The sequence below is a fragment of the Streptomyces sp. NPDC088810 genome (genome assembly GCF_044750305.1).
GTDB lineage: Bacteria > Actinomycetota > Actinomycetes > Streptomycetales > Streptomycetaceae > Streptomyces.
The window spans coordinates 1-57671 of the sequence record NZ_JBIVJQ010000002.1 but is presented as its reverse complement, the minus strand read 5'-3'; the positions used below and the strand labels follow the sequence as shown (position 1 = coordinate 57671).

Annotated in this window: 20 protein-coding genes and 1 pseudogene (1 of these 21 running past the window's edge); 15 read left to right on the top strand and 6 right to left on the bottom strand. The window is 75.2% G+C overall.

Annotated elements, in window-relative coordinates:
* Positions 1-568: the 5' end (the start) of an amino acid permease gene (locus ACIP4Y_RS06890; RefSeq protein ID WP_401388783.1), read on the bottom strand. 977 nt of this gene lie to the left of the window's left edge; 568 of the gene's 1545 nt are visible here — the first part of the coding sequence; its start codon is at positions 566-568; the stop codon falls past the left edge of the window.
* Between the two features lie 109 nt (positions 569-677).
* Positions 678-1664, bottom strand: coding sequence for a hypothetical protein (locus ACIP4Y_RS06885; RefSeq protein ID WP_401388780.1), 987 nt, complete (start codon positions 1662-1664; stop codon positions 678-680).
* A gap of 249 nt (positions 1665-1913) precedes the next feature.
* On the opposite strand from ACIP4Y_RS06885, the gene ACIP4Y_RS06880 reads away from it, so the two are divergent.
* Genes ACIP4Y_RS06880 through ACIP4Y_RS06870 form a run of 3 tightly spaced genes read left to right on the top strand, consistent with a single transcriptional unit; the run spans position 1914 to position 5973 of the window.
* A complete protein-coding gene (locus ACIP4Y_RS06880) occupies positions 1914-3344 on the top strand; it encodes an FGGY family carbohydrate kinase (RefSeq protein ID WP_401388777.1) in 1431 nt (476 codons plus the stop codon).
* The gene (locus ACIP4Y_RS06875; protein ID WP_401388774.1) at positions 3341-4744 is read left to right on the top strand and encodes an FAD-dependent oxidoreductase; all 1404 of its coding nucleotides are present in this window, start codon (positions 3341-3343) and stop codon (positions 4742-4744) included. The genes ACIP4Y_RS06880 and ACIP4Y_RS06875 overlap by 4 nt, the downstream gene beginning before the upstream one ends.
* Entirely contained in the window at positions 4741-5973 is a 1233-nt protein-coding gene (locus ACIP4Y_RS06870) for an NAD(P)/FAD-dependent oxidoreductase (RefSeq protein ID WP_401388771.1), read from the top strand. Before ACIP4Y_RS06875 ends, ACIP4Y_RS06870 begins: the two co-directional genes overlap by 4 nt.
* A 19-nt stretch (positions 5974-5992) precedes the next feature.
* Here the strand turns inward: ACIP4Y_RS06870 and ACIP4Y_RS06865 are convergent, their stop codons facing one another.
* The 3 genes and pseudogenes from ACIP4Y_RS06865 to ACIP4Y_RS06855 form a co-directional block, all read right to left on the bottom strand.
* Positions 5993-6757, bottom strand: coding sequence for a crotonase/enoyl-CoA hydratase family protein (locus tag ACIP4Y_RS06865; protein WP_401388768.1), 765 nt, complete (start codon positions 6755-6757; stop codon positions 5993-5995).
* A gap of 132 nt (positions 6758-6889) precedes the next feature.
* Entirely contained in the window at positions 6890-7168 is a 279-nt protein-coding gene (locus ACIP4Y_RS06860; protein ID WP_401388765.1) for a hypothetical protein, read from the bottom strand.
* 126 nt (positions 7169-7294) lie between these two features.
* Positions 7295-7519 (bottom strand): annotated as a pseudogene (locus tag ACIP4Y_RS06855) (lysylphosphatidylglycerol synthase domain-containing protein); the annotation flags it as partial.
* 138 nt (positions 7520-7657) lie between these two features.
* Here ACIP4Y_RS06855 and ACIP4Y_RS06850 point away from each other — a divergent pair.
* The 5 genes from ACIP4Y_RS06850 to ACIP4Y_RS06830 all read left to right on the top strand — a co-directional run bounded on the left by ACIP4Y_RS06850 (position 7658) and on the right by ACIP4Y_RS06830 (position 15907).
* Positions 7658-9553, top strand: coding sequence for an ABC transporter ATP-binding protein (locus tag ACIP4Y_RS06850; RefSeq protein ID WP_401388762.1), 1896 nt, complete (start codon positions 7658-7660; stop codon positions 9551-9553).
* A 314-nt stretch (positions 9554-9867) separates the two neighbouring features.
* Positions 9868-10404 (top strand): 2Fe-2S iron-sulfur cluster-binding protein, encoded by a 537-nt coding sequence (locus ACIP4Y_RS06845; RefSeq protein WP_401388759.1) that lies wholly within the window; start codon positions 9868-9870, stop codon positions 10402-10404.
* Positions 10405-11400, top strand: a complete 996-nt coding sequence (locus ACIP4Y_RS06840) for an FAD binding domain-containing protein (RefSeq protein ID WP_401388756.1) — start codon at positions 10405-10407, stop codon at positions 11398-11400. It begins immediately after the preceding gene.
* A 29-nt stretch (positions 11401-11429) separates the two neighbouring features.
* Positions 11430-13535, top strand: a complete 2106-nt coding sequence (locus tag ACIP4Y_RS06835) for a xanthine dehydrogenase family protein molybdopterin-binding subunit (RefSeq protein ID WP_401388753.1) — start codon at positions 11430-11432, stop codon at positions 13533-13535.
* Between the two features lie 2 nt (positions 13536-13537).
* Entirely contained in the window at positions 13538-15907 is a 2370-nt protein-coding gene (locus ACIP4Y_RS06830) for a glycoside hydrolase family 65 protein (RefSeq protein ID WP_401388750.1), read from the top strand.
* A gap of 5 nt (positions 15908-15912) precedes the next feature.
* Here ACIP4Y_RS06830 and ACIP4Y_RS06825 read toward each other — a convergent pair whose 3' ends face one another.
* Positions 15913-16956 (bottom strand): bifunctional class I SAM-dependent methyltransferase/NUDIX hydrolase, encoded by a 1044-nt coding sequence (locus ACIP4Y_RS06825; protein ID WP_401388747.1) that lies wholly within the window; start codon positions 16954-16956, stop codon positions 15913-15915.
* A gap of 145 nt (positions 16957-17101) precedes the next feature.
* Between ACIP4Y_RS06825 and ACIP4Y_RS06820 the strand changes: the two genes are divergently transcribed.
* The 7 genes from ACIP4Y_RS06820 to ACIP4Y_RS06790 all read left to right on the top strand — a co-directional run.
* A complete protein-coding gene (locus tag ACIP4Y_RS06820; RefSeq protein ID WP_401388744.1) occupies positions 17102-17938 on the top strand; it encodes a LytR/AlgR family response regulator transcription factor in 837 nt (278 codons plus the stop codon).
* A gap of 785 nt (positions 17939-18723) precedes the next feature.
* Positions 18724-19992, top strand: coding sequence for a LuxR C-terminal-related transcriptional regulator (locus ACIP4Y_RS06815; protein ID WP_401388741.1), 1269 nt, complete (start codon positions 18724-18726; stop codon positions 19990-19992).
* Between the two features lie 225 nt (positions 19993-20217).
* Positions 20218-20853: an NAD(P)H-dependent oxidoreductase gene (locus tag ACIP4Y_RS06810; protein WP_358646572.1), complete on the top strand. Its 636-nt coding sequence runs from the start codon at positions 20218-20220 to the stop codon at positions 20851-20853.
* Positions 20854-20914: 61 nt separating this feature from the next.
* Positions 20915-22108 carry a cytochrome P450 gene (locus ACIP4Y_RS06805; protein WP_401388737.1) on the top strand — a complete coding sequence of 398 codons (1194 nt, stop codon included), beginning with the start codon at positions 20915-20917 and terminating at the stop codon, positions 22106-22108.
* 384 nt (positions 22109-22492) lie between these two features.
* Complete coding sequence (locus ACIP4Y_RS06800; protein ID WP_401388734.1) at positions 22493-39292, top strand: type I polyketide synthase; 16800 nt, start codon at positions 22493-22495, stop codon at positions 39290-39292.
* 34 nt (positions 39293-39326) lie between these two features.
* Entirely contained in the window at positions 39327-55340 is a 16014-nt protein-coding gene (locus ACIP4Y_RS06795) for an SDR family NAD(P)-dependent oxidoreductase (protein ID WP_401388731.1), read from the top strand.
* 46 nt (positions 55341-55386) lie between these two features.
* The coding region (locus ACIP4Y_RS06790; RefSeq protein ID WP_401388728.1) for a type I polyketide synthase at positions 55387-57671 on the top strand (2285 nt) is incomplete at its 3' end.

The following is a 57671-nucleotide window of genomic DNA, read 5'->3' as shown; positions in this document are numbered from 1 at the left end:
TGATCGAGTTGAGCACGCTGACCAGGCGGACGCCGAACAGGTTCAGCACCGCGTGCAGCAGCAGGATGGCGCAGAAGATCAGCATGGTCTTGCCGGGTGTCGGCTCGAAGCCCCACTGGAGGTTGGCGAACGCGCCGGTGAACAGGGCGGCGCCGTAGTCGATGCCGGCGATCGCGCCGAGCAGGCCGAGCAGGTTCAGCCAGCCGGTGTACCAGCCCCAGCGTCTGCCGCCGAGCCGGTCGGCCATGTAGTACAGGGCACCGGAGGTCGGGTAGGCGCTGGTGACCTCGGCGAGCGCGAGGCCGACACAGAGCACGAACAGGCCGACGCCGGCCCAGCCCCACAGCATCACGGCGGGGCCGCCGGTGTTCAGGCCGAAGCCGTACAGGGTCATGCAGCCGGACAGGATCGAGATCACCGAGAAGCTGATCGCGAAGTTGCCGAAGCCGCCCATGCGGCGGGCCAGCACCGGCCGGTAGCCGAGTTCGCGCAGCCGCTGCTCCTCGTCCTGCTGCGGCAGACCCGGGGAGGGGACGGGGGCGGGCGAGGGATCGGGGGTGGGGGACACGCGGGGGACCTCCGGGTTCGACGGTTTCCAACGGGCACGTGCGACGGAACTTCGGGGTGGAGCGGAGGGCTGTGCGTTCAGGGGCGGAGCACGGTCAGGCGCGGGCGGTTCAGGGGCGGGAGCCGTCCGCGGCGGCCCGGCAGCGGTCCCGGGCCTGTACGAAGATCTCCACGGCCCGGTCCCGGTCCGGGGTGCGGTACATCCAGGGCGGGGGCGTGAAGTAGGGGCCGATCGCCTCGAACACCCGGGCCGCGGCCGGGAACTGGAGCGAGCCCCACAGGGCGTGCGCCAGGTGGTTGAGGTCCGGCAGCGCGCGCTCGGCGGGCCGCGTCCGCTCGAACCAGGAGTCCAGCGCGCGCCGCGCCTCACGGGCCGCCTCCTCCACCACCCAGTGCAGGTCCAGCGCCGCGTCGTGCCCGCTGTCCCGGCGGTAGCGCTCGACCCGGACGTACAGCGGCAGCAGGTGCAGGGCGGAACCGGGCGGCGCCTGGCCGGCGGCCCACTGCGCGTACCCGGAGGCCTCCGCGAGCCGGCCGGAACCGCCGCGCACGTACAGGAACTGCAGCATCCGGTGGTGGGCCTCGCGGTTGAAGGGGTCGCGACTGCCGGCCTCGGCCAGCAGCCCCCAGGGTCCGGGCGGCAGCATCGGCTCCGGCGCGGCGGTCCGGTGCTCCTCCCAGCGCTGCTCCGGATCGAGCTGGGCCAGCGCCAGCAGGCACACCCAGGGCACCGGGTCCTGCGGGGCGGCCTGGGTGGCCGACTGGGCCGCGTCCCACGCCTCGATCCACAACTCGTGGGTACGGCGGTGCCGTTCGCGCCGGGCCCGCAGGGCGCGCTCCACGCCGACCCGGGCGTGCATCACCACCGCGTGCGCGCTGTCCGGCTCCTCGGCGAGCCAGGCCCGCACCACGTCGGTGCCCGCCGCGGCCGCCGCCAGGACCTGGGTGCGCTGGGTCCACTGCCACCACTGGGTGGTCTCCGCGAGCAGGGTGCGCATGGCCATCCAGCGGCCGGTGCGCAGGTCCTGCAGGGCGGCGCGCAGCGCGTGATCGGGGCCGGCGGGGTCGTAGGAGGGGCGGGCTCCGTCTCTGGCCATCAGCGGGCCCCCGGCCACTGGCGCACGGGCGAGGTGGCGGGGTGACGTTGCAACAGCCCTCCCCTGGGCGGTGAATGAGATGCCTCGTGTGGTCGGCGGTCACTATAGAGGCGCACGTTCCGCCGTACCATTGTTACCAAGTCAACTATCCGGTAAGGCAAGTTGACCTGGAGGGGAGGCCTTGACGCCGGGCCCGGGGCGACGGCAGGCTGGCGCGGTGATCTTCACGGCTGGAGCGGAGGACGCGCGATGACCGGGCCGGTGCTCGCCGTCGACCAGGGCACGTCCGGCACCAAGGCGCTCGTGGTCTGCCCGGAACGCGGGGTCCTCGGCTCCGCCTTCGCCGAGGTCCGCCCCCGGCATCTGCCCGGCGGCCTGGTCGAGGTGGACCCGGCCCAGCTGTACGACTCGGTGGTGGACGCCGGCCGGCGCGCGCTCGCCGAGGCCGGCGAGGGCGTCGTCGCGTTCGGACTCGCCAACCAGGGCGAGACCGTCCTCGCCTGGGACCCGGGCACCGGCCGCCCGCTGACCGACGCCCTGGTCTGGCAGGACCGGCGCGCCGAGACCGTCTGCGCCGGACTCGCCGAACACGCCGAGGAGCTGCGGCAGCTGACCGGCCTGCCCCTCGACCCGTACTTCGCCGCGCCGAAGATGGCCTGGATCCGCCGCCACCTCACCCGCGAGGGCGTCGTCACCACCTCCGACGCCTGGCTGGTCCACCGCCTCACCGGCGCCTTCGCCACCGACGCCGCCACCGCCGGCCGCACCCAGCTGCTCGACCTGGACCGCGCCGAGTGGTCCCCGCGCGCCCTCGACCTGTACGGCCTGGCCGGCGAACGCCTGCCCGAGGTGACCGACGCCGCCCGACCGGTCGGCACCACCCGGGCGTTCGGCCCCGAGATCCCGCTCACCGGACTGATCGTCGACCAGCAGGCCGCGCTGCTCGCCCAGCGTGTCACCGGCCCCGGCGCCGCCAAGTGCACCTACGGCACCGGCGCGTTCCTGCTCGCGCACACCGGCGACCGCCCCCGGCGCGGCGACTCGGGCCTGGTCAGCTGCGTGGCCTGGCGGCTCGACGGACACACCGCCTACTGCCTGGACGGCCAGGTCTACACGGCCGCCTCCGCCGTCCGCTGGCTCACCGGCCTCGGCGTCATCTCCTCGGCCGCCGACCTCGACCCGGTCGGCGGCACCGTCCCCGACAGCGGCGGGGTCACCTTCGTCCCGGCCCTCGCCGGACTCGCCGCCCCCTGGTGGCGCGGCGACGTACGCGGCTCCCTCACCGGCCTCGGCCTCGACACCACACCCGGGCACCTGGTGCGCGCCCTGTGCGAGGGCATCGCCGCCCAGGTCGCCGAACTCGCCGACGCCGCCGCCGGCGACCTGGACGCGCCGCTGCACACGCTCCGCGTCGACGGCGGCCTCACCCGCTCCGCTCTCCTCATGCAGACCCAGGCCGACCTGCTGCAACGTCCCGTGGAGGTGTCCGCGCTGCCCGACGCCACCGCGCTCGGCGCCGCCACCCTCGCCCGGCTCGGCGCGCACCCCGGCTCGAGCGTCGAGGACGCCCTGCCCGACTGGAAACCCGCCGCCGTGTACGAGCCCCGCATCACCGCCGACCAGGCCGCCGAACGCCGCGCCGGGTTCCGCGGCGCCGTCGCCGCCCTCCTCGGCTCGTGACGGTCACCGCGGACGGTCCGCTGCCCTCGACGCCGTACGACGTGGCGATCGTCGGCGCCGGCGTCGTCGGCTGCGCGATCGCCCGCGAGCTGGCCCGCCACCCCCGGCTGCGCATCGCCCTGCTCGAAGCCCAGGACGACGTCGGGCAGGGCACCTCCAAGGCCAACACCGCGATCCTGCACACCGGTTTCGACGCCACCCCCGGCACCCTGGAGGCCCGGCTGGTCCGCGAGGGCTACGCGCGGCTCGGCGCCTACGCGGCCGAGACCGGCATCCCCGTCGAACGGGTCGGCGCGCTGCTGGTCGCCTGGGACGAGGAGCAGCTCGCCGCGCTGCCCCGGCTCGCCGAGAAGGCCGGGCGCAACGCGTACCCCCACACCGTCCTGCTCGGTCCCGAGGAGCTGTACGCCCGTGAGCCGCACCTCGGCCCGGGCGCGCTCGGCGCCCTGCACGTCCCCGGCGAGAGCATCATCTGCCCCTGGACGACGACCCTCGCCTACGCCACCCAGGCCGTGGGCGCCGGAGTGGACCTGCACCTGAACACGAGGGTGCACGAAGCGAGTCGCACAGACACGCACCGGCTCACCACCGCCCGGGGCACCCTGCACGCCCGCCACCTGGTCAACGCGGCCGGGCTGCACGCCGACACCCTGGACCGCGCCCTCGGCCACGAGGACTTCACCGTCACCCCGCGCCGCGGCCAGCTCCTCGTCTACGACAAGCTCGCCCGCCCCCTCGTCCGGCACATCCTCCTCCCGGTGCCGACCGCCCTCGGCAAGGGCGTCCTGGTCGCCCCCACCGTCCACGGCAACGTCCTGCTCGGCCCCACCGCCGAGGACCTGCACGACAAGCGGGCCACCGGCTCCACCGCCGACGGGACGGCCGCGCTGCGCGAGCAGGGCCGGCGCATCCTGCCCGCCCTGCTGGAGGAGGAGGTCACCGCCGTCTACGCCGGGCTGCGCGCGGCCACCGGGCACGAGGACTACCGGATCACCGCGCACCCCGAGCAGGCGTACGTCACCGTCGGCGGCATCCGCTCCACCGGCCTGACCGCGTCCCTGGCCATCGCCGCCCACGTCACCCGGCTGCTGGCCGGGACCGGCCTAGACCTCGGCCCGGTCCGGGAACCGGAGCCGCCGGCCATGCCCAACCTCGGCGAGGCCTTCCAGCGCCCCTACCAGCGGCCCGAGCTCATCGCCGCCGACCCCGAGTACGGCACCCTCGTCTGCCACTGCGAGCGGGTCTCCCGCGGGGAGATCCGCGACGCCCTCGCCGGCCCGGTCCCGCCCCGCAGCCTGGAAGGCCTGCGCCGCCGCACCCGCGCGCGGGCCGGCCGCTGCCAGGGGTTCTACTGCGGGGCCGCGGTCCGGGACCTGTTCGAGCAGGGTTCGAGGCCATGACGCCCCCGCGCCACGTGGACGTCCTCGTCGTCGGGGCCGGTCCCGCCGGGCTCGCCGCCGCCGCGCGGCTGGCCGCCGCCGGTGCCGGACGCGTGGAGGTGCTGGAGCGGGAGGCGCAGCCCGGCGGGGTGCCCCGGCACTGCGCGCACGGCGGCTTCGGCACCTGGACCCGCCCGCTCACCGGCCCCCGCTACGCCCGCCTGCTCACGGAGGCCGCCGAGCGGGCCGGCGCCACGCTCCGCACCGGAGTGACGGCGCTGGACTGGGCGCCGGCGGGCCCGGTGCTCACCACCGTCGGGCCCGGCGGCCCGGAGACCGTCGAGGCACGGGCCGTCGTCCTCGCCACCGGCGCCCGCGAACGACCGCGCGCCGCCCGCCTGGTACCCGGCACCCGCCCCGCCGGCGTCTTGACCACCGGCGAACTCCAGCAGGCTGTCCACCTGTTCGGGCAGCACATCGGCACCCGCGCGGTCATCGCCGGCGCGGCCGACGTCTCCTACGCGGCGGCAGCCACCGTCCGCGCGGCCGGCGCCGAGGTCGTCGCCCTGGTCACGGAACACCCGCGGGCCCAGACCGGCAGGGCCCGCGCCCGGGCGGCCCGGCTGGGCCACCGCGTCCCGCTGCTGACCGGCACCACGGTCACCGAACTCCTCGGCCACGGACGGCTGTCCGGTGTCCGCGTCCGCCACCGGGACGGCCGTACGGCCGTACTGCCCTGTGACACCGTGGTGTTCACCGGCGACTTCGTCCCCGAGCACGAACTGGCCCGGCGCGGCGGCCTCACCCTGGACCCGGGCACCCGCGGCCCCGCCGTCGGCGCCACCCTGCACACCTCGCGCCCCGGCGTCTTCGCCGCCGGCAACCTGCTGCACGCCGTGGAGCCCGCCGGCACCGCGGCCCGCGAGGGCGCCGGCGCGGCCGGCGCGGTCCTGGACTTCCTGGCGGGCGCGCCCTGGCCGGGCCCGGGCGTCCCCGTGACCGTCGAGGCGCCACTGCGCTGGATCGCCCCGAACCGCGTCACCCCGGGCGCCGTACCCGCCCGCCACGTCCTGCGCACCGGCGTCCCGCTGCCCCGCCCGGTCCTGTACGTCCACCAGGACGGCCGCCTCCTCCACCGCCAACGGCTCACCGTCGGCACCGCGTTGCCCGACAGCACCCTGACCTGCACCGCCCGCTGGCACGACCGCGTCGACCCCGCCGGCGGGCCGGTACGGGTGAGCACCGGCTGAGCGGGCGTTCTCGGTGCGCTCAGGGCGCGTCGAACGACCCGTGCCGCCCAGCACCCGAGGCGAACCGGGCGGCCCCCTCCGCGCTCTGCGCCAGCACGCCCATCCCGTGGCGGAGTTCGCCGAGCATCGCCGTCGGCTCGGCCAGGCCCTCCTGGTCCAGGACCGAGGCGCGGTCGCTGCGCAGGCAGGCCTGCGGGAAGCGGGCGATGGCCGCCGCGAGGGCCTCGGCCTCGGCGCGGGCGCGTCCGGCCGGGACCAGGCGGGTCACGAGCCCCATCTCCCGGGCCTCGCGGGCCGGGACCGGGCGGCCGGTGAGGATCAGGTCCAGGGCGCGGCCGGTGCCGATCAGCCGGGGCAGCCGTACCGTGCCGCCGTCGATCAGGGGCACGCCCCAGCGGCGGCAGAACACCCCGAACACCGCGTCCTCCTCCGCGACCCTGAGGTCGCACCACAGGGCGAGTTCGAGGCCGCCGGCGACCGCGTGCCCGGACACCGCCGCGATCACCGGCTTGGACAGCCGCATCCGCGTCGGCCCCATCGGCCCGTCACCGTCCTCCGCCACCCGGTTGCCGCGCTCGGTGCCGATCGCCTTCAGGTCCGCGCCCGCGCAGAAGGTGCCGCCCTCGCCCCACAGCACCGCCACCCGGGCCGTGTCGTCCGCCTCGAACGCCCGGAACGCGGCGGCGAGTTCGGCGGCCGTGGGGCCGTCCACCGCGTTGCGGGCCTCCGGCCGGGAGAGGACGACCGTGGTGACGTGCTCCTGCCGTTCGATCCGCACCGGCATGCGGCAACCTCCTTCATCGGCCCCGGTGCCCGGGGCGGGACGGTGATCCGTCCGCAGCCTGTCAGGCGCTCAGGTGGGTCGCCACCGAGCGCATGGCGCGGCGCAGCGCGGGGCGGGTCTCCTCGGGTGCGGTCACGGACGCCTCCTCGGTGGCGGTGATCCCGGGTGTCTCCCGTCCCGCACGGAGGCGGACGGCGGGCAGGGTGCCCGCCTGTGTGACCGCCCGGACGGGGTGGACCGCTCGCCGGTCGGCCCCCGGTCGGGCAGCGGCGCCAGGACCGGGCAGGAGGCGGCCAGGCAGCGCAGCCGGGCCGGGGGCTTCGTCAGCCAGTCCGCGGCGAGCGGGCCGCCACCGGAGAAGACCCACGGGGCGATCCGGTCGGCGTCCAGGCTGACGGCCGTGGTGCTCACGCCGGCTGCGCGCGGCGCTGGACCGGGACAACGCGGGATCGGCGTAGCGGTACGGCAGGACGGCCTCCGGGACCCGGCGGGCCGACCGCACTCGTTCCGCTTCCGCCCGCCCCCGGGTCACGCCTGTCAGATGACCTTCAGCCGCACCAGCGCGCCGAGCGTCAGCGCGCCCGGCAGGAGCGGCAGCCACACGGTGATGATCCGGTAGGCCGGCACGACCGCCGCGGCCACCGCCACCGGGCCGCCCACCGCGACCGCCGCCACCATCAGCGCCGCCTCCACCGAGCCCAGCCCGCCGGGCGTGGGCACCAGGGCCACCGCGACCGTCGCGGCCAGGCAGGCCAGCACCAGCGGGACGCGCCGGGGGAGTCGCCCCCGGGGGTGCGGGACGGCAGTCACATCCGCACAGGTTGTCCGGGCCGCCCCGACGGCGGGTGAAGAGCCCGGGACCTTGACCTCGACGAAGCTTGAGGTTCTAGGTTCTTTCCCATGAGCATGGAGACCACCGCCTGGACGCAACTGCACAGCGTGATGAACGCGCAGTCCGAGCGTCGCCCGTTCGCCCGCGCCACGCTGCGCCGCATCGCCGCCTTCGCCCGCCCGCACCGCGCCGGCATCGTCCGGTTCGTGCTGCTCGGGGTGGTGACGGCCCTGCTCGCCGTGGCGACGCCCGTGCTCGCCGGCCGCGTCGTGGACGCGATCGTGGCGGGGCACGACCCCGGCACGGTCGTCCGGCTCGCCCTGCTCATCGCGCTCGTGGCGCTCGTGGAGGCGGGGCTCGGCATCCTCGGCCGCAGGCTGTCGGCGACGCTCGGGGAGGGACTCATCCTCGACCTCCGGACGGCTGTGTTCGATCATGTGCAGCGCATGCCTGTCGCGTTCTTCACACGTACGCGTACGGGCGCGCTGGTCAGCCGTCTCAACAACGACGTGATCGGCGCTCAGCGGGCCTTCGCCAACACCCTCTCGGGCGTCGTCAGCAACCTGGTCACCCTGCTGCTCACGCTCGCGGTCATGCTCACCCTGTCCTGGCAGATCACCCTGCTCGCGCTGGTGCTGCTGCCGGTGTTCGTACTCCCCGCCCGCCGCATGGGCCGCCGGATGGCCCGTATGCAGCGGGAGGCGGCCGCGCTGAACGCGGCCATGGGCACCCGGATGACCGAACGGTTCTCCGCGCCCGGCGCCACCCTGGTCAAGCTGTTCGGGCGTCCGGAGGAGGAGTCGGCGGAGTTCGCGGCGCGGGCCGCTCAGGTCCGGGACATCGGCGTGCGCACGGCCACGGCCCAGTCGGTGTTCATCACCTCCCTCACCCTGGTCTCCGCCCTCGCCCTGGCCCTCGTCTACGGCCTCGGCGGCTGGTTCGCGCTGCGCGGCACCCTGGAGCCCGGCGCGGTGGTCTCCCTCGCCCTGCTGCTGACCCGGCTGTACGCCCCGCTGACCGCGCTCGCCGGGGCCCGGGTCGAGGTGATGAGCGCGCTCGTCAGCTTCGAGCGGGTCTTCGAGGTGCTCGACCTCAAGCCGCTCATCGCCGAGAAGCCGGACGCCCGTGAGGTCCCCGAGGGGCCGGTCGCCGTCGAGTTCGAGGACGTCCGCTTCTCCTACCCGTCCGCCGACCAGGTCTCCCTGGCCTCCCTGGAGGAGGTCGCCGCGCTCGACACCCGCGGCGGCTCCGAGGTGCTGCACGGCATCTCCTTCCGCGCCGAACCCGGCCGGACGGTCGCCCTCGTCGGCTCCTCCGGCGCCGGCAAGTCGACCATCGCCCAGCTCCTGCCGCGCCTGTACGACGTCGACGCGGGCGCGGTCCGCATCGGCGGGGTCGATGTCCGGGACCTGACCGCCGCGTCCCTGCGGGCCACGCTCGGCATGGTCACCCAGGACGGCCACCTCTTCCACGACACCGTCCGCGCCAACCTGCTGCTGGCCCGCCCGGACGCGGGGGACGACGAGCTGTGGGACGCCCTCGGCCGCGCCCGCCTCGCCGAGGTCGTACGGTCCCTGCCCGACGGTCTGGACACGGTCGTCGGCGAGCGCGGCTACCGGCTCTCCGGCGGCGAGCGGCAGCGCATGACCATCGCCCGGCTGCTGCTGGCCCGCCAGCGCGTGGTCATCCTGGACGAGGCCACCGCCCACTTGGACAACACCTCCGAGGCGGCCGTCCAGGAGGCGCTCACCGAGGCCCTGGAGGGCCGCACCGCCGTGGTCATCGCCCACCGCCTGTCCACGGTCCGGGCCGCCGACCAGATCCTGGTCGTGGAGTCCGGCCGCATCGTGGAGCGCGGCACGCACGAGGAACTCCTGGCGGCGGACGGGCGCTACGCCGAACTGCACCGCACCGGGTTCGCCCGGCGGGACGGGGTGACGGACGCGGTGGCGCCGACGGTCTGACCGCCGGGGCGGCCGGCGCCGGGCTCCGCTCTCCGCCACTGCTCGACCGGATTCCAGAAGTACCAGACCGTCTGGAACGGCAACGGCGGCCGGACCTGCTTCTTCCAGAACGAGATGCCGTACGACCCGCCGAACCAGGCCGCCTGGATGAACGGCTCCACACCACCGGAGGACCCTCGAACGCGACGACCAACGTCGCGGACCTCGTCCGCTACCCGTGATCGAAAAGGTGGCCTTCCGGACGTGTGAGCCCGGCCCGACCTGGATACGCGGTCTGCACGGCTGCACCGTCCGTCCGGAAGGTCACCCCTGCCATGACCAGCTCACCCCGGCCCGGCCACCACTCCGAGGTCACCCTCCGGGTCAACGGCAAACCGCACACCCTGCGCGTCGACCACCGGCGCGTCCTGCTCGACCTGCTGCGCGAGGACCTCGACCTCACCGGGTCCAAGAAGGGCTGCGACCACGGCCAGTGCGGTGCCTGCACCGTGCTGGTCGACGGCCGCCGCCTCAACAGCTGCCTGCTGCTCGCCGTGACCCTCGACGGCAGCGAGATCACCACCGTCGAGGGCCTGGGCGGTGACGGCGAGGAGCCGCACCCGCTGCAGCGGGCCTTCCTGGACCGCGACGCCTTCCAGTGCGGCTACTGCACCCCCGGCCAGCTCTGCTCCGCCGTGGGCATGCTCGCCGAGGCCGCGGCCGGCCACCCCTCCCACGTCACCGGCCCCGAGACCCCCGCCGGCCCGCCCGTACCGCTGGACCGGACCGAGATCCGCGAGCGGATGAGCGGCAACCTGTGCCGTTGCGGCGCCTACCCGCGCATCGTCGAGGCGATCGAGGACGTGATCTGAGTGAACGGCTTCGGATACGTCAGGCCCGACAGCGTGCAGGAGGCCGTCGAGGCGTACGCCGCCCACCCCGGCGCCCGCTACCTGGCCGGCGGCACCAACCTGGTCGACCTGCTGAAACTCGGCGTGGAACGGCCCACCGCCCTCATCGACATCAACCGGCTGCCGCTGGACGGCATCGAGGAGCTGCCCGACGGCTCCCTCCGGGTGGGCGCCACCGTCCGCAACAGCGACCTGGCCGCCGACCCGCGGGTCCGCGAACGCTGGCCGGCCCTGTCCCAGGCGCTCCTCGCGGGGGCCTCCGCACAGCTGCGCAACGCCGCCACCACCGGCGGAAACCTGCTCCAGCGCACCCGCTGCCCCTACTTCCAGGACCTGGACAAACCCTGCAACAAACGGGAGCCGGGCAGCGGCTGCGGCGCCCGGGACGGCGTCCACCGCGACCACGCCGTCCTCGGCCACTCCGCGCAGTGCATCGCCACGAACCCGTCCGACATGGCCGTCGCCCTCGCCGCCCTGGACGCCCAGGTCGAGCTGTACGGCACCGAGGGCCCCCGGCGCCTGCCGGCGGCCGACTTCCACCGGCTGCCCGGCGAGCATCCCGAGCGGGACACCTGGATCCGCCCCGGCGAACTGATCACCGGAATCGTGCTCCCGGCCGCCACCGCCGGCGTCCCGTCCGCCTACCGCAAGGCCCGGGACCGGGCGTCGTACGCCTTCGCCCTCGCCTCCGTGGCCGTGCTGCTGCGGGTCACGGACGGTGTCGTCGACCAGGCGGGCGTCGCCTTCGGCGGGCTCGCCCACCGGCCCTGGCGGGCCCGGCACACCGAGCTGGCCCTGCTGGGCGCCCCCGCCACCCCCGCCGCCTTCGAAGGCGCCGTAGCTCTCGAACTCGCGCACGCCGAGCCCCTGCGGGACAACGCCTACAAGGTGTTCCTCGCCCGCAACCTCGCCCTGGACGTCCTGAACCGTCTCGCCCCGGCCCCCGCCCCGGCCTGAGCCGTCCCCGCAGGAGCAGGAGGATCCCCATGACCGGCACGACCGGCACCGCGCTGGGCGCCCCCGCCGAGCGCCGCGAGGGGCGCCAGAAGGTCACCGGCGCCGCCCGCTACGCCGCCGAGTACACCCTGCCCGGCCGCGCCCACGCCTGGCCCGTGCCCGCCGCGGTCGCCCGCGGCCGGGTCCGCGCCGTCGACACCGCCGCCGCCCTCGCCCTGCCCGGCGTCCTCGCCGTCCTCACCCCCGGCGACGCACCCCGGCTCGCCGAGCCCGAGGACCGCACCCTCGCCGTGCTGCAGGGCCCGGACGTGCCGCACCGCGGCTGGTGCGTGGCCCTGGCCGTCGCCGAGACCCCGGAGGCCGCCCGCGCCGCGGCCCGGGCCGTCCGGATCACCTACGCCACCGCACCCCACGACAGCGACCTCACCGAGGACCACCCGGACGCCTACGAGCCCGAGGACGTCAACGGCCAGCCCGGCCGGCTCGAACACGGCGACCCCGAGGCCGCCTACGCCGCCTCCGAGATCCGCGTCGACGTCACCTACCGGGTGCCGCCCCTGCACAACCACCCCATGGAGCCGCACGCCAGCACCGCCCACTGGGACGGGGACCGGCTCACCGTGTACACCTCCAGCCAGGGCGGTACGACCGTGCGGTCCGTGCTCGCCCAGCTGTTCCGGCTGCCCGAGGAGCGGATCACCGTCGTCGCCGAGCACGTCGGCGGCGGCTTCGGCTCCAAGGGCACCCCGCGGCCCGACCTCGTCCTCGCCGCGCTGGCCGCCCGGCACACCGGCCGGCCCGTCACCGTGGCCTGCCCCCGCCGCCACCTGCCCACCACCGTCGGCCACCGCGCCCCCACGCTGCAGCGGCTGCGGCTCGGCGCGCGCCCCGACGGCCGGCTCACCGCCCTGCTGCACGAGGTCACCACCCAGACCTCGCGGGTACGCGAGTTCGTGGAGCAGGCCGCGGTGGTCTCCCGCGTCATGTACGCCACCCCTGCCCTGCTCAGCACGCACCGGGTGGTCCCGCTGGACGTACCGAGCCCGTCCTGGATGCGCGCACCCGGCGAGGCACCCGGCATGTACGCCCTGGAGTCCGCCGTGGACGAACTCGCCGACCTGCTCGGCATGGACCCGGTGGAGCTGCGCGCCCGCAACGAACCGGACCGCGAGCCCGGCAGCGGCGACCCGTTCAGCAGCCGCCACCTCGTCGAGTGCCTGCGCGAGGGCGCCCGCCGCTTCGGCTGGGCCGGCCGCGACCCGCGCCCCGGCATCCGCCGCGAGGGCCCCTTCCTGCTCGGCACCGGCGTGGCCGCCGCGACCTACCCCGTCCAGGTCTCCCCGTCCACGGCCGCCGCCCGCGCCCTGCCCGACGGCACCTTCCTCGTCCGCACCAACGCCACCGACATCGGCACCGGGGCCCGTACCGTCCTCGCCCAGGTGGCCGCCGACGCCCTCGGGGTGCCCCTGGACCGGGTGCGCACCGAGGTCGGCCACAGCGACCTGCCCCCGGCCCCGCTGGCCGGCGGCTCCATGGGCACCGCCTCCTGGGGCTGGGCCGTCCACGAGGCCTGCGCCGAACTCGCCTCCCGGCTGGCCGCGCACACCGGACCGCTGCCCGCCGAGGGCATCGAGACCCGCGCGGACACCACCGGGAAGGCCGACGCCGACAGCCCCTGGGCGCGGCACGCGTTCGGCGCGCACTTCGCCGAGGTCGCCGTCGACACCGTCACCGGCGAGACCCGGGTGCGCCGGCTGCTCGGGGTCTTCGCCGCCGGACGGATCCTCAACGCCCGCACCGCGCGCTCCCAGTTCACCGGCGCCATGATCATGGGCCTCGGCATGGCCCTCACCGAGGGCAGCACCCTGGACCCGGCGTTCGGCGACTTCCCCGAGTCCGACCTCGCCTCCTACCACGTGCCCGTGCACGCCGACATCGCCGACGTCGAGGCCGACTGGATCGACGAGGAGGACCCCCACCTCAACCCCATGGGCAGCAAGGGCATCGGCGAGATCGGCATCGTCGGCACCGCGGCCGCCGTCGGCAACGCCGTCCACCACGCCACCGGCATCCGCTTCCGCGAACTCCCCCTCACCCCCGACCGGATCCTCGCCGGCCTGCTGTCCGAGGGCTGACGGTGGACGGGCCCACCTGGGAGTACGAGGGCTACCGGCCCGCGGAGGAACGCCTGCGGGAGTCGTTGTGCACCCTGGGGAACGGCTACTTCGCCACGCGTGGGGCCCTGCCCGAGTGCACCGCGGACGACGTCCACTACCCCGGCACCTACGCGGCCGGCTGCTACAACCGGCTCACCTCAGAGATCGCCGGGCGCCGGGTCGAGAACGAGGACATGGTCAACCTGCCCAACTGGCTGCCGCTGCGGTTCCGGCCGGCCGGCGGGGACTGGCTCACCCCGGACACCACCCCCGTCGCCGAGCACCACCAGATGCTCGTCCTCGACCCCGGCCTGCTGGAACGCCGTACCCGCTACCCGCTCGGCGCCGACGCCAGCCTCCTGGTCCGGCAGGAGCGCCTCGTCCACCTGGCCGATCCTCATCTCGCCGCGCTGCGCACCGAGTTCACCGCCGAGGGCCGTACCGTCGAACTGGACGTCGAGGCCGCGCTGGACGGAGGCGTCACCAACTCCGGGGTCGCCCGCTACCGGGAGCTGGACGGCCGGCACCTCAGCCATGTCACCGTCGGCACCGCCGCACCCGGCACGGTCTGGCTGCGCTGCCGTACCCGCACCTCCGAGATCGGTTTCGGACTGGCCGCCCGGCTGACCGCCCGGGCGCCGGTCACCCACGCCAACGAGGCCCACCGCGCGGTACAGCGGCTGCTGCTGCGGCTGCCGCCCGGCCGGACCGCCACCGTCGACAAGACCGTCGCCCTGCACACCTCCCACGACCCGGCGATCAGCGACCCGCTGCGCGCGGCCGTGGACCGGGTCGGCGCCGCGCCCGGCTTCGACGAGCTGCGCGAGACGCACCGCTCGGCCTGGGAGCAGCTGTGGCGGCGCACCGCGCTCGACGTGCCCGGTGAGGCGGGCAGCATCCTGCGCCTGCACCTGTTCCACGTGCTGCAGACCCTCTCCCCGCACACCGCGGACCTGGACGTCGGCGTGCCCGCCCGCGGACTGCACGGCGAGGCCTACCGCGGTCACGTCTTCTGGGACGAACTCTTCGTCCTGCCCTACCTCGACCTCCACCTCCCCGAGGTCTCCCGCGCCCTGCTCCGCTACCGTCACCGCCGTCTGGACGCGGCCTGCCGCGCGGCCCGCGACCTCGGCCGGTGCGGCGCCCTGTACCCGTGGCAGAGCGGCAGCGACGGCCGCGAGGAGACCCAGCAGGTGCACCTCAACCCGCGCTCGGGCCGCTGGCTGCCGGACCACTCCCGGCTCCAGCACCACGTCGGCTCGGCGGTGGCCTACAACGTCTGGCAGTACTGCGAGGCCACCGGCGACACCGAGTTCCGGCACGGCGAGGGCGCCGAGATGTTCCTCCAGATCGCCCGCTTCTGGGGGCGGTCGGCGAGCTGGGACGACCACCTCGGCCGGTACCGCATCCGGGGCGTGGTCGGCCCCGACGAGTACCACGACGCCTACCCCGGAGCGGACCGGCCCGGCCTGGACGACAACGCGTACACCAACGTCACCGCCGCCTGGGTGCTCACCCGCGCCCTGGAACTGCTGGACGGCCTGCCCGAGCCGCGCCGGCGTGAACTCACCGAGCACATCGGGCTCGCCGCCGACGAGCCCGCCCGCTGGACCGAGGTCTCCCGCGGGCTGCACATCCCCTTCCACGACGGGGTGATCAGCCAGTTCGACGGCTACGGCGACCTCGCCGAGCTGGACTGGGAAGGCTACCGCAGGCGGTACCACGACATCCGGCGCCTGGACCGGATCCTGGAGGCGGAGGGCGACACCGTCAACCGCTACAAGGCGTCCAAGCAGGCCGACGTGCTGATGCTCGGCTACCTCTTCGCACCGCCCGAACTCCGCTTCCTGTTCCAGCAGTTGGGTCACCACCTCGACGAGCACGGCTGGCTCGCCACCGTGGACCACTATCTGCACCGCACCAGCCACGGCTCGACCCTGAGCGGCCTGGTCCACGGCTGGATCCTGGCCCGCGCCCGCCGCGCCGACGCCTGGAGCTTCGTCCAGGAGGCGCTGCGCGGTGACATCGCCGACCTGCAGGGCGGCACCACCGGCGAGGGCATCCACCTCGGTGCGATGGCCGGCACCCTCGACCTCGTGCAGCGCGGGCTGACCGGCCTGGAGACCCGCGGCGGCGGCCTGTGCCTCGATCCCGTCCCGCTGCCCGAACTGTCCTCCTACGGCTTCGCCATCCGCTACCACGGCCACTGGGGCGTGCGGCTGCGGCTGCGCAGCGGCCTGCTGGAGATCGCCGTACCGGAGTCCGACCAGTCGCCCATCGACATCCGCCTGCACGACCGGGTGATCCCGGTCGGGCCCGGCGAGACGGCCCGGCTGGTGCTGCCCGACTGAGGTCCTCAGCCCTCGGCGACCGGGTACCGGTGCACCGGCGGCAGGTCCGGCAGCAGTCCCGGCCAGACCGTGTCCAGGACATGGGCGCTCGGCGTGAACAGCGGCCGGGCCAGGACGGGCAGGTCGGTGACCTCGTGCCACTCCCAGCGGCGGATCAACTGCGGCTCGGTGACGGCCGGTTCACCCGTGTACCGGGTCACCTGCACGGCGGCCGTCACCCGGGGGATGCCGTGCACCGAGTCCATCAGGACGGCCCGCACCCGCGCTGCGCCGGGGTCGGCCTTCAGGGACGTCTCCTCCTCCAGCTCCCGCACGGCCGCGGCGGCGAAGTCCTCGCCCGGGTCGTTCTTGCCGCCGGGCAGCTCCCACACCCCCCGCACCGACCAGCCCAGCAGCACCCGCCCCGCCGGATCCGTGACGACGACACCGGCACCGGTCAGGGCGTGCGGGGTGGGCCGGCCCTTGCCGGCGCAGACCGGCGGGGCGGGGGCGGGGCCGCGCAGGACGAGCAGGGCCAGGCCGTCGGCGTCGTACCGCCGCGCGGACTCCCAGCCCGCGCTCAGCAGCCCGATCTCCTCCTCGTCCAGGGCCACGCCCCGCTCGTGCTCCGGCACGGCGTCCGCGACCGGAGTGATCACGCAGAGGGCGCCGCCGGGGCGCAGCCGCTCCCGCAGCCGGTTCAGCACCCGGGTCCGGTCGCGGACGACCGCCCGGCCCGGCCGGACTGTGATCAAGTCGTAGGAGGCGGGCGGGAGCCGGTCGAGGCTGTCGTGCTCGATGTCCAGCCGCCGGTACGTCACCCGGGCCCCGGCGGCGCGCCGGGCCTCGGTGAGCGCTGCGGCGGACCGGTCGACGGCGTCCACGAGGTACCCGGACGCGGCCAGGTGGCGGGCGAGTTCACCGGTCCCGCAGCCGACGTCCAGGCAGCGCCCGCCCGCCGGCACCGGGACGTGCGCGGCGAGCAGCCGGCCCACGGCGGGGCCCGGTGATCGCGAACGTCCCCCGCCCCCGTGGTGCGCGTCCCACTCCTCGGGATGCTGCTGGGCCACCGTGCCTCCTCGTGCCGGTCGATGCGCGGACAAGGGGATCATGACCGGGTCACGGCACGGACACACCGCCGTCCGTGATCTCGACGCCGCCCGGCGGGCTGGACCACCATGAAGGAGCGGCCGAGGACGGAAGGAGCTGCCGGACATGAGGGTGACCGACGTGCCCTTGCGCGTCCTGGCCGTGGACGACGAGGAACCCGCGCTCGCGGAGCTGCTGTACCTGCTGGGGGAGGACCCGCGGGTCGGCACCGTCGTCCCCGCCCTCGCGGCCGGCGAGGCACTGCGCCGGCTGAGCGGGGCCGGAGCGGACGCCTCGGGCGGCTCGGACGGCTCGGGCGGCGAGCACGGTGGGGAGGGCTTCGACGTCGTCTTCCTCGACATCGACATGCCCGGCCTGAGCGGTCTCGAACTGGCCCGGCTGCTCGGCGCGTTCCCCGCGCCGCCGCTGATCGTCTTCGTCACCGCGTACGAGGACTTCGCCGTGCGCGCCTTCGACCTCAAGGCCGCGGACTACCTGCTCAAGCCGCTCCGCAAGGAGCGCTTCGCCGAGGCGGTACGGCGGGTCGCCGAGCTGGTCCGGGCCGGGCAGGGCCCCCGCCCGGCGGCCCCCGCGGCGCCCGGGCCCGCGGTGCCCGCCCTCGACGACCAGGTGCCCGTGGAGCTGGGCGGGGTGACCCGGTTCGTGCCCCTCGCCGACATCACCTACGTCGAGGCGCAGGGCGACTACGCGCGGCTGCACACCGGGCGGGGCAGTCATCTGGTGCGGATACCGCTGTCCACCCTGGAGGAGCAGTGGCGCTCGCGCGGCTTCGTGCGGATCCACCGCAGCCGGCTCGTCGCCCTCGGCCGGATCGAGGAACTGCGGGTGGACGGCGGCAACCTGACCGTCCGGATCGGCGACCGGGTGCTCGCCGTGAGCCGGCGCAACGCCCGGGAACTGCGGGACCTGCTGGCCGGCCGCGCGGCGGGCCGGGTGCGCTGAGCCGGCCCGGGGCCCGGGACGGGGTACGACCACCGAACCGGCGTCGCCCCCCGGCCATGGTGGCCGAACTCCGACCTGCCGTCACCGGGTGAACGGCGCCTGTTCTCCGTGGCATTGGTCACGTTCACCGGGGCGCCGGAAGGGGCAGGGCTAGTCCCCGGGACGCGCGGGGCGGCGAGCCGCCTTGCCGCGCGGGCAGGGCGGGACTTGTGTGGGGGAATGGTGAACGCGGGCTGTGGCCGGGCGTGCCCGGGGTCAGTCGTCGAGGAGCGTTAACGGCAGCGTCACAGCGATTCGTGGTGCTTCACCGAATGAATACGTATCGTTGTGCGAAGGGATCGACGAGTAGGTGGCGAGAGCGCAATTTCTCGCCAGCCTTGTGACGTTCGTGCGCGACTGCGTTTCACCACACGTGTAGGCAACACGGACAACTGGGTCACAGGCCAGGGGGTTAGTTGATGTCCTTCAGTGCATCGGGCTGTGCCAGGTGAGGCGCGCGATCGTGCCAGGGGGCAGATCACCACCGGCGGCCGGCAGCGGCCGGACCACATGCGCGACGGGGGGATGACGGGAGCAGCGTATGCGCGATTCCGGAAGAAACGATCGACGGGTCAGAGCGACACCCCACGAGTTCAGAACGCCACCCGATTACACGTCAGAGGTTTGTAGTGCCCCCGCGATATTCAGTCATCACCGAGCAAACTCTTCTGGAATCGTCTTCCGAGCCAGGCCGTTCTGTCGCACAATCAGCACTCTTCTGGCTCGACGGACGGCTCGGCAAAAGCATGGAGTTAGCCGCCGCCGCGTCGGAACCGGCCGGGGGAGACCGCCCCGTCCGCGAGGCGCCGCTGGAGGCGCGCATCTGGTACGCCACGCTGCTGACGCGTGTCCGCGGCCTCCGGCCGGCCGAACGCCTCCTCGCCGGCAAGGATCCCTGCGAGCAGTCCGGCGAGCAGTCCGCCGGGGATCCCGGCGCGGAGTCCGCCGACCGTGGACCGCTCCGTCCCGAGGCGCAGGCCGCGCTGCGGCTGTGCGAGGCGGAGATCCACCTCGCCGGGGGCAGACTGACCGAGGCGACGACAGCGGCCGAAACCGGTCTCCGGCTGGCCGCCCAGGCCGGGAACCGCGGACTCCCCCCACGGGGGCACGTGGTCATGGCCGTGTGCTCGGTGCGCGCCCTGGACCTGACGACCGGGCTGCTCTACGCCAACCGGCTGCGGGATGCGGCGCTGCTCGGGCAGGAGAACCTCATGCCGGGACAGTGCGTCTGGGCCGCCGCCCAGGCCCTGGAGGCGCGCGACGGCATGGAGAGCGTGGCGCACCTGCTGAAGGGCATAGCCCACGACGAGGTGCTCACCCGCGACCTGCTGCTCTCCCAGCCGGCGGCGGCTCCCTGGCTGGTCCGGGCCGGCCAGCGCCTCGGCGACGCCGACCTCGCCGAGCGCACCGTCCGCACGATGGGCCGGCTCGCCCTGATGAACCGCAGTTTCCGCAGTGTGCAGGCGGCCGCCGAGCACGCCACGGGGCTGTTCGCCCGCGACGCGGACGCCCTGGAGGCGGCGTCGGAGCGGCACCTGGACCCCTGGGCCCGCGCGTCGGCGCTGGAGGACGCGAGCCGGGTCCGTTCCGCGCGCGTCGTGGAACGCGACCGGGCGGTCGACCTGCTGCGCCGTGCGGCCGACGCCTACCTGAACGCCGGGGCGTCCCGGGACCTCGCGCGGGTGCAGAGCCGGCTGCGGGAACTCGACGACCACGGCGGCCGGCCGACCCGCAGCCGGACGAGGGTCAGCCGGCTCACCGACACCGAGTTCGCGGTGGCCGAACTGGTCAGCCAGGGGCTCACCAACGGCAGGGTGGGCAGCCAGCTCTACATCTCCCCGCACACGGTGGCGTTCCACCTGAAGAAGATATTCCGCAAGCTCGACGTGACCTCCCGGGTGGAACTGGCCCGCTCCTGGAACCGGATCCTGGTCGAGGAACGCGGCGACCATCCGCGCGAGTCCGGGCCCGACTTCCTGGTCCGCCCCGCCGTGGCCGCCCGGCAGGCCGGGTAGCCACCGTCCGGCGCGGGACCGTCAGCGCAGGTGACGGCTCCGCGCCACCCCCACCACCTCCGCCCTACCAACCTGAGGGATGCCGCCGCGGCGGTCCCCCCACGTAGCCTCCAGCGAGGGAAGCACCGTTCCTCACCGTGTCGTGCCGTCCCGCCGGCGAGCGCCGGCCGGGTGGGACCGGGCGGGTTGCCGAAACAGCCGTACCGACTGGCCAGGAGTCATGCCATGACCCATCTTCTGCACATCGACGCGAGCATCCGCTCCGGCGAGTCCGTGACGCGGCAGCTCACCGCCGAGTTCGTCACCCAGTGGCGGCAGAACCACCCCGACGCCGGTTACACCTACCGCGACCTCGGTGCCGAACCGATTCCGCACATCACGCACGAGGTCCGGGAGTGGCTCTTCGACCCGACCGGCGACCTGCACGGCGTCACCCCGGAGGAGCAGGCGCTCACCGAGGCGCTGCACGCCGAGGTCCGCGAGGCGACCACGATCGTCTTCGGCATCCCGATGTACAACTACACGATCCCGTCGTCCATCAAGTCCTGGATCGACCGTCTGGTCACCCCGGCGCACATGCTGCCCCCGGGGGCCGAGTCCGGCGCGCTGAGCGGCAAGAACGTCATCGTCGTCACCGCCCGCGGCGGCTCCTACGCCCCCGGCACCCCGCGTGAGGGCTGGGACTACCAGGAGCCCTACCTGCGGGCCGTGCTGAGCGCCATCGGCCTCGCCGACAACCTGAAGTTCGTGCACGCCGAGCTGACCTTCGCGGCGATCGTGCCCGCCATGGCGCAGCTGAAGCCGCTGGGCGAGAAGTCCCTCGCCGACGCCCGGGAGACCCTGCGCAAGCTGGCCGTCTGACCTACGGCACCACCATTTTCGCGGGCGGGTACGTTCGCACACACTGTGGGGAAGGTGCTTCATGAGCGAGATGCTCTCTTTTGAAGATGTCTGGTCACGCACCCATCACTTCGACCCTCCCGCGATCTTCGACAAGCTGCGGGAGGAACGCCCGCTCGCGAGGATGGCCTACCCGGACGGCCACATCGGCTGGTTCGCCACCAGCCACCGGATCGTCCGGGAGGTCCTGAGCGACCCCCGTTTCAGCCACAGCCTGGAGATCGGGCACTTCCCCGTCACCAAGTACGGTGCCCCCGTGCCGCAGTTCCCGGCGATGCCCGGCATGTTCATCCACATGGACCCGCCGGACCACACCCGGTTCCGCCGGATGCTGGCGCGGGAGTTCACCGTGCGGCGGATCGCCGAACTCGCCCCGTACGTCGAGTCGGTGGCCGCCGAGCAGATCGAGGCGATGCGCGAGCAGGGCGCGCCGGCCGACCTGATCACCACTTTCGCCAAGCCGCTCGTGCTGCGGGTCCTGTCCGACCTGGTCGGCCTGCCGTACGAAGAGCGCGAGCGGTACGCCGACGCGCCCGCCATCACCCACGACCCGGACGGCGACGCCGAGGAGTCGATGGCGGTCTTCCAGCAGGTCGGCGCGCTCATCGGGGAGACCATCGCGCGCAAGCGCAAGGAGCCCGGCGACGACATCATCAGCCGGCTGCTGGCCGCCGGCGAGCTGACCGACGAGGAACTCGGCAACATCGTGGCCCTGTTGCTGTTCGCGGGCTACGAGACCACCGAGAGCGCTCTCAGCGTCGGCGTCATGGCGCTGCTGCACCACCCCGAGCAACTCGCCGCCCTGCGCGCCGACCTGTCCCGCGTCGACGCGGCGGTGGAGGAGATCCTCCGCTACGTCACCGTCAACCAGTACGAGATCTTCCGCACCGCGCTGGAGGACGTCGAGCTGGACGGCCGGCTGGTGAAGAAGGGGGAGACCGTCACGGTGTCCCTGCCGGCCGCCAACCGCGACCCGGCCAAGTACGGCTGCCCCGCCCACCTGGACCTCGACCGGGACACCGCCGGGCACCTGGCGTTCGGCCACGGCATCCACCAGTGCGTCGGCCAGAACCTGGCCCGCCTCGAACTCCGCACCGGCCTGCGCGCGTTGCTGCAGGCTTTCCCCGACCTGCGGGCGGCCACGCCGGCCGAAGAAGTCCCGCTGCGCACCCGCGGGTCCGTCTTCGGCCTGAAGAGCCTCCCGGTCTCCTGGTGAGTCCCCGGCTCCCCTGGTGAGCCTCCGGGCACCCTGACCGTACGTCCGCCCTTCCGACCACGTCCGGCGGTACGGCGGCCCTCCGTGCGAGCCTGCACGGGCCCGGCCGCCACCGCCTGCTCCGGCCGCCCCGGACCGGCCTCCCGGCCGTCCGTGGCGGTGGGAACGGCTCCCCGCCCGCCCCGGCGGCGGGACCGGCCGCTCCCGCCCTTTCCGGGCGCCTGACCGCCGCGCGCACCGCCGCGGCGGAGGGATGTCTGCTTCCGTCGTTCCGGACGACGGCCGGCTGTCCAACGCCGTACAGCCGTCTGCGCCGCGCCCGGAGACCACCCCCGACCTGCTGCTCCCGGTACCCGCTGCCGCCCTGTGGAAGGAGTCCGAGGCGTGCGTTCCGACCTGGTCACACCGCTTGCGGTCACGCTGCACGAGCACGCTCTCCGCATCCCGGAGAAGGTCGCCTTCGCCGACGGCCGGCGCGCGGTCACCTACGGCGGGCTGGAGGCGCGGACACGGCGGCTCGCCGGACACCTCGTCCGCCTCGGGCTGCGCCGCGGTGACCGGGTGGCGCTCTGCCTCGGCAACTCCGTCGCGATGGTGGAGGGGTATCTGGCGGTCGTGCGGGCCGGTGGCGTCGGCGTGCCGGTGAACCCGCGCTCCGCGCCCGCCGAGCTGGAGTATCTCCTCGCCGACAGCGGGGCGCGCTTCGTGCTCGCCGGGGCAAGCGATGCAGTGACGTTTCTGCAGGTGGTGTCGAACACCGCCCCGGACACCACCGTCCTGGTCGCCGGCACCACCGAGGTGCCGCCGGGCGCCCACGCCTACGACGACCTCGCGGCCACCGACCCCGGTACGCCCGCCCCCGACGACCTGGGCCTGGACGAGGTGGCCTGGATGTTCTACACATCCGGCACCACCGGCCGCCCCAAGGGCGTGCTGTCCACCCAGCGCAACTGCCTCTGGTCGGTCGCCGCCAGCTACGTCCCCATCCCGGACCTGCGCCCGGACGACCGGGTGCTGTGGCCGCTGCCGCTCTTCCACAGCCTGTCCCACATCGCCTGCGTGCTGTCCGTGACCTCCGTCGGCGCCACCGCCCGCCTCACGGACGGCACTTCCGCCGACGACGTCCTCGACCTGCTGCGCACCGAGCGGGCCACCTTCCTCGCCGGCGTCCCCACCACCTACCACCACCTCGTCGCCACCGCCCGCCGCACCGGCCTGTCCCTGCCCGACCTGCGCATCGGACTGGTCGGCGGCGCCGTCACCGGCTCCGAGCTGCGCCGCTCCTTCGAGGAGACCTTCGGCGTCCCGCTGGTCGACGCCTACGGCTCCACCGAGACCTGCGGCGCGATCACCATGAACCCGCCGGACGGCGCCCGCGTCGAGGGTTCCTGCGGGCTGCCCGTACCGGGCGTCGACGTCCGCATCGTCGACCCCGAGACCGGACGCGACGTGCCCGCCGGGCAGGAGGGCGAGGTCTGGGTCAGCGGCCCCAACGTCATGGTCGGTTACCACAACAGCCCCGAGGCGACCCGGGCCGCGCTGCGCGACGGCTGGTTCCGCACCGGCGACCTGGCCCGCCGGGACGAGGCCGGCTACTTCACCGTCTGCGGCCGGCTCAAGGACCTGATCATCCGCGGCGGCGAGAACATCCACCCCGACGAGGTCGAGGCGGTCCTGCGCACCGCGCCCGGGGTCGCCGACGCCGGCGTGGCCGGGGCCGCCCACGACACCCTCGGCGAGGTACCGGTCGCCTGGCTGGTCCCCGGACCGGACGGCCTCGACCTCGCCGCCGTCCTCGCCCACTGCCGCGCCCGGCTCTCCGCCTACAAGATCCCCGAACGGATCCACGAGGTCGCCGCCGTCCCGCGCACCGCCTCCGGGAAGATCGTCCGCCGGCTGCTCGCCGCCCAGCCGTACTGGCCGCGCCACACGGCCGACGGACACCACGACGCCCTGCTGACCCCCGCATGGCTCCCCGCACCGGCCGGCCCCGGCGCCGGCACCCGCCCCGCCGCGTGCGCCCTGGCCGGCGAGGACGCCACCGGACTCGCCGCCGCCCTGCGCGCCGCCGGGATCCCCGCCGCACTCCACCCCGACCTGGCGTCCGCGGCCGGTACGGCCCCCCGCCTCACCGTCCTGCTGCCGCCGCCCGCCTCCGCCGACCCCCTCACCTGCGCCCGCCTCCTCACCGAGCACGTGACCGGCGGGGACACCCCCGGACCGCTGGTCGTCCTCACCCGGCACGCCACACCCGCCGGCGACACCGCGCCCGACCCCGTCGGCGCCGCTCTGTGGGCCGCCGTACGGTCGCTCCAGGCGGACGGACACCGGGAAGTGACCGTCGTCGACCTCGACACGGACGGCCCGGACCCGCAGACCCTGCTCGCCGCCATCGCCTCCGGCGAACCGCAACTCGCCGTCCGAGCAGGTCGGTTGCTGGTTCCCCGGCTGCTGCGCACCCCCATGGACGGCCGGCCCCGCCCCGCCGCCGCACTCACCGGAACCGTCGTCGTCACCGGCACCGACACGCCCGTCGGCGCCGCGCTCGCCCACCACCTTGCCGGCGTCCACGGGGCCGCCCGCCTGATCCTCGTCCATGCGCCCGGCACGACCGACCGCACCGACCCGGACGCCTGGCCCGCCGGCACCGAGATCCGCAGCGTCGCCGCCGACGCGTCCGGCCTGCCCGCCGCCCTGGCCGACGCCCGCCCGGTCGGCGCCGTGGTGCACACCGCGGACGACCCGGCACTGGGCCGCGCCCTGGACGAACTCCTCGGGGACACCGGCGAGTTCATCACCGTCATCGACGGCTCCGCGATCCTGGGCGCCCCCGGCGACCCGGGCCGGTCGGTGCGCGGCGCCCTCACCGATGCGGCCACGCACGCCCGCCGGCTGCGGGGCCCGGCCGCCGCCACCCTGGCCTGGGCGCCCCAAGGGGACGCGGGCCAACTCGCCGACCTGCTCGCCGCGTTCGACGTGCTCCTCGCCGGCCGGGCCCCGGCCCTCTTCGCCCCGCGCCCGGCCCTGCCCGACCCGTCCCGGCCGGTCCCCGCGCTCCTGCGCGCCCTGACCGAACCGCCGGCCCCGCAGGCCCGCCCCGACGCCACCGTCACCGCCGCCCTGCGCGCACGCCTCGCCGACCTGGACGAGCGAGCCCAACGGGCCCTCCTGGAAGGGCTGGTCGGCGAACAGGCCGCCACCGTCCTGCACGGCCCCGACGCGGCCCCCCTCCCGGCCGACCGTGCCTTCCGCGACCTGGGCCTGACCTCCGTCGCCGTCGTCGCCCTGCGCGACCGGCTGACCGAGCACACCGGGCTGCGCCTGCCCACCACCGTGACCTTCGACCACCCGACCCCGCGGGAACTGGCCGCCCACCTGCGCACCGCCGTCCTCGGCCCGGCCGACACCGCGGCCGGCCCCGAACGGCCGGCCGCGGACACGGACCCGCAGGAGCCCATCGCCATCGTCGGCATGGCCTGCCGACTCCCCGGCGGCGTCGACACCCCGGACCAGCTCTGGCAGTTGCTGGCCACGGGCCGGGACGCCGTCTCGGACTTCCCGACCGACCGGGGCTGGGACCTCGACGGCCTGTTCGACCCCGACCCGGAGAAGCCCGGCACCTCCTACGTCGACCAGGGCGGATTCCTGCCGGACGCCGGCCGGTTCGACGCCGGCTTCTTCGGCATCGCGCCCCGCGAGGCCCTGGCCATGGACCCGCAGCAGCGACTGCTCCTCGAGACCTCCTGGGAGGCCCTGGAACGCGCGGGCATCGACCCGCACGCCCTGAAGGGCACGGACGTCGGCGTGTTCGCCGGAGTCATGGGCCAGGGCTATGGCTCCGGGGGCCGGCTCCCCGCGGAACTCGAAGGATTCGTCACCACCGGCACCGCCTCCAGCGTGGCCTCCGGCCGTATCTCCTACGTCTTCGGCCTCGAAGGCCCCGCCGTGACCGTGGACACGGCCTGCTCCTCCTCCCTGGTCGCGCTCCACCTGGCCGCGCAGGCCCTGCGGCGCGGGGAGTGCTCGATGGCCCTGGCCGGGGGTGCCACCGTCATGGCCACCCCGGGCACCTTCGTGGAGTTCTCCCGGCAGCGGGCGCTGGCCGCCGACGGCCGCTGCAAGTCGTACGCCGACGCCGCCGACGGCACCGGCTGGGCCGAGGGCGCGGGCGTGCTCGTCCTGGAGCGGCTCTCGGAGGCACGGCGCCACGGGCACCGCGTGCTCGCCGTGGTCCGGGGCAGCGCGGTCAACCAGGACGGCGCCTCCAACGGCCTCACCGCCCCGAGCGGCCCCTCCCAGCAGCGCGTCATCCGCAAGGCGCTGGCCGACGCCGGGCTGACCCCGGCCGACGTCGACGCCGTGGAGGGCCACGGCACCGGAACCACCCTCGGCGACCCCATCGAGGCGCAGGCCCTCCTCGCCACCTACGGCCAGGACCGCCGACAGCCCCTGTGGCTCGGCTCGTTGAAGTCCAACATCGGGCACACCCAGGCCGCCGCGGGCGTCGCCGGTGTCATCAAGATGGTTCAGGCGCTGCGGCACGGCGTCCTGCCCGCCACCCTGCACGTCGACACCCCGTCCACCCAGGTCGACTGGTCCCTGGGCGCCGTCGAACTGCTCACGGAGTCCCGGCCGTGGCCGGAGACCGGGCGACCGCGCCGGGCCGGCGTGTCCTCGTTCGGCGTGAGCGGCACCAACGCGCACGTGATCCTGGAACAGGTGCCGGAGGAGCCGGTCGCCGCCCCGGAGGCGTACGACGGTGTGGTGCCGCTGGTGGTGTCGGCGGCGTCGCAGGGCTCGCTGTCCGCGCAGGCGGAGCGACTGGCGGCGTTCGCCGGGGAAACGGAGGCGTTGCCGACTCAGGTCGCGGGCGCGCTGGCCCGGCGCGCGGTGCTGCCGGAGCGGGCCGTCGTCGTCGCCGGTTCCCGCGAGGAGACCGTGGCGGGGCTCGGGGCGCTGGCCCGGGGTGAGTCGGCCGCCGGACTGGTGACCGGGTCGGCGGGGGCGCCTGGGCGGACGGTGTTGGTGTTCCCTGGGCAGGGTTCGCAGTGGCTGGGGATGGGGCGGGAGCTGCTGGAGACCCCGGTGTTCGCGGAGCGGATCGCGGAGTGCGCCCGGGCTCTGGAGCCTTGGGTGGACTGGGACTTGGCGGCTGTCCTTCGGGGCGATGTCGATCTGCTGGCGCGGGTCGACGTGGTGCAGCCGGCGAGCTTCGCCGTGATGGTCGGTCTGGCCGCGGTGTGGGCTTCTGTTGGGGTTGTGCCGGATGCGGTGGTCGGGCATTCGCAGGGTGAGATCGCCGCCGCGTGCGTGGCCGGTGCGTTGTCGCTGGAGGATGCGGCGCGGATCGTGGCCGTGCGGAGCCAGGTGATCGCGGGTGGGTTGGCTGGCCGGGGCGGCATGGCGTCGGTCGCCATGTCCGAAGCCGAGGCTGTCGAACGAATCGCGCAGTGGACTGGGCGAGTTGAGGTGGCCGCCGTCAACGGGCCGTCGTCCGTCGTGATCGCCGGTGACGCCGAGGCGCTGGACGAGGCGCTCGCCGCGCTGGAGGCCGACGGGGTGCGGGTGCGCCGGGTCGCGGTGGACTACGCCTCCCACACCCGCCATGTCGAGGCGATCGAGGACGCGCTGGCCGAGGCGTTCGCCGGCATCCGCAGCCAGGCACCCGTGGTGCCGTTCTTCTCGACGGTGACCGGTGAGTGGGTGCGCGAGGCCGGTGTCCTGGACGGCGGTTACTGGTATCGCAACCTGCGCAGCCGGGTCCGTTTCGGCCCTGCGATCTCCGCGCTCCTCGCCGAGGGCCACTCGGTGTTCGTCGAGTCCAGTGCCCACCCGGTCCTCGTCCAGCCCGTGAACGAGATCGTGGACGAGACGGGGACGGAGGCCGTCGTCACCGGTTCCCTGCGCCGCGACGAGGGCGGTCTGCAGCGGCTGTTGACGTCGATGGCCGAGGTCTTCGTCAAGGGCGTCCCCGTCGACTGGTCCGGTGTGCTGTCCGAGGGCGCCGGTGATGCGCACGTGGACCTGCCGACGTACGCCTTCGACCACCGCCACTACTGGCTCAAGCCCGCCCCCGCGGCGGACGCCGTCGCCCTCGGGCAGGCCGGCGCCGATCACCCCCTGCTCGGTGCGGTGGTGGGGCGGCCGGACTCCGGTGGGTTCATGACGACCTCGCGGTGGTCCCTGCGGTCGCAGCCGTGGCTGGCCGAGCATCTCGTCGCGGAGGACGCGGTGCTGGTGCCGAACGCGGCCCTGGTGGAGCTGGCGGTCCGGCTCGGTGACGAGGCCGGCGTGCCGGTCGTGGAGGAGCTGACCGTCGACCGGCCGGTGGTGCTGCCGGTGCGCGGCGGCCGGGTGCAGACCGTGGTCGGTGAGGCCGACGGCACCGGGCGGCGTACCGTCGAGGTGTACTCGCGGGCGGACGACTCCGCGCTGGACGCCGCCTGGACGCGCCACGCGCACGGCACGCTCGCGCCCTCCCCGGCGGCCGACGGCGACCGGCCGGCCGACGGGCCCGGCGTCGAGGTGGCCCTCGGCGAGGCCGCCGGGGACGCCGACCGGTACGGCGTACACCCCACCCTGCTCGACGCCGCCGTGCGGACCGCGCTGCCCGCCGGGACCCTCGCGGTCACCTGGCGGGGGATCAGCCTGTTCGCGTCCGGCGCGAGTGCCGTCACCGTGCGGTCGGCGGCAGCGGAGGGAGAGGGCACCCGGCTCGATCTGACCGATCCGGCAGGGCGGCCCGTGCTCGCCGTCGACGCGGTGCTGTCCGCACCGTTCGACCCGGTGCGCGCCGGACTCGCCGAGGCGCTCACCCACGACGCGCTGTTCCAGGTCGACTGGACGGAGCTGCCGCTGCCCGCGGGTGACGGTACGCCGTCCGTCGTCACCGTGCGGACCGCGCAGGACGTCACCGCCGGTGCGGCGGACGCGGACGCGCTGCTGTACGTCCTCGACCCCGCGATGACCGAGCCGCGTACCGCGCTCGCCGCCGCGCTCGCCGTCCTCCAGGCGTGGCTGGCCGAACCCGCCCTGGAACGGACCCGGCTGGTCGTGGCGGCAGGCGCGGACGGCACCAACCTCGCCACGGCCGCCGTACGGGGGCTGCTGCGGTCCGCGCAGTCCGAGCATCCGGGCCGGATCGTGCTGGTCGAGTACGCGGAACCGGACGAGGGGCAGGACGCCGGCGCGGCGGTCCGTGCCGCACTGCCCGGCCTGCTCGCCTGCGGTGAACCGGTGGTGCGCATCGGGGCCGCGGGCGCCGAGGTGCCGCGGCTGGCGCGGGCCGGGGTGCCGGCGGGGGAGAGCGGTGGCGCACGGCCGGGCCGGGCGCTCGATCCGGACGGGACCGTGCTGATCACCGGCGGCACCGGCACGCTCGGCGCGCTGACCGCCCGGCACCTGGTCACCGGGCACGGTGTCCGCCGGCTGCTCCTGGTCAGCCGGCAGGGCCCCGCGGCGGACGGCGCGGCCCCGCTGGCCGAGGAACTGACCGCGCTGGGCGCCACCGTCACGGTCGTCGCCTGCGACACCGCCGACCGGGACCAGCTGACGGCCGCCCTGGACGCCGTACCCGACGCGCATCCGCTGACCGCCGTCCTGCACACCGCCGGTGTCCTGGACGACGGCGTGGTCACCGCGCTCACCCCGGACCGGGTCGACGCCGTCCTGCGGCCCAAGCTGGACGCGGCTCTGCTGCTGGACGAGCTGACCCGGGACCGCGACCTCGCCGCGTTCGTCCTGTTCTCCTCGGCCGCGAACGTCTTCGGCAACCCGGGCCAGGCCAACTACGCCGCCGCCAACGCCGCCCTGGACGCGCTCGCCCGGCAGCGCCGCGCCCAGGGGCTGCCAGGGACCTCGCTGGCCTGGGGCTACTGGGAGCGGGCCAGCGGGATGACCCGGCACCTGGGCGCCGCCGACCTGCACCGCAACCGGCGGCTCGGCATGGCCGCGCTGTCGGAGGCCGAGGGCATGGCGCTGCTGGACCTCGCCCTGCGTCCCGGCACCGGACTGCCCGCCGCCCTGGTGGCCGCCAAGCTGGACCTGCCGGCGCTGCGCGCGGCGGCCCGCACCGCGCCCGTGGCACCGCTGCTGCGGGGCCTGGCGCCCGCGCCGCGCTCGCTGGCCCGCGCCGCCGGCACCGCCGACCAGGGCAGCCTGCGCGACCGCGTGACCGCGCTGGACCCGGCGGCCCAGCTGGCGCTGCTGCTGGACCTGGTCCGGCGCAACGCCGCCGATGTGCTCGGCCACGGCACCGCCGACGCGGTCCGTGCCGACCGGGCCTTCAAGGACGCCGGGTTCGACTCGCTGACCGCGGTGGAGCTGCGCAACCGGCTGGCGACCGCCACCGGTCTCACGCTGCCCTCGGCCGTCGTCTTCGACTACCCGAAGCCGACCGCGCTCGCCGGGCACCTGCGGGCCCGGCTCGTCCGCGACACCGTCCCCGCATCCGCCGCGCTCGCGCCCGCCTCGGGTCCCGCCGCGGCCGACGAGCCGATCGCGATCGTCGCGATGGCCTGCCGCTTCCCCGCCGGGGTGCACAGCCCCGAGGACCTGTGGCGGGTCGTGGCCGACGGGGTCGACGCCGTCACGGAGTTCCCCGACGACCGCGGCTGGGACATCGACCGGCTCTACGACGCCGATCCCGACAAGGCCGGCACGACGTACGTGCGGCACGGCGCGTTCCTCGACGACGCGCCCGGCTTCGACGCCGCCTTCTTCGGCATCTCCCCGAACGAGGCGCTCGCCATGGACCCGCAGCAGCGGCTGCTGCTGGAGACGTCCTGGGAGGCGTTCGAACGCGCCGCGATCGATCCCACCGGTCTGGGCGGCCGGGACATCGGCGTCTTCGTCGGCGTCAACAGCCACGACTACACCGTACGGATGCACCACGCGACCGACGCCGAGGGCTTCCGCCTCACCGGCGGCTCCGGCAGCGTCGTCTCGGGCCGCGTCGCCTACCACTTCGGCTTCGAGGGCCCGGCCGTCACCATCGACACCGCCTGCTCCTCCTCCCTGGTCGCCCTGCACCTGGCCGCGCAGGCGCTGCGCAACGGGGAGTGCTCCATGGCGCTCGCCGGCGGTGTGATGGTGATGGGCAACGTGGAGACCTTCGTCGAGTTCTCCCGGCAGCGCGGACTGGCCCCCGACGGCCGGTGCAAGGCGTTCGCGGACGGCGCGGACGGCACCGGCTGGTCCGAGGGCGTGGGCGTGCTGCTGGTCGAGCGGCTCTCGGAGGCCGAGCGGCAGGGGCACCAGGTGCTCGCCGTGATCCGGGGCAGCGCGGTCAACCAGGACGGCGCCTCCAACGGCCTGACCGCCCCGAACGGGCCCTCGCAGCAGCGGGTCATCCGCAAGGCCCTCGCCAACGCCGGACTGGCACCGGCGGACGTCGACGCGGTCGAGGCGCACGGCACGGGCACCGTCCTCGGCGACCCGATCGAGGCCCAGGCCCTGCTCGCCACCTACGGCCAGGACCGCGAAGAGCCGCTGTGGATCGGCTCGGTGAAGTCCAACCTCGGGCACACCCAGGCCGCGGCCGGCGTCGCCGGCGTCATCAAGATGGTCATGGCGATGCGGCACGGCCTGCTGCCCCGCACCCTGCACGTCGACCGGCCCTCCACCCACGTCGACTGGTCGGCGGGCGCCGTCGAGGTGCTCACCGCAGCACGCGACTGGCCCGGGTCCGGCCGCCCGCGCCGGGCCGGCGTCTCCGCCTTCGGCATCGGCGGCACCAACGCCCACCTGGTCCTGGAACAGGCCCCCGAGACCGTGCGGACGGACAGCGCCGGGCCCGCCGACGACGACGGCACCTCCCTCCTCTTCCCCCTCTCCGCCCGCACCGCCGCCGGTCTGCGCGGACAGGCCGCCCGGCTCGCCGACTGGGTGACGGACCGCACCGACACCCCGCTCGGCGCCACGGCGTACGCGCTCGGCACCGCCCGCGCCCACCTCGACCACCGCGCGGTCGTCCTGGCCACCGACCGGGAGCGGCTCACCGACGCCCTGCGCGCGCTCGCCGAGGGCACCGCCGGCGCGGACACCGTCATCGGCGGCCCGGCCGACGGCAAGCTCGCCTTCCTGTTCACCGGGCAGGGCAGCCAGTGGGCCGGCATGGGCCGTGAACTCGCCGCCGCCCACCCGGTGTTCCGCGACGCGTTCGACGCCGCCTGCGCCGCCGTGGAACGGCACCTGGACGGCCTCGCACACCCCCTGAAGGACGTGGTGTCCGCCGAGCCCGGCACCGCACCGGCCGCCCTGCTCGACCAGACCCTCTACACCCAGGGCGCGCTGTTCGCCCTGGAGACCGCGCTGTTCCGGCTGTTCGCCTCCTGGGGCGTACGGCCCGACCTGCTCGCCGGCCACTCGGTGGGCGAGATCGCGGCCGCGCACGCCGCCGGCATCCTGGACCTCGCCGACGCCGGTGAACTGGTCGCGGCCCGAGGCCGGTTGATGCAGGCCCTGCCCGAGGGCGGCGCGATGATCGCCGTCGAGGCGGCCGAGGCCGAGGTGGCGCCGCTGCTCGCCGAGACCCCGGGCGTCGTCGGGATCGCGGCGGTCAACGGGCCGCGGGCCCTGGTCCTGTCCGGCGCCGAGGACGCCGTCGTCGCCGTCGCCGGGCGCCTCGCCCGGGACGGCCACCGGACCCGCCGGCTGTCCGTCAGCCACGCCTTCCACTCCGCCCTGATGGAGCCGATGCTCGACGAGCTGCGCGCCGTCGCCGCCCGGCTCCGCTACCGGCCGGGCACGGTCCCCGTCGTCTCCACGCTCACCGGGGAACTCGCCGACGACGGGCTGCTCGCCACCCCCGAGTACTGGGTCGACCAGGCCCGGCACGCCGTGCGGTTCGCCGACGCCGTCACCACCCTGCGCGACCAGGGCGCCGTGACCCACCTCGAACTCGGCCCCGGAGGCGTCCTGAGCGCCATGGCCCTCGGCACGCTCGGCCCGGACACCCGCGGCTGTGTCACCACCCTGCGTCGCGACACCCCCGAGGACACCGCCGTGCGCGCCGCGCTCGCCGAACTCCACGTGCGGGGCGTGCCGGTCGACTGGACCGCCGTCCTCGGCCGCCCCGGCCCGGCCGTCGGCCCCGAACTGCCCACCTACGCCTTCCAGCACCAGCGGTACTGGGTGGACGGCGGCACCGCCACCGACGCCGAGGCGCTCGGCGCCCGGTCCGCCGGCCACCCGCTGCTGGGCGGCGTCGTGGAGGTCCCCGACGGGCACGGCGGCACCGGCGTCGTCCTCACTGGCCGGCTGTCCGGGCGCGGCCCCGGCCTGCTCCCCGGCACCGCCGGGACCCTCCCGGCCGGTGTCCTGCTGGAGCTGCTGGTCCGGGCCGGCGACGAGGCCGGCGGGGGGACCGTCGAGCGGGTCGCCGTCGACGCGCCCCTCGCCGTCCCCGCGCACGGCGACCTCCAGCTCCGCGTCTTCGTGGACGCGCCCGGACCCGACGGGACACGCTCCGTCACCGTGCACAGCCGCCCGGCCGGGCAGGAGGGGGAACCGTGGCTCCGGCACGCCCGCGCCGCCCTGGTGCCCGGCGTCCCGCGGCACGCCGTCGACCTGCGCACCTGGCCGGACGAGCCCGCGCAAGCCGGTGCCCCGGACGGGGTGCGCGGCCTGTGGCGGCAGGACGGCCGGATCCTCGCCGACCTCGCCCTGCCCGCCGAACTCACGGACCAGGCCGAGGAGTTCACCCTCCACCCGGTGCTTCTCGACACCGCCCTGCGGATCGCGGCCGACGCCTCGGACGGCGTCGCCCTGACCGAGTGCGCCACCCTCGCCGTGTACGCGGTGGGCGCCACCGAGCTGCGAGTGCGCGTCACCCCGGCCGCCGACGGTCGGCACCTGGTCGAGCTGGCCGACCCCGAGGGCCGGCCCGTGGCCCTGCTCGGCCCGGTCGCGTTCACCGCCGGCGAGGACACCGCCCCGGAAGCCGCTCCCACCGCGACCACCCTCGGCTCCGCCCCCGCCCGGCGCGTCATCCGCCGGGAACCAGCCGCCGACGGCAACGAACTGGCGGCCCGGCTGGCCGGCCTCGCCGACGCCGAACAGCGCCGGATCCTGCTGGACCTGGTCCGGGAGAGCGCCGCGGTCGTCCTCGGCCACCGGGACACCGACGGCTTCGACGAGGCGCAGCCGTTCAAGAACCTCGGCTTCGACTCGCTCACCGCCGTCAAACTCCGCAACCGGCTCCACGACTTCACCGGCGTCAGCCTGCCCAGCAGCCTGGTCTTCGACCACCCCACCCCGGCACTGCTCGCCGACCACCTGCGCGGCGAACTCCTCGGCACCCGCCGGGTGACGCCCGCACCGGTCCGGCGCGGCACGGCGGACCCCGACGAGCCGATCGCCATCATCGCCATGAGCAGCAGGCTGCCCGGCGGCGTCAACAGCCCCGAGGACCTCTGGCAGCTCGTGATGGACCGGCGCGACGCCATCTCCGGGTTCCCCACCGACCGCGACTGGGACATCGACCGGCTCTACCACCCCGACCCGGCCCACCCCGGCACCAGCTACACCCGGGCGGGCGGCTTCCTGCACGACGCCGCCCGGTTCGACGCCCAGCTGTTCGGCATCTCGCCGCGCGAGGCCCTCGCCATGGACCCGCAGCAGCGGCTGCTGCTGGAGACCTCCTGGGAGGCCATGGAACGGGCCGGCATCGACCCGCTGTCCATCCGCGGCCAGGACGTCGGCGTGTTCACCGGCATCGTCCACCACGACTACGTGACCCGGCTGCGCCAGGTCCCCGAGGACGTGCAGGGCTACACCATGACCGGTACGGCCGCCAGCGTGGCCTCGGGCCGGGTGTCGTACGTCTTCGGCTTCGAGGGCCCCGCCGTGACCGTGGACACCGCCTGCTCGTCCTCCCTGGTCGCCATGCATCTCGCGGCCCAGGCGCTGCGCAACGGCGAGTGCTCCCTCGCGCTCGCCGGCGGCGCCACGGTCATGGCCACCCCGGACGCCTTCCTGGAGTTCTCCCGGCAGCGCGGCCTGTCCGCCGACGGCCGCTGCAAGGCGTACTCCTCCACCGCCGACGGCACCGGCTGGGCCGAGGGCGTCGGCGTGGTCCTGCTGGAGCGGCTGTCCGAGGCGCGGCGCAACGGCCACCGGGTGCTGGCGGTGCTGCGCGGCAGCGCGGTCAACCAGGACGGCGCCTCCAACGGCCTCACCGCCCCCAACGGGCCGTCCCAGCAGCGGGTGATCCGCAGCGCGCTGGCCTCCGCCGGACTGCGGCCCGCCGACGTCGACGCGGTGGAGGGCCACGGCACCGGCACCGTCCTCGGCGACCCGATCGAGATCCAGGCGCTGCTGGCGACCTACGGCCAGGACCGTGAGGAGCCGCTGTGGCTGGGCTCGGTGAAGTCGAACATCGGGCACACGCAGGCCGCCGCCGGGGTCGCCGGAGTGATCAAGATGGTGGAGGCGATGCGGCACGGCGTCCTGCCGCCCACCCTGAACGTCGCCGAGCCCACCCCGCAGGCGGACTGGTCCGCGGGCGCGGTCGAATTGCTCACCGAGGCCCGCGAGTGGACCCGGGCCGGCCGGCCCCGCCGGGCCGCCGTCTCCTCGTTCGGCGCGAGCGGCACCAACGCGCACGTCATCCTGGAGGAGGCGCCCGACACCGAACCGGCGGCCCGGCCGGCGGTTCCCGCCGGCGTCGTACCGCTGGTGGTGTCGGCCCGCAGTACGGCCTCCCTCGCCGCGCAGGCCGGGCGCCTGGCCGCGTTCGCCGGCGTCACGGACGCCGCTCCGGCCGAGGTCGCGGGCGCGCTCGTCGCCCGGAGGGCCCTGCTGTCCGAGCGGGCCGTGGTCGTCGCCGGTTCCCGCGAGGAGGTACTGGCCGGGCTGGGCGCGCTGGCCCGGGGCGAGAGCAGCCCGCTGCTGGTGACCGGAACCGTCGCCGGCTCCGGCGGCCCCGGCAAGACCGTGCTCGTCTTCCCCGGCCAGGGGTCGCAGTGGCTCGGCATGGGCCGGGAGCTGCTGGAGACCTCACCGGTGTTCGCCGAGCGGATCGCGGAGTGCGCGAGGGCCCTGGAACCCTGGGCGGACTGGGACTTGAGGGCCGTCCTGCGCGGTGACGTCGACCTGCTGGACCGGGTCGACGTGGTGCAGCCGGCGAGTTTCGCGGTGATGGTTGCCCTGGCCGCCGTATGGGCGTCCGTCGGGGTCGTGCCGGATGCGGTGGTCGGGCACTCGCAGGGTGAGATCGCCGCCGCGTGCGTGGCCGGTGCGCTGTCGCTGGAGGATGCGGCGCGGATCGTCGCGGTGCGCAGTCAGGTGATCGCCGGGGAGCTGGCGGGCCGGGGCGGTATGGCCTCCGTGGCGCTGTCCGAGACCGAAGCGGGCGAGCGCATCGTCGCGTGGGACGGGCGGGTCGAGGTGGCCGCCGTCAACGGCCCCTCCTCGGTGGTGATCGCCGGTGACGCCGAGGCGCTGGACGAGGCGCTCGCCGCGCTGGAGGCCGACGGCGTACGGGTGCGCCGGGTCGCGGTCGACTACGCCTCCCACACCCGCCATGTCGAGGCGATCGAGCAGGCGTTGGGGAAGGCGTTCGCCGACATCCGCAGCGAGGCCCCCGTGGTGCCGGTCCTCTCCACGGTCACCGGCGAGTGGGTGCGCGAGGCAGGCGTCCTCGACGGCGACTACTGGTACCGGAACCTGCGCAGCCAGGTCCGCTTCGGCCCGGCGATCACCGCCCTGCTCGCCGCGGGCCACACGGTGTTCGTCGAGTCCAGCGCCCACCCCGTCCTCGTCCAGCCCGTGAACGAGATCTTCGACCAGGCCGCGGACGACAGCGTCCGGCTCCGAGCCGTCGCCGCCGGTTCGCTGCGGCGCGAGGAGGGCGGACCGCGGCGGCTGCTCGCCTCGATGGCCGAACTGTTCGTCAAGGGCGTCGCCGTCGACTGGACGGGCGTCCTGCCCACCGGGGCGCACGACGCCCCGGTGGACCTGCCGACGTACGCCTTCGACCGGCAGCACTACTGGCTGCGCGAGGCGGAGACCGGCACGGACGCCGCGCCCGCCGCCGAGGGCGCCGAGACCGACTTCTGGACCGCCGTCGAACAGGCCGACGCCGACTCCCTCGCCCACCTCCTCGACCTGGCCGCGGCCGACCAGCGCGAGGCGCTGCGCACGGTCGTCCCCGTGCTGGCCGACTGGCGCGGCCGGCGGCGCGAGCGGTCGGCGGCCGGGAAACTGCGCTACCACGTCACCTGGCGTCCCCTCGACCAGGAGGGCACCGGCGTACCCGGCGGCACCTGGCTGGCCGTCGTACCGGCCGAACGGCCGGCGGACTCGCCGCCGGACGCGCTGCTGCGCGAACTCACCGCCCAGGGCCTCGACCTGATCCTGCTGGAGGTCGCGGCGGCCGACGCCGCCCGCGCCCGGCTCGGCGAGCGCCTGTCGGCCGTCCTCGCCGAACACGACGTGACCGGAGTACTGTCCCTGCTCGCCCTCGACCCGGGCGGCGAACACGGCCCCCAGGACCCCGTCCCGCTGACCGCGGCCACCCTCGCGCTGGTGCAGGCGCTGGGCGACGCCGGTGCCGCACAGCCGCTGTGGTGCCTGACCCGGGGCGCCGTCAACACCGGCATCCAGGACACCGTCACCGCACCGGCCCAGGCCGCCGTCTGGGGCATCGGCCGGGCCGCCGCACTGGAACGCGGCGACCGCTGGGGCGGACTGATCGACCTGCCCGCCACCCTCGACAGCCGCGCCGTCCGCCACCTGCTCGGCGCGCTCAACCACCCGGGCGACGACGACCAGTTGGCCGTGCGCCGGTCCGGTGTGCACACCCGCAGGCTGCTGCGCAAGGCCGCCCCCGACCCGGCCGCCGGCACCGGCTGGCAGCCCACCGGCACGATCCTGGTGACCGGCGGCGCCGAGGGCCTCGGCCGGCACGCCTCCCTGTGGCTCGCCCGGTCCGGCGCCCGCCGGCTCCTCGTCACCACCACGGCCGGCGCACCCGAGGACGCCCTCGCCTCACTCACCGCCGACGTGGCCGCGCTCGGCACCGGCACCACCGTCGAGGCGTGCGCCGACACCGACCGGACCGCGATCGAACGGCTCCTCGCCGAGACCCCGGCGGACGAGCCGCTGACCGCCGTGGTGCACACCGCCGACATCGCCCGGACCAGCTTCGTGGACGACACCGGCGTACCCGAACTCACCGAGGTGTTCGCCGCCAAGGTCGACACCGCCCGCTGGCTGGCCGAACGGTTCGCCGACACGCCCCTCGACGCGTTCGTGGTGTTCTCCTCCATCGCCGGCATCTGGGGCGGTGGCGGGCAGGGCCCCTCCGGCGCGGCCAACGCCGTCCTCGACGCCCTCGTGGAATGGCGCCGCGGCCACGGCCACGCGGCCACCGCGATCGCCTGGGGCGCCCTGGACGAGATCGGCGTCGGCATGGACGAGGACACCCTCACCCAGCTGCGCCGGCGCGGTGTGCTGCCCATGGCCCCGCCGATCGCCGTCACCGCCTTCGAACAGGCCGTCCAGGCCCAGGAGAAGGCCGTCACGGTGGTCGACATGGACTGGGACGCCTTCATCCCGGCGTTCACCTCGGTGCGGCCCGGCCCGCTCTTCGCCGACCTGCCCGAAGCGCAGGCCGCACTGCGGGCCACCCAGCCGGACACCGAGAACGGCGACACCACCGCCGGCCTCGTGGACTCCCTGCGCGACGTCCCCGAGGCCGAGCAGAACCGCATCCTGCTCCGGCTGGTGTGCGGCCACGCCGCCACGGTCCTCGGCCACAGCGGCGCCGAGAGCATCGGAGCACTCCAGGCCTTCCAGGAGGTCGGCTTCGACTCGCTCGCCGCCGTCAACCTGCGCAACAGCCTGCACGTGGCGACCGGCCTGCGGCTGCCCGCCACCCTCATCTTCGACTACCCCACGCCGGACGCCCTCGTCGGCTACCTGCGCTCCGAGCTCCTGCGGGACGCGGACGACGGGCTCGACGGGCGGGAGGACGACCTCAGGCGAGCCCTCGCCACCGTCCCCCTCGCCCGGTTCAGGGACGCCGGCGTCCTGGACACCCTGCTCGGCCTCGTGGACACCGAGGACGCCCCGGCGTCCGGAGCGCCCGAAGCGGCGGCCCCGGCCGAGGACGACGAGACCCTGATCGACGCCATGGACGTTGCCGATCTCGTGCAGCGTGCTCTGGGCAGGACGAGCTGACCCCATGACAGCGGACGCACCACGGAGGACGGATATGTCGGGCCCGGACGACCAGATCGTCAACGCGCTGCGCGCCTCCCTCAAGGAGAACGCGCGACTGCAGCAGGAGAACAGCAAACTCGCGGCGGCCGTTGCCGAGCCCATCGCCATCGTCTCCATGGCCTGCCGGTACGCGGGGGGCATCCGCACCCCCGAGGACCTGTGGCGGGTGGTGACCGACGGCACCGACGTCTACACGACGTTCCCGGAGGACCGCGGCTGGGACCTGGAGGGGCTCTACCACCCCGACCCGGACAACCCCGGCACCACGTACGTCCGCGAGGGCGCCTTCCTGCACGACGCCGGCGAGTTCGACGCCGCGTTCTTCGGCATCTCGCCCCGCGAGGCCCTCGCCATGGATCCCCAGCAGCGCCAGCTGCTCGAAGTGTCCTGGGAGACCCTGGAACGCGCCGGCATCGACCCGCACTCCGTACGCGGCAGCGACACCGGGGTGTTCGCCGGCATCGTCCACCAGGACTACGCCCCCGACCTGAGCGGCCACGAGGGCTTCCTCAGCCTGGAGCGGGCCCTCGGCACCGCGGGCGGCGTCGCCTCCGGCCGGATCGCCTACACCCTCGGCCTGGAGGGACCCGCGGTCACCGTCGACACCATGTGCTCCTCCTCGCTGGTCGCCATCCACCTCGCCATGCAGGCGCTGCGCCGCGGCGAGTGCTCCATGGCGCTCGCCGGCGGCTCCACCGTGATGTCCACCCCCGGCGGCTTCGTCGGCTTCGCGCGCCAGCGCGGCCTCGCCTTCGACGGCCGCTGCAAGTCCTACGCCGCCGCGGCCGACGGCTCCAGCTGGGCCGAGGGCGTCGGTGTCGTCCTCCTCGAAACGCTGTCCCAGGCCCGCGAGCGCGGCCACCGCGTCCTCGCCGTCATCCGCGGCTCCGCCGTCAACCAGGACGGCGCCTCCAACGGCCTGACCGCCCCCAACGGCCCCTCCCAGCAGCGCGTCATCCGCAAGGCACTGGCCGGCGCCGGACTGACCACCGCCGACGTCGACATGGTCGAGGGCCACGGCACCGGCACCGTCCTCGGCGACCCCATCGAGGCCCAGGCCATCCTCGCCACCTACGGCCAGGACCGCCCCGCCGGACACCCCCTGCGCCTCGGCTCCGTCAAGTCCGTCATCGGCCACACCCAGGCCGCCTCCGGTGTCGCCGGCGTCATCAACATGGTCCAGGCGCTGCGCCACGGCCGGATGCCGGCCACCCGGCACATCGACGCCCCCACCCCGCAGGTCGACTGGTCCTCCGGCACCGTGGAACTGCTCACCGACGCCCGCGAGTGGCCCGACACCGGCCGCCCGCGCCGCGCCGGCGTGTCCTCGTTCGGCGCCAGCGGAACCAACGCCCACCTGATCCTGGAACAGGCCCCCGACGAAGAGGCACCGGCGCCCTCCGTGACGCACGGCGGTGTCGTACCGCTGGTCGTGTCCGCCGCCTCCGCCGCCTCCCTCACCGGGCAGGCCGGCCGTCTCGCCGCCTTCCTGGAGGCCGCCCCGGACACCCCGCTCGCGGCCGTAGCCGGCACCCTCGCCACCCGGCGCGCCATCCTCGGCGAACGCGCGGTCGTGGTCGCCGAGACCCGTGACGAGGCCCTGGCCGCGCTCACCGCCCTCGCCCGCGACGAACAGGCGCCCGGCACCGTCCGGGGCGCCGCCGGCGCGGCCGGCGCCGGCAAGACCGTCCTGGTCTTCCCCGGCCAGGGCACCCAGTGGATCGGCATGGGCCGCGAACTGCTCGAAGCCTCACCGGTGTTCGCCGCCCGCATCGAGGAGTGCGCCCGGGCCCTGGACCGCTGGGTCGACTGGGACCTGAAGGCCGTGCTGCGCGGCGAGGCCGACACCGACCTGCTGACCCGCGTGGACGTCGTCCAGCCCGCGAGCTTCGCCGTGATGGTGGGCCTGGCCGCCGTATGGGCCTCCGTCGGGGTCGTACCGGACGCGGTGGTCGGCCACTCGCAGGGTGAGATCGCCGCCGCCTGCGTGGCCGGCGCGCTCACGCTGGACGACGCCGCCCGCATCGTCGCCGTCCGCAGCCAGGTCATCCGCGGCCGGCTCGCCGGGCTCGGCGGCATGGCGTCCGTCGCGCTCGCCGAGGAGGACGTCACCGCCCGGCTGGAACGGTGGGCCGACCGCGTCGAGGTCGCCGCCGTCAACGGGCCGTCCTCCGTCGTGATCGCCGGTGACGCCGAGGCCCTCGACGAGGTCCTGGACGCCTTCGAGGACCAGGGCGTGCGGGTGCGCCGCATCGCCGTGGACTACGCCTCGCACAGCCGGCACGTCCAGGCCGTGCAGGAGGCCCTGACCGAGGCGTTCGCGGACATCCGCGGCGAGGCGCCGGCGATCCCGTTCCTGTCCACCGTGACCGGCGAGTGGGTCCGCGAGGCCGGTGTCCTCGACGGCGGCTACTGGTACCGCAACCTGCGCCGGCAGGTCCGGTTCGGCCCGGCCGTCGAGACGCTCCTCGCCGAGGGCCACACGGTGTTCGTCGAGTCCAGCGCCCACCCCGTCCTCGTGCAGCCCGTCACCGGGATCGCCGACGCCACCGACACCACCGACGCCGTGGTCACCGGCTCCCTGCGCCGCGACGACGGCGGCCTGCGCCGGCTGCTCACCTCCATGGCCGAGGTGTTCGCGGCCGGCCTCCGCGTCGACTGGCGGGGGGTGCTGCCCGAGGCCGCCCGCACCGCCCACGTCGACCTGCCGACGTACGCCTTCGACCGCCGCCACTACTGGATCCAGCTCACCGCGAACGGCGGTGACGCCGCCTCCCTCGGCGTGACCGGCAGCGACCACCCGCTGCTCGGCGCGGTCGTCCCGCTGCCCCAGACCGACGGGCTGGTCTTCACCTCCCGCCTCTCGCTGCGCACCCACCCCTGGCTCGCCGACCACGCCATGCAGGGCGTGGTCATCGTGCCCGGCACCGTCTACGTCGACCTCGCCGTCCGCGCCGGCGACGAGTTCGGCTGCGGCACCCTCGAAGAACTCGTCATCGAGGCACCCCTGGTCCTGCCCCCACAGGGGGGCGTCCGCGTGCAGGTCGCCGTCGGCGGCGCGACCCCGAACGGCTCGCGCACCGTCGACGTGTACTCGCTGCGCGAGGACGCCACCGACGACGACGGCCACGGCGAATGGACCCGGCACGCCACCGGCCTGCTGTCCGGCAGCCCCGCGCAGTCCACCGCGCCCGCCGTCGACTACGCCGCCTGGCCGCCGCCCGGCGCCGAACCCGTCGCCATCGACGACTTCTACGCCGCCCTCGTCGCCCGCGGCTACGCCTACGGCCCCGCCTTCCAGGGCCTGCGCGGCGTGTGGCGGCGCGGGGAGGAACTCTTCGCCGAGGCGGCCCTGCCGCAGGACCACCGGGAGAACGCCGACAAGTTCGCCATCCACCCGGCCCTGCTCGACGCCGCCCTGCACACCAACGCCTTCGCCAACCCGGACGACGACCGCAACGTCCTGCCGTTCGCCTGGAACGGGCTCGTCCTGCACGCCGAGGGCGCCTCCGCGCTGCGGGTCCGGGTCGCGCCCGCCGGTCCCGACGCCCTGTCGTTCCAGGCCGCCGACGAGACCGGCGCCCTCGTCCTCACCATGGACTCCCTGGTGTCCCTGCCGGTCTCCGCCGAGCAGCTCGGAGCCGCGGCCGGCGCCCACCGGGACGCCCTGTTCGCCGTCGACTGGGTGCACCTGCCCGCCGCCGAAAGCGCCACCACGGCACCCGCCTGGGTGAGCGTCGCCGACGCCGACGACGTCACCGCGCTCACCCACCGTGACAGCGCCCCCGGCGCCGCGATCCTCGACGCCGACAGCGACGGCTCCGACGCCCAGATCCTCACCACCCGCGTACTGCGCGTCCTGCAGGCCTGGCTGGCCACCCCCGGACTGGAGGCCGCCCGGCTGGTGGTGGCCACCCGGGGCGCGGTGGCCGCGGGCGGCGACAGCGCCGTCACCGACCCGGCCGGCGCCGCCGTCTGGGGCCTGGTCCGCGCCGCCCAGGCCGAGAACCCCGACCGGGTGGTCCTGGTCGACCTCGACCCGGCCGCCGCCACCGGCGCCGGCCCCGTCCTCGCCCAGCTCCTCGCCACCGGCGAACCCCAGCTCGCCGTCCGCGGCACCGCCCTGTCCGCGCCGCGCCTGGTCCGCGCCGAGACGACGGACACGAGCGGTACGGCCGGCACCGAGCCGCCCGCAGCCGACGCCCAGGGCGATACCGAGGCGCATGCGGACGACACCACCACCGCCTTCGACCCCGACGGCACCGTCCTCATCACCGGCGGCACCGGCTCGCTCGGCGCCCTCGTCGCCCGGCACCTGGTCGACCGGCACGGCGTGCGGCACCTGGTGCTGGCCGGCCGGCGCGGCGCGGACGCCGAGGGCGCCGCCGAACTCACCGCCGAGCTGACCGGACTCGGCGCGGCCGTCTCCGTCGTCGCCTGCGACGTCTCCGACCGCGACGCGGTCGCCGGACTGCTGCGCGCCGTCCCGGCCGAGCACCCGCTGACCGGCCTGGTGCACCTCGCCGGCATCCTGGACGACGGTGTGATCAGCGCGCTCACCGAGGAGCGGATCGCCGGGGTCTTCGCCCCCAAGGCCACCGCCGTACGGCACCTGGACGAGCTGACCCGCGAACTCGCCCCCGGCCTGCGCTCGTTCGTGGTGTTCTCCTCCGCCGCCGCCCTCCTCGGCTCCGCCGGCCAGGGCAACTACGCGGCCGCCAACGCCTACCTGGACGCCCTGATGGCCCACCGCCGCGCGGCCGGCCTGCCCGGCGTCTCCCTCGCCTGGGGCCTGTGGGAACAGAGCACGGGCCTCACCGCCCACCTCAGCGAGACCGACCAGGCCCGCATGAGCCGCGGCGGTGTCCTCGCCCTCACCCCCGAGGAGGGCCTCGCCCTCCTCGACACCGGACTGCGCGCCGACCGCGCCCTGCTGGTCCCGATCAAGCTGGACCTGCGCGCCCTGCGCTCCGACGCCGCCAAAGGCGCCGCCGTGCCGCATCTGCTGCGCGGCCTGGTCCGGGCCGGCCGGCGCTCCGCCCGGGCCGCGGCCGGCGACGGCAGCGGCCTGCTGCGCCGCCTCGCCGGCCTCGCCGAGGCCGAGCAGGAAGCCGTCCTGCTGGGCATCATCCAGGCCGAGGCCACCGCCGTGCTCGGCTTCAGCGGACCCGAACTCGCCCAGGGCACACGCGGTTTCGGCGACATCGGCTTCGACTCGCTCACCGCGATCGAGCTGCGCAACCGGCTCTCCGCCGCCACCGGCGTCAAGCTGCCCGCCACGCTCATCTTCGACTACCCGACCCCGGTGGCGCTCGCCCGCCACCTGCGCGAGGAACTCGGCGAGAGCGCGGCCGGTGCCGCCGCGCCCACCGTGGTCACGACCGACCCGGACGAGCCCATCGCCATCGTCGGCATGGCCTGCCGGCTGCCCGGCGGCGTCACCGACCCGGCCGGCCTGTGGCGGCTCGTCACCGAGCGCCGCGACGGCATCACGGAGTTCCCCGACGACCGCGGCTGGAACCTGGACGAGCTGTTCGACGCCGACCCCGACAAGGCCGGCACCTCCTACGTCCACAAGAGCGGATTCCTGCACAGCGCCGCCGAGTTCGACGCCGAGTTCTTCGGCATCTCCCCCCGCGAGGCGCTGGCCATGGACCCGCAGCAGCGGCTGCTGCTGGAGGCCACCTGGGAGGCCCTGGAGAACGCCGGCATCGACCCCAGCTCGACCCGCGGCGCAAACGTCGGCGTCTTCTCCGGTGTCTCCATCCACGACTACCTGGAGTCCCTCAGCAACATGCCCCCCGAGCTGGCGGGCTACGTCACCACCGCGACCGCAGGCAGCGTGGCCTCGGGCCGGGTGTCGTACGTCTTCGGCTTCGAGGGCCCCGCGGTCACCGTGGACACCGCCTGCTCCTCCTCGCTGGTCGCCATGCACCTGGCGGCCCAGGCACTGCGGCAGGGCGAGTGCTCCCTGGCGCTGGCCGGCGGTGTCGCCGTGATGGGCTCGCCCATCGGCGTGCTCGGCATGTCCCGGCAGCGCGGCCTCGCAGCCGACGGCCGGGTCAAGGCCTTCTCCGCCGGCGCCGACGGCACGATCCTCTCCGAGGGCGTCGGCATCGTCGTTCTGGAGCGCCTGTCGGAGGCCCGCCGCAACGGGCACCAGGTGCTGGCGGTCGTCCGCGGCAGCGCGGTCAACCAGGACGGCGCCTCCAACGGCCTCACCGCCCCCAACGGCCCCTCGCAGCAGCGGGTGATCCGCCGCGCGTTGGCGGCGGCCGGGCTGGCCGCGACGGACGTCGACGCCGTCGAGGCCCACGGCACGGGCACGGCGCTCGGCGACCCCATCGAAGCCCAGGCCCTGCTGGCCACCTACGGCCGCGACCGTGAACAGCCGCTGTGGCTGGGCTCGTTGAAGTCCAACATCGGGCACACCCAGGCCGCCGCCGGCGTCGCCGGTGTGATCAAGATGGTCGAGGCGCTGCGGCACGGCGTCCTGCCGCCCACCCTGAACGTCACCGAGCCCACCCCGCAGGTCGACTGGTCGGCGGGCTCCGTCGAGCTGCTGACCGAGGAACGGGAGTGGCCCGACGCCGGCCGCCCGCGCCGGGCCGGCGTCTCCTCCTTCGGCATCAGCGGCACCAACGCCCACCTGATCCTGGAGCAGGCACCCGAGGAACCGGCCGCCGCACCGGCGCCGCACGACCGTGTGGTGCCGCTGGTGGTGTCGGCGTCCTCCGAGGGCTCGCTGGCCGGACAGGCGGAGCGTCTGGCCGCCTTCGCGGGCGGCACGGACGCGTCCCTCGCGGACATCGCGGCCGCCCTGGCGACGCGCCGGGCCGTCCTGTCCGAGCGGGCCGTGGTCGTCGCCGGGACCCGGCAGGAGGCGGTGGCCGGACTGGCCGCGCTGGCCCGCGGTGAGTCGGCCGCCGGCCTGCTGACCGGTGCCGGGGGAGCGGCCGGGCGGACGGTCCTGGTGTTCCCGGGGCAGGGCTCGCAGTGGACCGGCATGGGCCGGGAGCTGCTGGAGACCTCCCCGGTGTTCGCGGAGCGGATCGCGGAGTGCGCGCGGGCCCTGGAACCCTGGGTGGACTGGGACTTGACGGCCGTGCTCCGCGGCGAGGCCGACGCCGGCCTCATCGCACGCGTGGACGTGGTGCAGCCGGCGAGTTTTGCGGTGATGGTTGCCCTGGCCGCCGTATGGGCGTCCGTCGGGGTCGTGCCGGATGCGGTGGTCGGGCACTCGCAGGGTGAGATCGCCGCCGCGTGCGTGGCCGGTGCGCTGTCGCTGGAGGACGCGGCGCGGATCGTGGCCGTGCGCAGTCAGGTGATCGCCGGGGAGCTGGCGGGCCGGGGCGGTATGGCCTCCGTGGCGCTGTCCGAGACCGAAGCGGGCGAGCGCATCGCCGCGTGGGACGGGCGGGTCGAGGTGGCCGCCGTCAACGGCCCGTCCTCGGTGGTGATCGCCGGTGACGCCGAGGCGCTGGACGAGGCGCTGGCCGCGCTGGAGGCCGACGGGGTGCGGGTGCGCCGGGTCGCGGTCGACTACGCCTCCCACACCCGCCATGTCGAGGCGATCGAGCAGGCTTTGGCGGAGGCCTTCGCCGACATCCGTGGCCAGGCGCCGCTGGTGCCGTTCTACTCCACGGTGACCGGCGAGTGGGTGCGCGAGGCCGGTGTCCTGGACGGCGGTTACTGGTACCGCAACCTCCGTCGGCAGGTCCGCTTCGGCCCGGCCGTCGAGGCACTCCTCGCCGAGGGCCACACGGTGTTCGTCGAGTCCAGTGCCCACCCGGTCCTCGTCCAGCCGGTCAGCGAGATCGTGGACGAGACACGGGCGGACGCGGTGGTCACCGGCTCCCTGCGCCGCGAAGAGGGCGGTCTGCGGCGGCTGCTCGCGTCGATGGCCGAGGTGTTCGTCCAGGGCGTCGCCGTCGACTGGACCGGTGTGCTGCCCGAGGGCGCCGGTGACACCCACGTGGACCTGCCGACGTACGCCTTCGACCACCGCCACTACTGGCTGAAGACCGCGCCCGCGACGGACGCCGCCTCGCTCGGCCAGTCCGCCGCCGACCACCCCCTGCTGGGCGCGGTCGTCCCGCTGCCCCAGTCCGACGGGCTGGTCTTCACCTCCCGTCTCTCCCCGCGCACCCACCCCTGGCTGGCCGACCACGTCGTCGGCGGCGCGATCGTCGTCCCCGCCACCGGCCTGGTCGAACTCGCCCTGCGCGCAGGCGACGAGGCAGGCACCGCCGGCCTGGACGAGCTGACCGTCGAGACCCCGCTGGTGCTGCCCGAGGAGGGCGGCATACGCGTCCAGGTCGCCGTCGGCGGCCCCGACGACAGCGGCGCCCGCACCGTCGACATCTACGCGGCCGGCGAGGACACCGAGCCCGCCGCATGGACCCGGCACGCCACCGGACGGCTGTCGCCCGCCCCGCCCACCCCTTTGGAGGCGAGCGCCGACCTGACGCTGTGGCCGCCCACCGGCGCCCGCCCGGCCGACACCGACGAGCTCTACGACGACCTGCTCCGCCTCGGCCATCCGTTCGGTCCCGCCTTCCGGGGCGTACGGGCGCTGTGGCGGCGCGGTGACGAGGTCTTCGCCGAGGTCGCGCTGCCCGAGGACCAGCGGGCCGGCGCCGAGCGGTTCGGCATCCATCCCGCGCTGCTCGACGCCGCCGTGCAGTCGGGGCTGCGGCACGCGGCCACGGCCGACCCGGAAGGTGCCGGACAGCGGCTGTGGCAGCCCGCCGCGTGGCAGGGGCTCACGCTGCACGCCACCGGCGCGACCACGCTCCGCGTGCGGCTCGCCCCGTCCGGCGCCGGCCGGCTCGCGCTGGAGGCCGCCGACGAGGCCGGCGAGCTGGTCGTGACCCTGGACGCCCTCGGTTTCCTGCCGGTCTCCGCCGACCGGCTGACGGCGGCCCGGGGCGACGGCGGTCACTCGCTCTACCGCGTCGAGTGGACGGAACTGCCCGCGGCCCCCGCCGAGGCGCAGGTGCCGCAGTGGGTGCCGCTGTTCCACGCGGACGAGGTCGAGATCCTCGCCGGCGCGGCGACCGGCCCCACGGTCGCCGTGGTCGAGGCCGTCACCCCCGACGGCAGCCCGGACGCCACCGCGGACGGCGCCCTGTCCCAGGCCAACCGGATCCTGGCCATGCTCCAGGCCTGGTTCGCCGCGCCCAGCCTGGAGGAGTCCCGGCTGGTGGTCCTCACCCGGGGGGCCGTGCCCGCCGGCGGTGACGGCGCGGTGACCGACCCGGCCGGAGCGGCGGTCTGGGGCCTGGTCCGCGCGGCCCAGGCCGAGAACCCCGGCCGGATCGTCCTGATCGACACCGACACCGACCCGGACATCGCCTACGGCACCGCCGTCGAACCGCTCCTCGCCACGGTCCTCGCGTCCGGCGAGCCCCAGGTGGCCGTGCGCGGCCAGGTCCTCTCGGTGCCGCGCCTGGTCCGCGCACCCGAGGGCGAGCCGGCGGTGGCGTTCCGCCCCGGGGGCACGGTGCTCGTGACCGGCGGTACCGGCTCGCTCGGTGCCCTGGTGGCACGGCACCTGGTCGAGCGGCACGGCGTACGGCACCTGGTCCTGGCCAGCCGGCGCGGCGCGGAGGCCGAGGGGGCCACGGAGCTGGCGGCCGAACTTGCCGAGCTGGGTGCGGAGTCGGTGGACCTCGTGGCCGCTGACGTGTCCGACCGCGCCGCGGTGGCTCAGCTGCTGGACTCCGTCCCGGCGCTGACGGGTGTGATCCACACGGCCGGTGTCCTGGACGACGGCGTGATCGGCGCGTTGACCCCCGAACGGATGGCGGACGTCTTCGCCCCGAAGGCACACGCCGCCGCCCACCTGGACGAACTGACCCGCACCCGGGACCTGAGCGTCTTCGCCGTCTACTCCTCCGGCGCCGGCCTGTTCGGCTCGGCCGGCCAGGGCAACTACGCGGCCGCCAACGCCTACCTCGACGGCCTGATGGCCCGCCGCCGCGCCGCCGGACTCCCGGCCGTGTCGCTGGCCTGGGGCCTGTGGGAGCAGAGCACCGGCCTCACCGCCCACCTGAGCGCCACCGACCAGGCCCGCATGGGCCGGGGCGGCGTCCGCGCCCTCACCCCCGAGGAGGGCCTGGCCCTCTTCGACACCTCCCTCGGCGCCGAACAGGCCCTCGTCGTCCCGATCAAGCTGGACCTGCGGGCCGCCCGCGCCGACGCCGCCTCCGGCGGCACGGTCCAGCCCCTGATGCGCGGCCTGATCCGGGTCACCCGGCAGGCCGCCCGGACGGCCGCCGCGGACCGCAGCGGCGGCGGCCTGGCCGACCGGCTCGCCGCACTCGCCCCGGACGAGCAGGAGGCGCTGCTCCTGGACGTGGTCCGCGGGCAGGTCGCCACCGTCCTCGGCCACGCGGGGGCCGACCAGGTCAGGGCGGAGAAGGCGTTCAAGGACGCCGGCTTCGACTCCCTCACCTCCGTCGAACTGCGCAACCGCATCCGTGAGGCCACCGGCCTCAGCCTGCCGACGACCGTCGTCTTCGACTACCCGACCCCGCTCGCCCTCGCCCGCCACCTGCACAGCCACTTCGGGCACGTCACCGCCGCCCCGGCCGCCCCGGCACCGGCCGTCGCCACGGCCGACCCCGGCGAGCCGATCGCGATCGTCGGCATGGCCTGCCGGCTGCCCGGCGGTGTCAGCAGCCCCGAGGACCTCTGGCAACTGGTGGCCGAGGGCCGGGACGCCATGTCCGGCTTCCCGTCCGACCGCGGCTGGGACCTGGAGGGCCTGTTCGACTCCGACCCCGGACGCGTCGGGACGTCGTACGTCGACCAGGGCGGCTTCCTCTACGACGCCGGCCAGTTCGACGCCGGCTTCTTCGGCATCTCCCCGCGCGAGGCGCTGGCGATGGACCCGCAGCAGCGGCTGCTCCTCGAAACCTCCTGGGAGGCGCTGGAGCGGGCCGGCATCGACCCGCTCTCCCTGAAGGGCACGGACGTCGGCGTGTTCTCCGGCGTGATGACCCAGGGCTACGGCTTCGGCGGCGAACTCCCGCCGGAACTCGCCGGGTTCACCGCCACCGGCTCCGCAGGCAGTGTGGCCTCCGGCCGGGTGTCGTACGTCTTCGGGCTGGAAGGCCCCGCGGTGACCGTCGACACCGCCTGCTCCTCGTCGCTGGTCGCCATCCACCTCGCCGCGCAGGCCCTGCGCAACGGCGAGTGCTCGATGGCCCTGGCCGGCGGCGCCACCGTCCTCGCCAACCCGTACACCTTCGTGGAGTTCTCCCGCCAGCAGGCCCTCTCGCCCGACGGCCGGTGCAAGGCCTTCTCCTCGTCCGCCGACGGCACCGGCTGGGCCGAGGGCGCGGGCGTCATCGTCCTGGAACGCCTCTCCGAGGCACGGCGCAACGGCCACCGGGTCCTCGCGGTGCTCCGGGGCAGCGCGGTCAACCAGGACGGCGCGTCCAACGGCCTGACCGCCCCGAACGGGCCCTCGCAGCAGCGCGTCATCCGCAAGGCGCTGGCCGGCGCCGGGCTGTCGGTGTCCGAAGTGGACGCGGTGGAGGCGCACGGCACGGGCACCGTCCTCGGCGACCCGATCGAGGCGCAGGCCCTGCTCGCCACCTACGGCCAGGACCGCGAAGAGCCGCTGTGGATCGGCTCGGTGAAGTCCAACATCGGCCACGCCCAGGCCGCCGCCGGTGTCGCCGGGGTCATCAAGACCGTCGAGGCGCTGCGGCACGCGGTCCTGCCCCCCACCCTGCACGTCGACCGGCCGTCGACCGAGGTGGACTGGTCGGCGGGCGCGGTCGAAGTGCTCACCGCAGCACGGGACTGGCCCGAGACCGGCCGCCCGCGCCGGGCCGGTGTCTCCGCCTTCGGCGTCAGCGGCACCAACGCCCACGTCATCCTGGAGCAGGCACCCGAGGAGCCGGCCGCGGCACCCGTGGCGCCGGCCGACGGCGTGCTGCCGGTGGTGGTCTCCGCGCGCAGCACCGCCGCACTCGCCGGACAGGCCGGCAGGCTCGCCGCGTTCGTCCGGGACACCGAGGCCTCGCCGGCGGCCGTCGCGGGCGCCCTCGTCGCCCGGCGGGCGGTGCTGTCCGAGCGCGCGGTGGTCGTCGCCGGCTCCCGCGAGGAGACGGTGTCCGGTCTGGCGGCGCTCGCCGCGGGCGAGTCCTCGCCGATCGTGGTCACCGGCTCGGAGAGCACCGGCGGCACGGTCTTCGTCTTCCCCGGCCAGGGCTCGCAACGGCTCGGCATGGGACGGGAGTTGTACGACCGCTACCCTGCTTTCGCCCGCGCCCTGGACGAGGCCTGCGCCGCCCTGGACGCGCAGCTCGCCGGCTGGGCGGACCATCCCGTCAAGGACGTGATCTTCGGCGAGGTCGGCAACGCGGGCGGCGGCCTGCTGGACCAGACGGTTTTCACCCAGGCCGGCCTCTTCGCGCTGGAGACGGCCCTGTTCCGGCTCGTGGAGTCCTGGGGCGTACGACCCGACGTGGTCGCCGGGCACTCCATCGGCGAGGTGGTCGCGGCCCATGTGGCCGGCGTGCTGTCGCTGGCGGACGCGGCGGCGCTCGTCGCGGCCCGCGGCCGGCTGATGCAGGCCCTGGCACCGGGCGGTGCGATGGTCGCGGTCGCCGCCACCGAGGCGGAGATCGAGGAGTACCTCGGCGCGGGCGTCGACCTCGCCGCGGTCAACGCGCCCGGCTCGGTGGTCCTCTCCGGTGACGAGGGAGCCGTCGTGGCCGTGGTGGAGAAGCTGCGCGAGCAGGGCCGCCGCACCAAGCGGCTCACCGTCTCGCACGCCTTCCACTCGGCACTGATGGAGCCGATGCTGGCCGGCTTCGCCCAGGCCCTGTCCGGACTGACCTGGAACGAGCCGACGATCCCGGTGGTGTCCAACGTGACCGGCCGGCTCGCGGAACCGGGCCGCCTGACGGACCCGGCCTACTGGGTGGAGCACGTCCGCCGTCCGGTCCGCTTCGCCGAGGGGATCGCCGCTTCCGGCGGCTCGGTGTTCCTGGAACTGGGCCCCGGCGGCACGCTGACCGGCGCGATCGCGGAGTCGGCGGGCGAGGACGCGATGAGCGTGCCCGCGCTGCGCGACGAGCGCGGCGAGGCCCAGACCCTCCTGCTGTCCGTGGCCGAGCTGTTCGTCCGCGGCGCGCAGGTGGACTGGGCGGCCGCCCTGCCCGAGGGCGTCACCGAGGCCCACGTGGATCTGCCGACGTACGCCTTCGACCACCGGCACTACTGGCTGCACATGGCCCCCGCCACCGACGCCGTCGCCCTCGGCCAGAGCACGGCCGACCACCCGCTGCTCGGCGCCGTCGTGGAGGTTCCCGAGACCGGCGGGGTGCTCTGCACCTCCCGGCTGTCCCTGCGCACCCACCCCTGGCTCGCGGACCACGCCGTCGGCGGAGTCGTCCTGGTACCCGGCACCGGCCTGGTCGAACTCGCCGTACGCGCCGGTGACGAGGCCGGCTGCGGAGTGCTGGACGAACTCGTCATCGAGGCACCCCTGGTCGTCCCCGAGCAGGGCGGGGTCCGGGTCCAGGTCGCCGTCGGCGGACCGGACGACGACGGCCTGCGCAGCGTGGCCGTCTACTCGGCCCGGGAGAACACCGCCGGCGAGATCGGCACCGACGCCTGGACCCGCCACGCCACCGGCACCCTGACCACGTCGGCGGCGGACACCCCCGCCTTCGACACCACGGTCTGGCCGCCGGCCGGCGCCGAACCGGTCGCCCTCGACACGACCGCCTTCTACGCCGACCTGGCGAGCCACGGCTACGCCTACGGCCCCGCCTTCCAGGGCCTGCGCGCGGTGTGGCGGCGCGGCGAGGAGATCTACGCCGAGGTCGCCCTGCCCGACGAGCGGCGCGACGAGGCGGCCCGGTTCGGCCTGCACCCCGCCCTGCTGGACGCGGCCCTGCACACCGACGCCTTCGCCCAGCCCGACGACGGGCACAACGTCCTGCCGTTCTCCTGGAACGGCCTGGCCCTGCACGCCGCCGGCGCCACCGCCCTGCGGGTACGGATCACACCGCGCGGAACCGACGTGCTGTCCCTCGTCGCGGCCGACGAGAACGGCGGCCTCGTCCTGACCGTCGACTCGGTCACCTTCCGCCCGGTGGACGTCGACCGGCTCGACGCCGCCGCGACGGCGGACCAGGGCCGCGACGCCCTGTTCGGCGTCGCCTGGACCGAACTCCCCGCACCGGCCACGAGGACGGCCCCCGCCTGGACGCGGGTCGCCGGCGCCGCCGAGGTCACCGCGCTGAAGGGCGAGGTGCCCGAGGCAGCCGTCCTGGACCTCCAGGGCTCCGACGGCGGCGACGAGGAGGCGCTCACCCGGACCGCCACCGCTTTGGAGGTCCTCCAGGCCTGGCTCACCGACGCCGAGTTCGAGGACGCGCGGCTGCTGGTGGTGACCCGGGGCGCGGTGCCCGCGGGCGGCGCCGCCACGCTGACCGACGCGGCCGGCGCGGCCGTGTGGGGTCTGGTCCGCGCCGCCCAGGCCGAGAACCCCGGCCGGATCGTCCTGCTCGACCTGGACCCGGCCACCGACACCCCCGTCGACGACCTCCTCGCCCCCGTCCTCGCGTCCGGCGAGCCCCAGGTGGCCGTGCGCGGCCAGGTCCTCTCGGTGCCGCGCCTGGTCCGCGCACCCGAGAGCGAGCCGGCGGTGGCGTTCCGCCCCGGGGGCACGGTGCTCGTGACCGGCGGTACCGGCTCGCTCGGTGCCCTGGTGGCACGGCACCTGGTCGAGCGGCACGGCGTACGGCACCTGGTCCTGGCCAGCCGGCGCGGCGCGGAGGCCGAGGGGGCCACGCTGCTGGCGGCCGAACTGGCCGAGCTGGGTGCGGAGTCGGTGGACCTCGTGGCCGCTGACGTGTCCGACCGCGCCGCGGTGGCTCAGCTGCTGGACTCCGTCCCGGCGCTGACGGGTGTGATCCACACGGCCGGTGTCCTGGACGACGGCGTGATCGGCGCGTTGACGCCCGAACGCCTCGCCAGGGTGTTCGCCCCCAAGGTGAGCGCCGTACGGCACCTGGACGCACTGACCCGCACCCGGGACCTGACGACGTTCGCCGTCTTCTCCTCGGCGTCCGGCCTGTTCGGCTCGGCCGGCCAGGGCAACTACGCGGCCGCCAACGCCTACCTCGACGCCATCGCCCACCAGCGCCGGGCGGCCGGCCTGCCCGCCACCTCCCTCGCCTGGGGCCTGTGGGAGCAGACCAGCGGCATGACCGCCCACCTGGGCGCCGCCGACCAGGCCCGGATGAGCCGGGGCGGCGTCCTGCCCATCGGACCCGCCGAGGGCATGCGGCTCCTCGACGCGGCCCTGGACACCGGCGAGGCACTCCTCGTCCCCATCAAGCTGGACCTGAGGGCCCTGCGCGCCGACGCCACAGCGGGACGCGCCGTGCAGCCCCTGCTGCGCGGCCTGGTCCGCACCGGCCGCCAGCCGGCCCGCGCCACGGCCGGGGACAGCACCGGCGGACTCACCCGCCGGCTCGCCGGACTCGCCCCGGCCGAGCAGGAGAACCTGCTCCTTGACCTCGTCCGCGGGCACGTCGCGACCGTCCTGGGCCACGCCGGGGCGGAGCACGTCGGCCCCGAGACGGCGTTCAAGGACGCCGGGTTCGACTCGCTCACCTCCGTCGAACTGCGCAACCGGCTCCGCGAGACCACCGGACTCAAGCTCGCCGCCACCGTCGTGTTCGACTACCCGAACCCCCTCGCTCTGGCCCGCCACCTCCACGCGGAACTGGGCACCACCAACGACGCCCTGTCGCTGGTGCACGAAAGGATCGAGGACATCGAGTCGCTGATCGCCGGACTGCTTTCCGACGAGTCCAAGAAGGCCGACATCGTGCTTCGCCTCCAGGGCCTGGTCGCGAAGTGCAACGGAGCGGTCGAGACAGACGGTTCCGCCGTGGCGGAGCAACTGGAATCCGCCTCCGCCGATGAAGTCCTCGACTTCATCAACGACGAACTCGGAATCGTCTGACCGCCACCCCTTCGCGGACCGTCAAACCCTCGGTGAGGAATGGAAGATGGCCACAGAGCAGGAACTCCTCAAGTATCTCAAGCGCGTCACGACCGAACTGCACGACCTGCGCCGGCAGGTCCGGCGGAACGCGGACGAGCCGGTCGCGATCGTCGGCATGGCCTGCCGGCTGCCCGGCGGCGTGACGACGCCGGAGGAGCTGTGGCGCCTGGTCGCCGAGGGCCGGGACGCCGTGTCCGACTTCCCCGCCGACCGCGGCTGGGACCTGGACGCACTGTTCGACGACGACCCGGACACGACGGGCACCACCTATGCCCGCCAGGGCGGATTCCTGCGCGACGCCGGCCTGTTCGACGCCGAGTTCTTCGGCATCTCCCCGCGTGAGGCGCTGGCGATGGACCCGCAGCAGCGCCTGCTGCTGGAAACCTCCTGGGAAGCCCTCGAACAGGCCGGCATCGACCCGCTCTCCCTGAAGGGCGCGGACGTCGGCGTCTTCAACGGCATCATGGGCGTCGACTACTTCATCGGCGGCAACCTCCCGCCGGAACTGGAGGGCTACGCCGGTACCGGCGGCGCGGGCAGCGTCGCCTCCGGCCGCATCTCCTACGTGTTCGGCTTCGAGGGCCCGGCCGTCACCGTGGACACCGCCTGCTCCTCGTCCCTGGTCGCCATCCACCTCGCCGCCCAGGCCCTGCGGCGCGGCGAGTGCTCGATGGCCCTGGCCGGCGGCGCCACCGTCATGGCCACCCCGCACACCTTCGTGGACTTCTCCCGCCAGCGCGGCCTCGCGGCCGACGGCCGCTGCAAGTCGTACGCCGACACCGCCGACGGCACGGGCTGGGCCGAGGGCGCCGGTGTGGTCGTCCTGGAACGGCTGTCGGAGGCCCAGCGCAAGGGCCACCGGGTGCTGGCGGTCATCCGCGGCAGCGCGGTGAACCAGGACGGCGCCTCGAACGGCCTGACGGCCCCCAACGGTCCTTCGCAGCAGCGGGTGATCCGCAAGGCCCTGGCCGCGGCCGGCCTGACCCCGGCGGACGTGGACGCCGTGGAGGGTCATGGCACGGGTACGGTCCTCGGCGACCCGATCGAGGCGCAGGCCCTCCTCGCGACCTACGGCCAGGACCGCGAACGGCCCCTGTGGCTCGGCTCGTTGAAGTCCAACGTCGGACACACCCAGGCCGCCGCGGGCGTCTCCGGTGTCATCAAGATGGTCCAGGCGCTGCGCCACGGCATCCTGCCCGCCACCCTGCACGCCGAGGAACCCAGCACCCGCGTCGACTGGGACGCCGGCGCCGTCCGACTCCTCCACCACACCAGTCCCTGGCCGGAGATCGACCGGCCGCGCCGCGTGGGCGTCTCAGGCTTCGGCGTCAGCGGCACCAACGCCCATCTGATCCTGGAGCAGGCACCGGAGGAGCCCGCTGCCGAGCCGGTGGCTCCGGCCGACGGTGTGGCGCCGGTGGTCGTGTCGGCGCGGAGCACGGGTGCGCTGGCGGGGCAAGCGGCGCGCCTGGCCGCGTTCGTGGGCGAGACCGATACGCCGCCGGCCGCGCTGGCGGGGGCGCTGGTATCGCAGCGGGCCCTGCTGTCCGAGCGGGCCGTGGTCGTCGCCGAGAGCCGCGAGGACGTGGTCTCCGGGCTGCGGGCACTGGCCGACGGGGAGCCGGCTCCGCTGGTGGTGACGGGGTCGGCTGCCGACGGGAAGACCGTGTTCGTGTTCCCGGGGCAGGGTTCACAACGGGTCGGTATGGGCCGTGAGTTGTATGAGCGGTATCCGGTGTTCGCGCGGGCGCTGGACGATGCGTGTGCTGCCTTGGACGGGCAGCTCGGCCAGGAGCAGTCGGTCAAGGAAGTGATCTTCGGCAACGCGGGCCTGCTGGGCCAGACGGTGTTCACGCAGGCCGGGTTGTTCGCGGTGGAGTCGGCTCTGTTCCGGCTGGTGGAGTCGTGGGGTGTACGGCCGGACGTGGTGGCCGGGCACTCGATCGGTGAGATTGTCGCGGCCCATGTGGCCGGGGTGCTGTCGTTGGAGGATGCGGCGGCGCTGGTGGCGGCACGCGGCCGGTTGATGCAGGCCCTGCCGACGGGCGGTGCGATGGTCGCCGTGGCCGCTTCAGAGGCGGAGGTCGCCGAACACCTGGGTGAGGGGGTGGACTTGGCGGCCGTGAATGCGCCTGGTTCGGTCGTCCTCTCCGGCGATGAGTCGGCGGTTGTCGCCGTTGCTGAGGAGCTGCGAGAGCAGGGTCGCCGGGTCAAGCGGCTCACGGTCTCGCACGCTTTCCACTCGGCGCTGATGGAGCCGATGCTGGCGGAGTTCGCGGAGGCTCTGTC

What these genes read in the sequence shown, in the direction of transcription:
- ACIP4Y_RS06820 (WP_401388744.1), top strand. Translation starts at nt 17,102, where the DNA reads ATGAGGGTGACCGACGTGCCCTTGCGCGTCCTGGCCGTGGACGACGAG.
- ACIP4Y_RS06885 (WP_401388780.1), bottom strand. Translation starts at nt 1,664, where the DNA reads ATGGCCAGAGACGGAGCCCGCCCCTCCTACGACCCCGCCGGCCCCGAT.
- ACIP4Y_RS06865 (WP_401388768.1), bottom strand. Translation starts at nt 6,757, where the DNA reads ATGCCGGTGCGGATCGAACGGCAGGAGCACGTCACCACGGTCGTCCTC.
- ACIP4Y_RS06850 (WP_401388762.1), top strand. Translation starts at nt 7,658, where the DNA reads ATGAGCATGGAGACCACCGCCTGGACGCAACTGCACAGCGTGATGAAC.
- ACIP4Y_RS06810 (WP_358646572.1), top strand. Translation starts at nt 20,218, where the DNA reads ATGACCCATCTTCTGCACATCGACGCGAGCATCCGCTCCGGCGAGTCC.
- ACIP4Y_RS06795 (WP_401388731.1), top strand. Translation starts at nt 39,327, where the DNA reads ATGTCGGGCCCGGACGACCAGATCGTCAACGCGCTGCGCGCCTCCCTC.
- ACIP4Y_RS06870 (WP_401388771.1), top strand. Translation starts at nt 4,741, where the DNA reads ATGACGCCCCCGCGCCACGTGGACGTCCTCGTCGTCGGGGCCGGTCCC.
- ACIP4Y_RS06845 (WP_401388759.1), top strand. Translation starts at nt 9,868, where the DNA reads ATGACCAGCTCACCCCGGCCCGGCCACCACTCCGAGGTCACCCTCCGG.
- ACIP4Y_RS06835 (WP_401388753.1), top strand. Translation starts at nt 11,430, where the DNA reads ATGACCGGCACGACCGGCACCGCGCTGGGCGCCCCCGCCGAGCGCCGC.
- ACIP4Y_RS06880 (WP_401388777.1), top strand. Translation starts at nt 1,914, where the DNA reads ATGACCGGGCCGGTGCTCGCCGTCGACCAGGGCACGTCCGGCACCAAG.
- ACIP4Y_RS06805 (WP_401388737.1), top strand. Translation starts at nt 20,915, where the DNA reads ATGAGCGAGATGCTCTCTTTTGAAGATGTCTGGTCACGCACCCATCAC.
- ACIP4Y_RS06815 (WP_401388741.1), top strand. Translation starts at nt 18,724, where the DNA reads ATGGAGTTAGCCGCCGCCGCGTCGGAACCGGCCGGGGGAGACCGCCCC.